General features: G+C 61.6%; 61 protein-coding genes and 4 pseudogenes (2 of these 65 cut by a window edge). 24 read left to right on the top strand and 41 right to left on the bottom strand.

The genetic code is table 11. The features are described from left to right. Positions 1–1,604 carry the 3' portion of a transketolase gene (locus LB566_RS27290; RefSeq protein WP_140554055.1) on the top strand. Its footprint begins 793 nt before the window's first position, so the window shows 1,604 of its 2,397 coding nt (coding positions 794–2,397); the start codon falls outside the window, past its left edge; it ends in the stop codon at positions 1,602–1,604. Positions 1,605–1,655: 51 nt separating this feature from the next. Here the strand turns inward: LB566_RS27290 and LB566_RS27285 are convergent, their stop codons facing one another. Both LB566_RS27285 and LB566_RS27280 read right to left on the bottom strand, forming a co-directional pair. After that, the gene (locus LB566_RS27285; protein ID WP_140554056.1) at positions 1,656–3,773 is read right to left on the bottom strand and encodes a relaxase/mobilization nuclease domain-containing protein; all 2,118 of its coding nucleotides are present in this window, start codon (positions 3,771–3,773) and stop codon (positions 1,656–1,658) included. Further along, positions 3,773–4,177 (bottom strand): plasmid mobilization protein, encoded by a 405-nt coding sequence (locus tag LB566_RS27280; RefSeq protein ID WP_140554058.1) that lies wholly within the window; start codon positions 4,175–4,177, stop codon positions 3,773–3,775. Before LB566_RS27280 ends, LB566_RS27285 begins: the two co-directional genes overlap by 1 nt. A 262-nt stretch (positions 4,178–4,439) precedes the next feature. Between LB566_RS27280 and LB566_RS27275 the strand changes: the two genes are divergently transcribed. From LB566_RS27275 to LB566_RS27260, 4 genes are all read left to right on the top strand, one after another. Then, positions 4,440–5,138, top strand: a complete 699-nt coding sequence (locus tag LB566_RS27275; RefSeq protein ID WP_140554059.1) for a ParA family protein — start codon at positions 4,440–4,442, stop codon at positions 5,136–5,138. Next, positions 5,138–5,473 (top strand): hypothetical protein, encoded by a 336-nt coding sequence (locus LB566_RS27270; protein WP_140554061.1) that lies wholly within the window; start codon positions 5,138–5,140, stop codon positions 5,471–5,473. The genes LB566_RS27275 and LB566_RS27270 overlap by 1 nt, the downstream gene beginning before the upstream one ends. A gap of 184 nt (positions 5,474–5,657) precedes the next feature. Beyond that, positions 5,658–6,140 (top strand): helix-turn-helix domain-containing protein, encoded by a 483-nt coding sequence (locus tag LB566_RS27265; RefSeq protein ID WP_140554115.1) that lies wholly within the window; start codon positions 5,658–5,660, stop codon positions 6,138–6,140. Positions 6,141–6,276: 136 nt separating this feature from the next. Then, a complete protein-coding gene (locus LB566_RS27260) occupies positions 6,277–6,558 on the top strand; it encodes a WGR domain-containing protein (protein ID WP_318012751.1) in 282 nt (93 codons plus the stop codon). Between the two features lie 147 nt (positions 6,559–6,705). On the opposite strand, the gene LB566_RS27255 is transcribed toward LB566_RS27260, so the two are convergent. The 3 genes and pseudogenes from LB566_RS27255 to LB566_RS27245 all read right to left on the bottom strand — a co-directional run bounded on the left by LB566_RS27255 (position 6,706) and on the right by LB566_RS27245 (position 9,198). Further along, positions 6,706–7,032, bottom strand: coding sequence for a DUF736 domain-containing protein (locus LB566_RS27255; RefSeq protein WP_140554063.1), 327 nt, complete (start codon positions 7,030–7,032; stop codon positions 6,706–6,708). Between the two features lie 142 nt (positions 7,033–7,174). Continuing rightward, positions 7,175–7,501 carry a DUF736 domain-containing protein gene (locus LB566_RS27250; protein WP_140554064.1) on the bottom strand — a complete coding sequence of 109 codons (327 nt, stop codon included), beginning with the start codon at positions 7,499–7,501 and terminating at the stop codon, positions 7,175–7,177. Positions 7,502–8,051: 550 nt separating this feature from the next. After that, positions 8,052–9,198: pseudogene (locus LB566_RS27245) on the bottom strand (IS110 family transposase). Positions 9,199–10,176: 978 nt separating this feature from the next. On the opposite strand from LB566_RS27245, the gene LB566_RS27240 reads away from it, so the two are divergent. After that, positions 10,177–11,043 carry an alpha/beta fold hydrolase gene (locus LB566_RS27240; protein WP_140554067.1) on the top strand — a complete coding sequence of 289 codons (867 nt, stop codon included), beginning with the start codon at positions 10,177–10,179 and terminating at the stop codon, positions 11,041–11,043. A 66-nt stretch (positions 11,044–11,109) separates the two neighbouring features. On the opposite strand, the gene LB566_RS27235 is transcribed toward LB566_RS27240, so the two are convergent. From LB566_RS27235 to LB566_RS27215, 6 genes and pseudogenes are all read right to left on the bottom strand, one after another. Continuing rightward, positions 11,110–12,033: a DUF2493 domain-containing protein gene (locus tag LB566_RS27235; RefSeq protein WP_140554069.1), complete on the bottom strand. Its 924-nt coding sequence runs from the start codon at positions 12,031–12,033 to the stop codon at positions 11,110–11,112. Positions 12,034–12,328: 295 nt separating this feature from the next. Continuing rightward, on the bottom strand, positions 12,329–13,363 hold the full coding sequence (locus tag LB566_RS27230) for a toprim domain-containing protein (protein ID WP_140554118.1): 1,035 nt from the start codon (positions 13,361–13,363) through the stop codon (positions 12,329–12,331). A gap of 16 nt (positions 13,364–13,379) precedes the next feature. Beyond that, positions 13,380–13,595 (bottom strand): annotated as a pseudogene (locus LB566_RS30620) (hypothetical protein); the annotation flags it as partial. Between the two features lie 30 nt (positions 13,596–13,625). Next, on the bottom strand, positions 13,626–13,901 hold the full coding sequence (locus LB566_RS27225; protein WP_140554071.1) for a DUF2958 domain-containing protein: 276 nt from the start codon (positions 13,899–13,901) through the stop codon (positions 13,626–13,628). 43 nt (positions 13,902–13,944) lie between these two features. After that, on the bottom strand, positions 13,945–14,901 hold the full coding sequence (locus LB566_RS27220) for an ArdC family protein (protein ID WP_140554072.1): 957 nt from the start codon (positions 14,899–14,901) through the stop codon (positions 13,945–13,947). A 425-nt stretch (positions 14,902–15,326) separates the two neighbouring features. Beyond that, positions 15,327–17,540 carry a putative bifunctional diguanylate cyclase/phosphodiesterase gene (locus LB566_RS27215; protein WP_140554120.1) on the bottom strand — a complete coding sequence of 738 codons (2,214 nt, stop codon included), beginning with the start codon at positions 17,538–17,540 and terminating at the stop codon, positions 15,327–15,329. 385 nt (positions 17,541–17,925) lie between these two features. On the opposite strand from LB566_RS27215, the gene LB566_RS27210 reads away from it, so the two are divergent. After that, positions 17,926–18,984, top strand: a complete 1,059-nt coding sequence (locus LB566_RS27210; RefSeq protein WP_140554074.1) for an aminopeptidase — start codon at positions 17,926–17,928, stop codon at positions 18,982–18,984. Between the two features lie 701 nt (positions 18,985–19,685). Here the strand turns inward: LB566_RS27210 and LB566_RS27205 are convergent. Beyond that, complete coding sequence (locus tag LB566_RS27205) at positions 19,686–20,081, bottom strand: hypothetical protein (protein WP_140554075.1); 396 nt, start codon at positions 20,079–20,081, stop codon at positions 19,686–19,688. Between the two features lie 95 nt (positions 20,082–20,176). Then, complete coding sequence (locus tag LB566_RS27200) at positions 20,177–20,959, bottom strand: glycoside hydrolase family 108 protein (protein WP_224628998.1); 783 nt, start codon at positions 20,957–20,959, stop codon at positions 20,177–20,179. A gap of 56 nt (positions 20,960–21,015) precedes the next feature. Here LB566_RS27200 and LB566_RS27195 point away from each other — a divergent pair, with 56 nt between their 5' ends. The 3 genes from LB566_RS27195 to LB566_RS27185 all read left to right on the top strand — a co-directional run bounded on the left by LB566_RS27195 (position 21,016) and on the right by LB566_RS27185 (position 21,958). Next, positions 21,016–21,237: a hypothetical protein gene (locus tag LB566_RS27195; protein ID WP_140554077.1), complete on the top strand. Its 222-nt coding sequence runs from the start codon at positions 21,016–21,018 to the stop codon at positions 21,235–21,237. An 83-nt stretch (positions 21,238–21,320) separates the two neighbouring features. Further along, positions 21,321–21,506: a hypothetical protein gene (locus LB566_RS27190; protein WP_140554079.1), complete on the top strand. Its 186-nt coding sequence runs from the start codon at positions 21,321–21,323 to the stop codon at positions 21,504–21,506. 239 nt (positions 21,507–21,745) lie between these two features. Then, positions 21,746–21,958 carry a hypothetical protein gene (locus LB566_RS27185; RefSeq protein ID WP_140554080.1) on the top strand — a complete coding sequence of 71 codons (213 nt, stop codon included), beginning with the start codon at positions 21,746–21,748 and terminating at the stop codon, positions 21,956–21,958. A 43-nt stretch (positions 21,959–22,001) separates the two neighbouring features. Here LB566_RS27185 and LB566_RS27180 read toward each other — a convergent pair whose 3' ends face one another. From LB566_RS27180 to LB566_RS27165, 4 genes are all read right to left on the bottom strand, one after another. Further along, a complete protein-coding gene (locus LB566_RS27180) occupies positions 22,002–22,787 on the bottom strand; it encodes a hypothetical protein (RefSeq protein ID WP_140554082.1) in 786 nt (261 codons plus the stop codon). A gap of 33 nt (positions 22,788–22,820) precedes the next feature. Next, positions 22,821–23,468, bottom strand: coding sequence for a hypothetical protein (locus LB566_RS27175; RefSeq protein ID WP_224628996.1), 648 nt, complete (start codon positions 23,466–23,468; stop codon positions 22,821–22,823). 129 nt (positions 23,469–23,597) lie between these two features. After that, entirely contained in the window at positions 23,598–23,813 is a 216-nt protein-coding gene (locus LB566_RS27170) for a hypothetical protein (RefSeq protein ID WP_181172655.1), read from the bottom strand. A 384-nt stretch (positions 23,814–24,197) separates the two neighbouring features. Continuing rightward, positions 24,198–24,392, bottom strand: coding sequence for a hypothetical protein (locus LB566_RS27165; RefSeq protein ID WP_140554086.1), 195 nt, complete (start codon positions 24,390–24,392; stop codon positions 24,198–24,200). Between the two features lie 195 nt (positions 24,393–24,587). Between LB566_RS27165 and LB566_RS27160 the strand changes: the two genes are divergently transcribed. From LB566_RS27160 to LB566_RS27145, 4 genes are all read left to right on the top strand, one after another. Beyond that, the gene (locus LB566_RS27160) at positions 24,588–25,010 is read left to right on the top strand and encodes a hypothetical protein (RefSeq protein ID WP_140554087.1); all 423 of its coding nucleotides are present in this window, start codon (positions 24,588–24,590) and stop codon (positions 25,008–25,010) included. A gap of 171 nt (positions 25,011–25,181) precedes the next feature. Next, positions 25,182–25,373: a hypothetical protein gene (locus LB566_RS27155; RefSeq protein ID WP_224628995.1), complete on the top strand. Its 192-nt coding sequence runs from the start codon at positions 25,182–25,184 to the stop codon at positions 25,371–25,373. 67 nt (positions 25,374–25,440) lie between these two features. Beyond that, the gene (locus tag LB566_RS27150; RefSeq protein ID WP_140554092.1) at positions 25,441–25,581 is read left to right on the top strand and encodes an entericidin A/B family lipoprotein; all 141 of its coding nucleotides are present in this window, start codon (positions 25,441–25,443) and stop codon (positions 25,579–25,581) included. A 3-nt stretch (positions 25,582–25,584) separates the two neighbouring features. Beyond that, positions 25,585–25,773: a hypothetical protein gene (locus LB566_RS27145; protein WP_140554094.1), complete on the top strand. Its 189-nt coding sequence runs from the start codon at positions 25,585–25,587 to the stop codon at positions 25,771–25,773. A gap of 559 nt (positions 25,774–26,332) precedes the next feature. Here the strand turns inward: LB566_RS27145 and LB566_RS27140 are convergent. Continuing rightward, positions 26,333–26,563, bottom strand: coding sequence for a hypothetical protein (locus LB566_RS27140; RefSeq protein ID WP_224628994.1), 231 nt, complete (start codon positions 26,561–26,563; stop codon positions 26,333–26,335). Positions 26,564–26,974: 411 nt separating this feature from the next. Between LB566_RS27140 and LB566_RS27135 the strand changes: the two genes are divergently transcribed. Further along, positions 26,975–27,232 carry a hypothetical protein gene (locus LB566_RS27135; protein ID WP_140642229.1) on the top strand — a complete coding sequence of 86 codons (258 nt, stop codon included), beginning with the start codon at positions 26,975–26,977 and terminating at the stop codon, positions 27,230–27,232. Positions 27,233–27,402: 170 nt separating this feature from the next. Beyond that, positions 27,403–27,666, top strand: coding sequence for a hypothetical protein (locus LB566_RS27130; protein ID WP_140554099.1), 264 nt, complete (start codon positions 27,403–27,405; stop codon positions 27,664–27,666). 116 nt (positions 27,667–27,782) lie between these two features. On the opposite strand, the pseudogene LB566_RS30615 reads toward LB566_RS27130, so the two are convergent. Then, positions 27,783–28,265, bottom strand: a pseudogene (locus LB566_RS30615) (type IV secretory system conjugative DNA transfer family protein); the annotation flags it as partial. A 127-nt stretch (positions 28,266–28,392) separates the two neighbouring features. Between LB566_RS30615 and LB566_RS27125 the strand changes: the two are divergent. Next, the gene (locus LB566_RS27125; RefSeq protein ID WP_224628993.1) at positions 28,393–29,049 is read left to right on the top strand and encodes a hypothetical protein; all 657 of its coding nucleotides are present in this window, start codon (positions 28,393–28,395) and stop codon (positions 29,047–29,049) included. Positions 29,050–29,252: 203 nt separating this feature from the next. Here LB566_RS27125 and LB566_RS27120 read toward each other — a convergent pair whose 3' ends face one another. Next, complete coding sequence (locus tag LB566_RS27120) at positions 29,253–29,447, bottom strand: hypothetical protein (protein WP_224628992.1); 195 nt, start codon at positions 29,445–29,447, stop codon at positions 29,253–29,255. A gap of 143 nt (positions 29,448–29,590) precedes the next feature. Continuing rightward, positions 29,591–29,770, bottom strand: coding sequence for a hypothetical protein (locus LB566_RS27115; protein ID WP_140554102.1), 180 nt, complete (start codon positions 29,768–29,770; stop codon positions 29,591–29,593). 206 nt (positions 29,771–29,976) lie between these two features. On the opposite strand from LB566_RS27115, the gene LB566_RS27110 reads away from it, so the two are divergent. Both LB566_RS27110 and LB566_RS27105 read left to right on the top strand, forming a co-directional pair. Further along, positions 29,977–30,219, top strand: coding sequence for a DUF6894 family protein (locus LB566_RS27110; RefSeq protein WP_140554104.1), 243 nt, complete (start codon positions 29,977–29,979; stop codon positions 30,217–30,219). An 836-nt stretch (positions 30,220–31,055) separates the two neighbouring features. Continuing rightward, positions 31,056–31,358: a hypothetical protein gene (locus LB566_RS27105; protein ID WP_140552571.1), complete on the top strand. Its 303-nt coding sequence runs from the start codon at positions 31,056–31,058 to the stop codon at positions 31,356–31,358. A gap of 358 nt (positions 31,359–31,716) precedes the next feature. On the opposite strand, the gene LB566_RS27100 is transcribed toward LB566_RS27105, so the two are convergent. From LB566_RS27100 to LB566_RS27090, 3 genes are read right to left on the bottom strand one after another with little or no spacing between them, the layout of a single operon-like run. After that, the gene (locus tag LB566_RS27100; protein ID WP_224629018.1) at positions 31,717–32,088 is read right to left on the bottom strand and encodes a DUF1515 family protein; all 372 of its coding nucleotides are present in this window, start codon (positions 32,086–32,088) and stop codon (positions 31,717–31,719) included. 48 nt (positions 32,089–32,136) lie between these two features. Continuing rightward, a complete protein-coding gene (locus LB566_RS27095) occupies positions 32,137–32,580 on the bottom strand; it encodes a hypothetical protein (protein ID WP_224628986.1) in 444 nt (147 codons plus the stop codon). After that, positions 32,577–32,846 (bottom strand): hypothetical protein, encoded by a 270-nt coding sequence (locus tag LB566_RS27090; protein ID WP_224628984.1) that lies wholly within the window; start codon positions 32,844–32,846, stop codon positions 32,577–32,579. The genes LB566_RS27095 and LB566_RS27090 overlap by 4 nt, the downstream gene beginning before the upstream one ends. 637 nt (positions 32,847–33,483) lie before the next feature. Between LB566_RS27090 and LB566_RS27085 the strand changes: the two genes are divergently transcribed. Together LB566_RS27085 and LB566_RS27080 are read left to right on the top strand one after the other, a co-directional pair. Further along, entirely contained in the window at positions 33,484–34,956 is a 1,473-nt protein-coding gene (locus LB566_RS27085; protein ID WP_224628982.1) for a protein adenylyltransferase SelO, read from the top strand. A gap of 454 nt (positions 34,957–35,410) precedes the next feature. Further along, positions 35,411–35,764 (top strand): hypothetical protein, encoded by a 354-nt coding sequence (locus LB566_RS27080; RefSeq protein ID WP_224628971.1) that lies wholly within the window; start codon positions 35,411–35,413, stop codon positions 35,762–35,764. A gap of 34 nt (positions 35,765–35,798) precedes the next feature. Here LB566_RS27080 and LB566_RS27075 read toward each other — a convergent pair whose 3' ends face one another. The 8 genes from LB566_RS27075 to LB566_RS27040 all read right to left on the bottom strand — a co-directional run bounded on the left by LB566_RS27075 (position 35,799) and on the right by LB566_RS27040 (position 42,589). After that, complete coding sequence (locus tag LB566_RS27075; RefSeq protein ID WP_224628969.1) at positions 35,799–36,062, bottom strand: hypothetical protein; 264 nt, start codon at positions 36,060–36,062, stop codon at positions 35,799–35,801. A gap of 50 nt (positions 36,063–36,112) precedes the next feature. After that, positions 36,113–37,021, bottom strand: a complete 909-nt coding sequence (locus tag LB566_RS27070; protein ID WP_224628967.1) for an aldose 1-epimerase — start codon at positions 37,019–37,021, stop codon at positions 36,113–36,115. Between the two features lie 4 nt (positions 37,022–37,025). Then, positions 37,026–37,778, bottom strand: a complete 753-nt coding sequence (locus LB566_RS27065) for an SDR family oxidoreductase (protein ID WP_224628965.1) — start codon at positions 37,776–37,778, stop codon at positions 37,026–37,028. A gap of 76 nt (positions 37,779–37,854) precedes the next feature. After that, positions 37,855–38,586, bottom strand: a complete 732-nt coding sequence (locus LB566_RS27060) for an ATP-binding cassette domain-containing protein (protein WP_140552576.1) — start codon at positions 38,584–38,586, stop codon at positions 37,855–37,857. 4 nt (positions 38,587–38,590) lie between these two features. Then, entirely contained in the window at positions 38,591–39,568 is a 978-nt protein-coding gene (locus LB566_RS27055; RefSeq protein ID WP_140552577.1) for an ABC transporter permease, read from the bottom strand. Between the two features lie 80 nt (positions 39,569–39,648). Next, a complete protein-coding gene (locus LB566_RS27050) occupies positions 39,649–40,626 on the bottom strand; it encodes a sugar ABC transporter substrate-binding protein (RefSeq protein WP_140552578.1) in 978 nt (325 codons plus the stop codon). Between the two features lie 23 nt (positions 40,627–40,649). Then, entirely contained in the window at positions 40,650–41,852 is a 1,203-nt protein-coding gene (locus LB566_RS27045) for a mandelate racemase/muconate lactonizing enzyme family protein (RefSeq protein WP_140552579.1), read from the bottom strand. Positions 41,853–41,869: 17 nt separating this feature from the next. Continuing rightward, a complete protein-coding gene (locus LB566_RS27040; RefSeq protein ID WP_140552580.1) occupies positions 41,870–42,589 on the bottom strand; it encodes a FadR/GntR family transcriptional regulator in 720 nt (239 codons plus the stop codon). A gap of 102 nt (positions 42,590–42,691) precedes the next feature. Here LB566_RS27040 and LB566_RS27035 point away from each other — a divergent pair, with 102 nt between their 5' ends. Next, positions 42,692–43,591, top strand: a complete 900-nt coding sequence (locus tag LB566_RS27035; RefSeq protein ID WP_224628963.1) for an SMP-30/gluconolactonase/LRE family protein — start codon at positions 42,692–42,694, stop codon at positions 43,589–43,591. A 205-nt stretch (positions 43,592–43,796) separates the two neighbouring features. Here the strand turns inward: LB566_RS27035 and LB566_RS27030 are convergent, their stop codons facing one another. The 8 genes and pseudogenes from LB566_RS27030 to LB566_RS26995 form a co-directional block, all read right to left on the bottom strand. Further along, positions 43,797–44,603 (bottom strand): FadR/GntR family transcriptional regulator, encoded by an 807-nt coding sequence (locus tag LB566_RS27030; protein ID WP_140552582.1) that lies wholly within the window; start codon positions 44,601–44,603, stop codon positions 43,797–43,799. Positions 44,604–44,605: 2 nt separating this feature from the next. After that, positions 44,606–45,607: an ABC transporter permease gene (locus tag LB566_RS27025; protein ID WP_224628961.1), complete on the bottom strand. Its 1,002-nt coding sequence runs from the start codon at positions 45,605–45,607 to the stop codon at positions 44,606–44,608. Further along, on the bottom strand, positions 45,604–47,127 hold the full coding sequence (locus LB566_RS27020; RefSeq protein WP_224628960.1) for a sugar ABC transporter ATP-binding protein: 1,524 nt from the start codon (positions 47,125–47,127) through the stop codon (positions 45,604–45,606). The genes LB566_RS27025 and LB566_RS27020 overlap by 4 nt, the downstream gene beginning before the upstream one ends. 66 nt (positions 47,128–47,193) lie before the next feature. Then, positions 47,194–48,180 carry a substrate-binding domain-containing protein gene (locus tag LB566_RS27015; RefSeq protein ID WP_224628957.1) on the bottom strand — a complete coding sequence of 329 codons (987 nt, stop codon included), beginning with the start codon at positions 48,178–48,180 and terminating at the stop codon, positions 47,194–47,196. Between the two features lie 32 nt (positions 48,181–48,212). Next, the gene (locus LB566_RS27010; RefSeq protein WP_224628955.1) at positions 48,213–48,989 is read right to left on the bottom strand and encodes an SDR family oxidoreductase; all 777 of its coding nucleotides are present in this window, start codon (positions 48,987–48,989) and stop codon (positions 48,213–48,215) included. Between the two features lie 5 nt (positions 48,990–48,994). Next, on the bottom strand, positions 48,995–50,167 hold the full coding sequence (locus tag LB566_RS27005; RefSeq protein ID WP_140552585.1) for an enolase C-terminal domain-like protein: 1,173 nt from the start codon (positions 50,165–50,167) through the stop codon (positions 48,995–48,997). A gap of 450 nt (positions 50,168–50,617) precedes the next feature. Next, a pseudogene (locus LB566_RS27000) lies at positions 50,618–50,996 on the bottom strand (helix-turn-helix domain-containing protein); the annotation flags it as partial. Between the two features lie 311 nt (positions 50,997–51,307). Then, positions 51,308–51,658 (bottom strand): DUF2200 domain-containing protein, encoded by a 351-nt coding sequence (locus LB566_RS26995; RefSeq protein WP_140552587.1) that lies wholly within the window; start codon positions 51,656–51,658, stop codon positions 51,308–51,310. A 520-nt stretch (positions 51,659–52,178) separates the two neighbouring features. Here LB566_RS26995 and LB566_RS26990 point away from each other — a divergent pair. Then, the gene (locus tag LB566_RS26990) at positions 52,179–52,607 is read left to right on the top strand and encodes a hypothetical protein (protein ID WP_224628953.1); all 429 of its coding nucleotides are present in this window, start codon (positions 52,179–52,181) and stop codon (positions 52,605–52,607) included. Between the two features lie 179 nt (positions 52,608–52,786). On the opposite strand, the gene LB566_RS26985 is transcribed toward LB566_RS26990, so the two are convergent. Then, a complete protein-coding gene (locus LB566_RS26985; RefSeq protein ID WP_224628951.1) occupies positions 52,787–53,773 on the bottom strand; it encodes an aldo/keto reductase in 987 nt (328 codons plus the stop codon). 161 nt (positions 53,774–53,934) lie between these two features. Here LB566_RS26985 and LB566_RS26980 point away from each other — a divergent pair, with 161 nt between their 5' ends. Beyond that, positions 53,935–54,893: the 5' portion of an ABC transporter substrate-binding protein gene (locus tag LB566_RS26980; protein WP_224628949.1), read on the top strand. 256 nt of this gene lie beyond the right edge of the window; only the first 959 of its 1,215 coding nucleotides appear in the window; the start codon lies at positions 53,935–53,937; its stop codon lies beyond the right edge, outside the window.

Genomic DNA, 54,893 nt, shown 5'->3' with positions numbered 1-54,893 from the left:
ATGATCTTGGCGACCAAGGCCAGGCTTCCAAGCTGATTGAAAGCCGCTCGGATCAAGACCTAGCGCGTTTGATGACCAACCTCGGTGGGCACGACTTGCGCTCATTGTTGCAGGCCTTCCAGGACGCGCGCGAGCACGATCGCCCGGTTTGCTTTGTCGCCTACACGATCAAGGGATTCGGCCTGCCGCTGGCGGGCCACAAGGATAACCATGCGGGGCTGATGACCTCAAAGCAGGTCGAGGACCTGCGCGCTAGCCTTGGCGTTCGGCCCGGTTACGAATGGGATCCATATGAAGGTCTCCTGCTGCCCGCCGAAGAACTGGCCGTTTTTGTACAGGCGGCCCCATTCAACGCCCGGCGCCGAGCGCCCCATCAGGCCGGGAAAATCGCTGTTCCTGCTGCCTTCACCATTGAAGTGCAATCGCCAGTTTCGACGCAGCATGGCTTTGGAACTCTCATGCACGAGATCGCCAAGGCCGACACTGATCTCGCGAGAAGGATCGTCACGGTGTCGCCGGACGTGACCATCTCTACCAACCTTGGCGCATGGGTAAATCGCCGAGGTCTGTTTGCCCGGGAAGAGAAGGCCGACCTGTTCAGAAAAGAGCGGATTCCTTCGACCTTCAACTGGGAATTCTCGCCAAAGGGCCAACACATCGAACTCGGCATTGCCGAGATGAACCTGTTTCTAACTCTCTCCGCTCTCGGGCTCTCCCATTCGATATTTGGCGAACGGCTGTTACCGGTAGGAACCCTCTATGATCCGTTTATCGAGCGCGGCCTCGATGCTCTGAACTATGCCTGCTACCAAGATGCCCGCTTCATTGTCGTGGCCACTCCCTCTGGGATCAGTTTGGCGCCTGAAGGCGGCGCACACCAATCGATAGCAACACCACTGATCGGCATGGCGCAGGACGGGCTTGCCAGCTTCGAGCCAGCCTTCGTTGACGAGCTCGCAACAATCCTGCGGTTTTCATTCGACTACATGCAGCGCGATGGAGATGGTCATGCCGATGCCGTGAGCTGGCTCAGGGACGCAACGGGTGGCTCCGTGTATCTCAGACTTTCGACGCGGCCGATTGAGCAGCCCAAACGCGTTGTTGATCAGGCGTTGGCTGAAGACATCCTCAGTGGAGGCTATTGGATGCGCAAGCCAGGACCAAATGCCCAGATCGTGGTCGCCTATACGGGAGCGATTGCACCCGAAGCGATAAATGCGATCGGGTTGATCGGGGAGGACCGCCGCGACGTAGGCCTCTTGGCCGTAACGTCTGCAGACCGCCTGAATGCCGGATGGACTGCTGCGCAGCGCGCAAGGGAGCACGGCCTGGCACACGCACGAAGCCACATCGAACGATTGCTCGCCGGCGTCCCCTCCAATTGCGGGCTCATCACCGTGATCGATGGCCACCCTGCGACCCTTGCCTGGCTCGGGTCCGTCCAGGGCCATAAGACCCGGTCCCTCGGCGTAGAAGATTTCGGCCAGACGGGCACCATCGCAGATCTGTATCGGCATTATGGAATTGACGCGCAAAGCATTGCACAAGCCGCGCAGTCGCTGTCGCCCGGAAGGCCAATCCGGCATTTGCGAGCCGCACTCTAAAATCTCGGCTCAACGAGGCACATGGCCAGCGGACGCTTGTGCGGTTCCTCCCTACTGCTCGCGCTCGTCGCGATCACGCATGTGGCGCTGTTCCAATTCCTGCTCCAATTCGCGCAGGTGCTCTGGCGATCGTTGCGATGCATCAGTTTGCGAGGCACACCGCTCCGGGATTCCACTCGGTCTTTCAGCCGCCGGCTGCCCGGCTTCATTCATCCTTTCGGCGGCAATCCAACCGGGAGGGTCACGGGCCTGACGAGCGCTCCCCAACCGTTCGTCTCGCGGAAGCTCATGGCTTCGGTCCAATGCCGCGTTGCCAGAAACCGGCTCGTGCGTCGACTTCGGTGGCGTTCGAGCATCCTGCGGATCGGCCTCGGCCGACGTCGAAACCTCGCGGGAGGCGCTTGGCTTGCCGCGACCCACCTCGCCTGCGACAGGCTGTTGTTCGGAGAACCGGAGATTTTCCCGGCGGATGCTCATCACCTCGCGCGCGGCTTCTGTGATCTCGTGGAATCGGGCCCGCTCGCCCGGCCCGACGGAACGCTCAATGTCGGCCAGAATGGCCTCGACCCGTTTCTCGTATGCCTGCAATTCAGCACGTGTCATCGCATGCATGGCAGCCTCGTCGCCTCCAAAAAGTTCTCGTGACAGATGTCCCTTAGCCTCATTCGTGTCCGGCCTTCGCCGATAGACCGCAGTCGCGTGGATTTGGCTAACCCGCAATGCGGCCCGGATTCGTTCGAGATGATCTTCGGCGAACTCGGCGACCTTCCTGACCGAGCTATCACGCGCAATTTCGCGCCATACCTGGGCAGCCGCTGCCGCGTATTGGGCACTCCGGCTCGACAGTGCTGCGTCAGGGATATTGGAACGCTTGGCTAGATAGCGTTCCCGTGCCGACTGGCTGGTGCCCTCATGCTCGGTTCTCCCCGCATAGCTGACAGGCCGCACCTGGGTTCGAGTATAGGCGGGCGCACTTGCAAATTCGCGACGGTCGGTCAGCTCCATATTGATTCCGCGCTGTCGGGCTTTCTCGGCCATCAATGAGCGCCACGCCCGGAAGACCTGGGGGCTGGTCTCGATACGTTCTCCTGACTCCGAACGCATGGTGACGATCGCGTGAGCGTGGATATGCGGCCGCTTGCCACCCTGCGCCATTCCCTTTGGATCCTCAGCCGGATCGTGCATGGCGTAAGCGTAGCGATGCCCTGCGAATTGATCGCCCAGGAAGTCCCGCACCGCATCTCGAAAGGCGGTTGGATCGGTGCCAGCGCGCGCGGACAAGATTAGATGCATGACGTCACGTCCCTTGCGGCTTTGCATTTGCCTGCGCCAATGCCTCTGGACGAGACCGCCGGCCCGCTCGAAAGTAGCGATGCAGGTGCCCCTATTATCGCGCACCTGCCCATCAAAGCGTTCGACCATTTCACGAACCCGGCTCAGCGCGAAGGCAACGCCATTGCCGTGACCGCGAAATAGAATTCGCGCCTGCACGACGCTGCCGATCTTGCTCCTGTCGAACCGCTCCTGTGCGATTGCAGCAGCCTTTGCGTCGCCGCTCAGGCGCTCGCCGTCAGGCCCGCGCAATAGCAGGACCCCGTGCACTCGAAGATGAGCGCCGTCCACGTCTTCGATTGCATAGACAAAGCGGCGCTCTCCGAATGCGGCGCGCAGGACATGGCGAAAGATCTGGTCGCGATCGTTTTCCTGTGTCTTTTTGTTTACCGCTACCTGGAACAGACCAATGTCCCGGCTCGAGGCACGATTGTCGAAAAGATGCTCCCATTGCGTGCGCAGCTGCGAGAGGGCCGCCTTTCCGGTGATCTGCTCGCCCTTCTCGGTTTCGACCGCCAGTTCGCCATTCCGGGAAGTATAGCCGAGCATCGCGGCGACGCGCACGCCTCCACCATAGGAAGCGAGCTTGACCACCGCCGGCTGGCTTCCATGCGCCACGGCTATGATCCGTTGTCGAATCGACCGATGGAGCTCGACGTCCCTGCGACGAAACGAAAGCCTGCCGCCGCCTTGTGTGTCGTCTGGGCTGAACGCCGCCCCGCCCTTTCGACACCACTCCCATTCATGGCGCTCGCCTCGTCCCAGCTGCAGTTCGTGAAGCAGCGCTGCGCGACGGCGTTCCCAGTCCCGTTCGAAAGCACCCAGGAAGAATTCCATTAGCGCGCACCAAGGCGGCGAGCCGAGCTGGCGCGCTTCGTCATCTGAGAGAGCTCGGCCGCGACCGTCAATGCAATGGCGCGGGCATCGTCCGCGGCTGCGGCTACATCCGAAGCCGCAGCCATGCGCCCAGTGTTGAGTTCGCGTATGGCCTGATTGAGAGCGTTGCCAACAGCACGCAAATCCTTGGCGAGGAGTTGCAGGATCGCCTGATCCTCCTCATTCAAAAACGGCCGGAGGCCCGCCCCCTCGCAAGCAAGCGAGCGGACGAAGGCCGAAACCGACAGGCCGGCGGTCTCCGCAGCCGACGCGAGCGCGGCAAGTTCCTCTGGCGCGAACCGAATATGCGCGACCTTCTCCCTCCTCGCCGGCCGACCTGAAACCGTTGCGTTGGCTGGAGTCATGGACCGTCTGCCTCGCTCGCGGCCAAGCCGCGGATCGGGGGCTTGTCCCCCGATCGTCAGGAAAAATGTATCACATTTTTCCGTATCCTGCCAACCAATATGACATCGGAAAGCAGGAATTTTCCCAAAAAAAACACTTTATCATTGTCATTCAGACATCGTTTTTCTACATTCATAGAAATTCATGTGCCCACGGACCCATACTTGAGCAATCCTGGATTCGTGTGCGAGTAGAAACACACGCTCAGAGGAGAATTCGCGCATGCCTATCGTGATCTCCGCCATCAATGGCAAAGGCGGCGCCGGCAAGACCACCACTTTGATGAACATTGCCGGCGAGTATGCATTGCGCGGTACGACGGTCGCGATGGTTGACATGGATGGTAGAAGCAATCTGACCAAATGGTGGAGCGACTGCCACGACAAGGCCGCGCAACCAGAAGGCATCAGCGTCTTCGGCCATAAGACGGCCAAGTCGCTGGATGCGTTCATTGAGCGCCATGCCCATCGTTTTGACTACCTCCTCATCGACACGCCTGGAGAGGATATTTCCACCATTGACCCTGTGATTGGACGGTCCGATCTGGTGATCTCTCCAATTCAGCCGTCCAAGCGCGAGGTCTTGGGCGCGATTGACTGCTTCCAGTCCGTCGTGAGGGTCAACGAGCTCCGCGGCGGGTCATGTCGCCACGGCGTCTTGCGCACCCGGATTTCGATGACTGTTCGGCAGACGGAACTTTATCGCAAGATTCGTCCCATCATCGAGGACAAGGTCGGGACCTATCTCTTTAGGGCCGAGGTAATGGAACGCAACATCTATAAGGATATCCAGAACGGCACTGGCACTCTCCAGATGCAGGCGTTGTCCGAGGCTGTAGGCAAAGCGCGTCGCGAGACGCAAGAAGTGGTGGGCGAGATCGATGCCCTGTTGAGTCCCCTTCCAAAAGCCGAGCACGCCTGATGGGCCGCAAGGAAAGCCTGTCCCTGGACGAGTTCGCACTCGCTGCGCGAAAGCAATCGTCGGGAGGTGACGAAGATCGCCCGTCCAATGACATCAGCACAGACCGCGAGCCCGACGGCACATCGCAGACGGGCAGCGACTTGAGGCAGGAGGCCAGGAAGGCCTTGCGCAGGATGAAGCGAGAGCGGGTGAAGGGGGAAAGTTGCTTTGTGAACGTGAACCTCGACCGAGCGACCAAGCGGCGGCTGAAACTGGCCTCCTTCACCGCCGAAACATCGATGCAGGCGATCATGGAACAGGCGATCGCAAAGTATCTGGACGACCTTGGCCTTTGATTACAGCCGATCGACAGATCTCCCTTCATGGTCCTGGATATGGAATTTGATCGCAGGCCCACTCACCTGCTAGGCTTGAGGTCACGTTGGCTCTGTTTTTTCATGTATCGGGCAATTTGGGGCGAAGAGTCGCGTCTTGTGGGCGCGCTTCGCGGCACACACAGGAGCGGGTAAACCCGTCGCAATGGCAATCAAGGACGTCCAGAAATACATAGACGAGCATGGACTCATCGAAACGGCAGACGCTGAGTCCGAGAAGCCGGTCTACAGGAAACCAGGTTTCGAAGGCATCCGGAGCTTCGGCGACATGGAGCAGGCTTTCAGTCGGTTCGTACGGGAGCGTCGCGACGCCAGGCGGCTCAATCGGGCGCAGATGGGGATCATGGTCGGCTTGCACGAGACGATCTTTGCACGTTACGAGCGCGCCTTTTCAAAGCTGCATGCGACCAGACTACTTCACATCTGCGAGATTCTGGACTGCTCACCGATCGAAATGATCCATTTCGCAGCCCCGCATTTTTTCGGTGAGAGTCGTCAGGAAGCCGACGACAAGCTGAAGCTGATCTTGCGTGTGCTTGATATGCCTGCTTCCACCGCCTCAAGCCTGTTGAACCTTGTCGAGGGCCTCGTCGGTGAACAGGCCGGCGACCATCCGCGCGACCGGTGATTAGCCCGGGAGGATTAGCCCTCCGGGAAAGCTGTCCCCGTTTGCAGACGTGTCGTCATGCTGCCCCCTCGCCTTTGTCCGATAAGGCGACATTCGATCAAGTTTTTGAATCGATGCCGAGCCACGGATTCGAAAGATGCATTGGACGGATCCCATGGCGAGGATCGATAGTCGGATGCATGAACAACGCGCCCGACCCGTATTCCTGCGCCGTATTGATGGCGCTCGTAACATGGCACGATTTTATGTCCTGTCATTGCAACCCACCCTGTTCGGCGAAATGTCGCTGGTCCGGCTATGGGGACGGATTGGCACCCGAGGCCGCCAGAAAGTCCACTTTTTCGAAGATTGCAGGCAGGCAGCCTCGGAGCAGTCGCGGTTGGCGGGACGAAAGATCAAGCGGGGTTACATGAGCTAGGATCGATGAAACCACGATCGTTTCTAGCGCGCAGAACCTGCTTTCGACTAACGCCTTTCTGCGGACCGCTTCGCTCTTGCTCAAGGTTGCTCTCACGACCTGAGAGGCCAGATGCCCCGGCCGAACAGGCCGGGGCACTTGCGGACCTCAGTCGCCACGCCGGCTATTAGGACGGGACCAGATCAGCGAGAAGCCTTGGCCTTCCTCGTCTTCGAAAAGGTTGGCGTAGATCGGGGCGTTGAAGCTTGGATCATCGAGCTTGAGGCCCATATAGTCGCGGCCATCGCTGGAGCGCTTGGACCAGGCAGCGCCGATCTCAGCGCGGCCGACCAGCACGCGGTGTGTGGGGGCGTTTTCGTTCGTGGGGCGCTGGTCGGGGACGATGCGCACAGCCTTGACTTGGACGCTGAGCGTAACGATTTCGCCGGTGAACTCGTTGGAGCCGGTCTTCTTGAAAATACCGATGGTCGCCATTGTAGGTCTCCTTGTCCGTTTTCCGAGCCCGCACCATTGCGGCCTCACATGAGGGACCGCTCGTCAAGCTGTGGCTCTGAGCTGCTGAGTGGCCGGTTTCTGGAGGACGCCCCGCTGGGTGCGAGGCGTCCTGGCAGGGTGCTCAGTCGCCGTTGCGGCGGTTCGGACGTGACCAGATGAGGCTGTAGCCCTGGCCGTCCTCACCCTCGACGAGGTTGGCGTAGATCGGAGCGGTGAAGCTCGGGTCGTCGAGCTTGAGACCCAGGTAGCTGCGACCCTCGTTGGACTGCTTGGACCAGGCGGCCCCGATTTCGATCCGACCGACGAAGACCCGGTGGCTGGGAGCGTTTTCGCCGCTGGAGCGCGTATCGGGAACGATACGGACCTTCTTGGCCTGGAGGGAGAGGGTGACGATCTCGCCGCTGAACTCGTTGTTGTCCGATTGCTGGAAGTTGCCGATGGTAGCCATTGTCGTTCTCCTGACTGGTTGCCGAAGCCGCCCTGTGCGGCCTCGATAGCGGTCGTGAGGCGACGATCGGGCCGACTGCATCCTGTGGACCGCAGCGTCAGCGGAGGACGGCGGCAGCCGAGCTTGTTGTCCCGCGAGGAATGCGGCAAAGCCGCAGGGGAAGAAGGTCGGCGAAGCCGTTGCAGGCAGAGGCCCGACCGGCGCCAGACCAGCCAGTAGAGAGGCCGCACAGGGAGGATTCCAGCATCAGTCCCACGAGAACGATGCTGGCCATTGTCCCTTCAGCCATGCATCGGCACAAGCAGCGCGATCCCTACCGCCACATGAACCTGAGGTCTGAGCCCGTTTCCTGCTCCGCGCGTTTGCACGTATCAACCTCACATCCGGTCGCCGCTCGAGCGGCTGCACCATAATCCCGCCTGCGGCGGCAAGGGCTCAGGAGGACGAGACCAGTCTCGATGACGGCGTCAAAGCCATGCCGCAATGCGGTCGTCCACCCGGTTCCGGCGGGCTGATCAGGCCCAGGCCGAACTGGAATGCGATCAGATCGTCATGGTCTGACAAACGCTCCTTCGATCACCACGCCGGCGCTGACGTATTTCCATAGAGCCACGACCAGCTTGCGGGCCAATGCGGTGATCATCACCTTCTTGAAGCGTCCGCCATTCTGGGCGACTCGTTCGTTGAACCAGCGGCTGAGCGCTGAGGCGGGCTGGTGCCGCAACCAGAGCCACGCCATTTCCAGCAGCGTCGATCGCAGGCGCGGATTTCCGGATTTTCCGATCCCCTGTTCCCGGTCGATCGACCCGCTTTGCCATGGCGTCGGCGCAAGGCCGGCATAGGCCGCCACCTGCCGGCGATTGTCGAAGCACCGGAACAAGCCCTCTCCCCACAGCACGGCCGCAAACTCCGGTCCGATACCGACGACTTTCGACAGCACAACCACTTCACGCGCCGATCGGCGTTCTTCGGCGAGCATGGCGTCCCGTTCCGCCTCGACTGCCTTGATCTGATCGAGCAGCATTTCCATTCGGTCGACCTCACGCAGAACCTGGCGCTTCATATGTTCGGGCAGATCCCGTCCATCGCCTGTGCGAAGTGTCTCCAGCTGATCGCGACGATCACGTCGCAGAGGATCGTAGCCGGTGATGCCCTGTGACAAGAGAAGACCCTTGATCCGGTTGCCGGATACGTTCTTCCATCAACACCTTGCGCTCCCGGACGATGCGGCGGCGATCCTCCTCATCGGGGGTCGGCACGCGTAGCATGGAGCAGACCCGCGGTTCGCCACGCTTGAACGCCAGCAGCGCCCGGATAAGGGTCTCGCCATCAAGCCGATCCGTCTTGACCCGCCGCTTGCGCCGAGACGTTGCTATGGATGCTGCGTCAACGACATGAGTGTCGTGGCCTTCTGCTTTCAGAACCCGGTGGACCCAGAAGCCGTCGAGCCCAGCTTCTTGGATGATGACGAACGGATAGTCTCGGCCGGTTCGGTCACGAGCCTTTTGCTTTAAAAGAGCGAGGCGACCAAGAAGCCCAGCAATATCCCCGCCGGGGATGGAATGGCGCGATAGCTTCTCGCCAGCTCCCGGTGAGATGGAGGTGATCAACCAGGTCTTCTTGCTCAACTCCACCGACACGAAGATCGCATCAAGCTCCCTGTGCGCCGCATTTTCTTGAATACCGTCCTGCGTCATCTCCTGCTCCTTTCCGCAACGGCCAACAATGCCTGCTGCATCAGAGCAGGTCGTAGCCATTACTCATAGGATCTCGATGGCGATCAGCAGGCCGCAGGCGATCGACGACGCACCCCGCAGGGGCCTGACAGCCAAGAAGGTCTTTCTTGTCTCGCGAGGAATGGCGGAGACCCGGGGGCTCCCGCGCGGCCTGTGGCGTGGGTGAGTCCCGCAAGGGGAAGAAAGTCCGACGCCGCTGTTGCGTCAAAAGCGATTGAGGCGTCAGCCGGTCTTCGGCCAGATCAGGCCATCGAAGAGGCCGCGTGGAGCGGTAGAAGGTACGGCCAAACCGACCAATGGCGACCGTCGGGCAAGCAAGGTGACATCGCATCCAGAGGCACCGGCTTCGTCCCCTCGGTTCAGGCCATTTTGCTGTGTTCCACCCGGTTCTGCCAACGGGGAGGTCTCCCAAGTCCATGCGCATCAGCGGTTCGGTCAAACTTAACGATGCCGCATCTTGCGCTCCGAGTAAGGCACCAGCTGGATCAAATGGTGGTCCCGCGGCGATGCCGACCTGAGCCGCGCGACGTGGCGGCTGATGGCCGCCGCCATGTCAGCGACCGGCAGGAATGTCGATACGCGGCAAGAGCTGTGCCCACGATCGAAAGATCTTCCATCGTTCGAGGGCATGATCTGCTTCACGGCGCCGTGCGTCGGCGCGACGCGGCGATCGCGGTCGAGCGGCGAGCGGCGAGCGGCGAGCGGCGAGCGGCGAGCGGCGAGCGGCGAGCGGCGAGCGGCGAGCGGCGAGCGGCGAGGCCGTTGGCATCAAGCGGTCAGCCGGGTCAAGGATCAGCGCACATGAGAGGCGGCGGCGCGTCATGCGACCGTCTGGGAACAGATGCGTGCGCGCGTCATTATCCTCCGAATCTGAGGCGTAGGGATGTGGGGCCCGCCGCGCCTCGAAAGCGATTTGCAGACGGTATTATCGAAGAGCTGATGTTCGCGGGCTTCAAGCTGGAAACAATCGCACTGCCAGAAGCAATCCTCCGGGTGCGCGTGGGCGGGGACGGGCCGCCGATTTTGCTGCTGCACGGACATCCGCGCACGCATGCGACCTGGCACCGTGTGGCTCCGCTCCTGGCGGCGCATCATACTGTGATCTGCCCCGACCTTCGCGGCTTTGGCCAATCATCCAAGCCCAAGGACACGCCCGACCATGAAGGCTCTTCCAAGCGCGCCAAGGCTCGAGACTGTATTGCGCTCATGAAGCATCTCGGATTTGCTCATTTCGGGCTTGTTGGTCACGATAGGGGCGCTTACACGGCGTTTCGGACCGCCATGGACCATCCGGAGTCGGTGAGCCGCTTGGCGATCCTGGAGGGCATTCCCATCGCGGAAGCACTTTCCCGTTGTGACGCGCGGTTTGCAACAGCCTGGTGGCACTGGTTCTTCTTCGCACAGGCCGAAATACCCGAACGTGCGATTTTGGCCGACCCCGACGCTTGGTACGGAGGGAGTCCCGAGGATATGGGTCGGGAAGCCTACGCAGACTTCCGTACCGCCATCCACGACCCGGCAACGGTTCACGGCATGATCGAGGACTACCGGGCAGGGCTGGGGATCGATCGTCAGCACGATGAGGAGGATCGGGCCGCGCGCCGCATGCTCGAATGTCCGCTTCTCGTTCTTTGGTCCGCTCGTGACGATCTAGAGGATCTATACGGCGACATTCCAGCGATCTGGCGTTCCTGGGCCCCTGACGTGAGGGGTCATAGCCTGGACTGCGGTCACCACATGGCGGAAGAGGCGCCTGAGATACTGGCGCGTGAACTGCGTAGGTTCTTCCGGTCCGCCAGGCAGTGATGCCTTTCGACCAGTCGTGTCCCCAGACCGGCCCCTTCCCACCTCCGATCTAGTCGATCAGGCGGCTTAAGCGCCGCCGAACCTCCACACCGGGATGCCGAGCCTCTTGGCCTTGTCGGCGAGATTGTCGTTGATGCCCGTTCCGGGGAAGTGCATCACGCCCTTCGGCACGATCTCCAGCATTGTGTCATTGCGCTTGAAGGGCGCGGCGCGGCCGTGCTTCGTCCAGTCCGGCGCAAAGCCGATCTGTGGCACGTTGCGGTTCTTCGCCCAAAGCGAGGCAATCTTCTCGGCGCCCTTCGGCGACTTGCCATGAACCAGCACCATGTCGGGGTGCTTCTCGTGAACTTGGTCGAGCTTGGCCCAGATCAGCCGGTGGTTGTCGAAGTCGAGCCCACCGGTGACGACGATCTTCGGACCCGGCGGCAGGAGCACCTCCTGATCGGCGCGCTTCTTCGCCATCAGAAAATCGCGGCTGTCGATCATCGCCGAGGTCAGATCGCGATGGTTGACCCTCGATCCGCTGCGCGGGAGCCAAGTCTTGCCAACGTGGCGTTCGTAGTGTTCGGCGGCCTGGTCGCGCATCAGCTCGAAAGCGTTCTGGCGTTCGATGAGCGTCATGCCCTCAGCGATCAGGCGCTCCAGTTCGACCGACTTCACCTCGCTGCCGTCCTGTTCTCGCTGCGACCGCTTCTGCGCCTGCTCGTTGTCGTCTAGCTCGCGCGCGATCCGCTCGGCGGCGCGGTGGAATACGTTGGTGGTCGACCAGAGGAGATCGTCGAGGTCGGGTTCGAGTCGCGTGTCCTCCAGGGTGCCGATCAGGGCGTCGAAGATGTTGGCGACAGCGCCCGCGACCTGGTTGCCGTCGGGCAAAAGCCGCTGGTCAGGCTCATCGGCAAAGGGGCGATAGCCATGGAGCTGGAGTTCGTTGAGGGCATGGTCGGTGGGTGAGGATTCGTGGTGCGGTTCGTAGTCGTCGTGCTCGCGCATGGGGATGCTCCGTCGGTTGGACCGCGACCGTCGCGGCCTTTATGGCGACGAAGCCCACGGGCCCGACGGCCGGGCACGCGGAGCGCAAGCGCAGGGCTCGATGGCTAAGGCCGGCTATTTTGCCTCGCGATGGAAAGCGGCCTTGAGGCCGCGCCGGAAAATAGTCGGCCTTAGCCATTGCCCGGCTGGCCGGCTTGTGGGCCGATCGCTCTCTCGAAGGCCGAGGCACGGTCCTCTGCGAAGGATTGACGTCCGCCGAGCACGGCGGCGATCCCCACGCCTGTCCTCCAGCCGGCTATGTCGTCAACGCCATGAAGCGGGCCATGTCCTGCGGCGCGACCTGCAACCGGGCTTCCATGCGCAGTGCGTCCAGGCCGAGGGTGCACAGATCCTCGTTGAAGTCGCCGAGCTGGGGCGAGATCACGATCGACTCGATCCCGGCCGCGTTCGCCCGTTCGACCAGCCTGTCCCGCGCGCGATCGCCGGCGGAATCATCGTCGCGCAGAATATAGAGCCGCCGCAGCGTGTCGGGGAAATGGATCGCCGCGAGATGGGCTGCCGAGAGTGCCGCGAGCATCGGCATGTCGGGCAGGACCTGCCGGATCGACAGAACGGTCTCGATGCCTTCGCCTGCCGCTAACACCTCGCCACCAATGCCGAAACGGACCGCATTGCCAAGAAGGTCGCCCAGCGCCCGTCTCGGCGTGTCGATAGGCGCCTTGTCGCGGCGTGTCGGGTCGAGCCAGGTGCGATGCACCCCGCTGATCCGGCCGTCGAGGTCGGTTACGGCCGCGATCATGGCCGGCCATGTCTCGATCGGCGAATGCTCGTCCGGACGATAATAGCAGCGCGGGTGGAAGCGCAGGTTTCCGGTTCCGCGTAGATCGGTAATGCCGCGTTCGCGCAAATACAACTGTACGAGCGTGCCCGCGATCGGCCGCGACATACCGAACAGGCGGCGGGCGGCTACGGGTGAACGATGCGGCGGTGCGGGCTGACGGATTGCGGCCGGCGTCGGCCCGGGCAATGGCATGCTGAGGAAGGCCCGCGCCTCGTCGGCAATTTCCTTGAACCTGAGCAGACCGCAGCTTTCCCGGATCACGTCGAGGAGATCGCCGTGCTCGCCGGTGGCGGCATCTACCCATTTGCCGGCCGGGCCCTTCGGCGAGTCCTCGAGCCGAACAAACATGGAGCGGCCGGGCGTGTTGCGCACATCGCCTACGACCCAGTAGTGCCCCTCGCGGTGACCGACGGACAGATAATGACGGCACACTGCCTCGGCCTGCCGGCCAAGACGGTGTGCGAGGTTGGAAGCGTCGTGAAGGGTAATCATGCTACCCCCGCCTGCCCGCCTCTACGCCGCCGATGTTGAACTGCGCGAGCACGAGCTGGGTGAAGGGAATATTGCGCGAGGAGGGCAGCGTGATCTTCTGGACAAAAGTAGGCATCGAGATTGCTCCGCGACGGGCGGCCGAGAGCCTCTCTCTCGACCTCCGACCCGTCACAAAATCCCGTTCCTCCTCTCGCTGTCTGGCGCCGCTTAGGTGCGCGGGCAGGATCATGTATGGGTCGCGGTCAGCGGTGAAAGCGCATCACGTGGCCGCCTGGCTCCCTCGGGGATGCTGCCGCTCCCATAGCCGGCTCGCCGCCACACACAGACGAGAAGCAGGATCCTCGAACAGGACGTCAGGTTCCATGCCGAGACCGGCAGGGAGGCGGACGGCCGTTATGTCGACGATGACGACCGAGCCGAGTTCGGGCTTGCCGAGATTAGCCAAGGCCGAACAGGGGTCGCGATCTTCATCGGGCTCGGCGGCGAGCCTGTCGATGGATGAAGATGTCCATTGACGTGGAGAGGCCGTCGCCATCGCGGTGGCTGGCGAGCAGGCGCTCGCATCAGGCGTAGGAGGATCAGGCCATTGTCTGGCCGGTCGAAAGCTGGGCCTCGTCTGCATCACCGGCGGGGACAAAGCCAAGTAGCCAGCAAGCTGCCTTGCCGGCATAGGACGCGGCGCGCACGATGGCGCGATTGTCCTCCCGCAGCACCTCGAGCCAGGCCCCGATGTAATCCGCGTGCCGGACGGTCGGCACGATGCCAAGCGATGCGCAGCAGAAGGCTGCGGTCATCTCGGCGACCAACTCCTCGAAGGCGTAATCCTTCGTGCCGAAGCGACCGGTCATATCGCGGCCCAGACGAGATGGATGCCCGGTGGCGTGTCCCAACTCGTGCAACGCCGTTCGGTGCCAGTTGATAGGCTCGAAATACGCCTGGGGCGGCGGGATCTGCACATAGTCGAGCGCCGGAACGTAGAAGGCGCGGTTGCCGCCGATGCGGAAGTCGATTGCCGTCGCGCGGATCAACGCCTCGACTGTTGGCTCGATCAGGGCCGGCGGCGGAGACGGCGCGACCATCCCCACACTCTCCGGCAGATTCTCGCACTGTGCGACATTGAAGACAGTGAAGCGCTTCAGGAACGGGATCGCCTGGGCTTCCTCGCCCGCCTCGCGTGCGCGCCGCTTCTCATCTTCGGGCACAAAGCGATCGGCATAGACTACGGTCGTGCCTCGTTCGCCCGTGCGCACATTGCCGCCAAGCGCGAGCGCCTGGCGAAAGGTGAGCCAGCTTTGGCCGGAAAATCCGTGCTCGATCACCGCGCCCCAGAGGATCAGAACGTTGATCCCGGAATAATGCCGGCCGGTGGCGGCGTTCCTCGGCAGTGCGAGGCTCGCCTTCGCCGCCGCCGTCCCCCAGGGCTGGACCCAGGGCACGCGCCCCGCCTCCAGTTCGGCGATGATCTTGCCGGTAATTTCGTCAAAAAGGCTCGTCCGGTCCTGGCCGGCACGAGCGGATGCGTTCTTTCTGGACATCGCGGGTCTCCGCGACGGGCGCCGGGAGCCTCTCTCCCAGCCCTCAACCCGTCGCGGCCCACCCGTTTGCACTCTCACTCTGACCGCCCTCACTCAACGCCATGGGTTGACGCCGACACGAGAGGCGCGCCGTGGGGAAAGTGTTCGACCGCCATCCATGGAGCGGTTGGCTGTGTCGTACCGCTCTCACAGACGCGCGCACAGGCAAGGTACTCGCAGCCGTCCCAGCGATGTCTACGCTTGTCCCAGCTGGCCGCGAGAGACTTTCGAGGTACGACTGGTGAGCTGCGGAGGAGCAACAATGTCGTGGAATGCTGGCGGGTTTTGTGACCAGCCGCCCGTTTCGGCTCTGGAGCGGTGGGCACACGAACGACCACGCCGCCAAGGACCGCACAAGCTGTTGCGAGATGTCGGGTTTTCGGTACCTAGGCAGAAACGCGCCGGGATCTTCCCTCTAGGAGATTCTGGAGCTCCTCTTTCGGCACCGGCTTGGATAACAAATAGCCCTGCAACTGGTCGCAGCCGAGCTTGCGCAGAAAATCGCATTGGCTCTGCGTCTCAACGCCTTCCGCCGTGGTGTTGAGTCCACTGACGCGCGCCATGTCGATGATCGCCTGAACGATGGCCTCGTCACCATTGGAGCGGCCAAAGCCCTGCACAAAGCTTCGATCGATCTTGATCCTGTCCACGTCCAGGGTCTGGAGGCGTCCCAGTGAGGAAAATCCCGTGCCGAAATCATCAAGAGCAAAGCGCACCCCGATGCTGCGCAGCGCCTCGATGTTGCGCTGGCATTCGGTCGGGCGCTCCGACAGCGTGCTTTCCGTAACCTCCAGTTCGAGGCGCCGGGGATCCATCTGCGCCTCCAATAAGATGCTCGTCACCTTCAGGGCGAAGCTCGGATTATTCAGCTGCAAGGCTGATACATTGACCGCCAAGGTGTCGATGGGCAAGGACACGGCATCAAGGCATGCCTGCCGCAGAACCAGTTCGCCCAGTTGGTCGATCAGCCCCGTTTTCTCGGCCAGTGGTACAAACAAATCCGGGGCTACCCAACCACGCTCCGCGTGAGACCAGCGGGCCAGGGCTTCTACGCCCGCCATTCTGTTGGTGTCGGCGGTGTAGAGCGGCTGATAATGGACCTGGATCTGGCCAGGCACTTGCAGCGCCTTGCGTAGCTCCTGTTCGAGGTCCTTGCGCATGGCCAGCGTCTGGTCCATCTCGGCTTTGAAGAAGACATAGCCGCTGCGGCCCGCCGCTTTGGCGTGATAGAGCGCAACGTCGGCTTTGCGCACCAATTCGTCCCGGTCACATCCGTCCCTCGGAGCAAGCGCTGCGCCGACACTCACGCCGACGAAGACCTGAACCCCGGCCACTTCGAAGGGTCGGCGAGCGGTTTCAATCAACCGCTCACACAGGGTTTTGACCTCATGCTCTCCTGCGACCTGGCGGTGGATGATGATGAACTCGTCGCCGCCCAGGCGCGCGACCGTATCTGCTTCCGTGGTGAGCCGTCTTAGCCTGTCCGAGAATTCCCTAAGCAGCTCATCGCCGGCGGGATGACCGAAGCTGTCGTTGACCTGCTTGAAGCGGTCGAGGTCGAGGTAGAGAATTGCGAGCTGGTCGCCTGTCGAGGGCAGCCGTGTCAGCGCATCGGCCAAGCGGTCATTGAACTGGCTGCGATTGGGCAGGGCGGTCAGTAGATCATTGTGGGCGAGGTGATAGATTCGGTCTTCGGATTCGATCAGCTTCAAGGTCCGCCTGCGAAGGCTCATCAGGACGACGATGACGCCGCCCAGTAGCAGCCCGAACGTAGCGACGAGCATTGGCCCCAGTTGAGAAAATACCGACGCCCCAGGCCGATATGGTTGCCAGACAAAGAAGCCGATAGTCGAACCGGATCGGTCAATCAGCGGATAAGACGCCTCTCCCCGAGCAAGCATGTTGACCCAGGAGAAGCGCGCGCCGTCGAGCAGGTAGTCCTGCCGCAAGGAGGTGATGAGACTGCCATCGAGATATCGAACCGCGATATGTAGAAATTCCTGACCGGGTTCTTGTGCGATGTGGCCAGTGTCGGAGACGACAGGCTTGATGCTCACGATGGCAGGATGGCCGGAGATGACCGCCATATCGGAAGCGCCTATCGTGAGGACCTGCTTCGTAACGCCTTCGGTGTCCCCTCGCTTCAGTCTTGCCCTGAGGTCGTCGACAAGACGCGCGGTATTCGAATGTATGGATCGGTAGCTGCCGGGCTCGACAGTTGAGCCGCCCAGCGATGCGTAGACTGGCTCATTATCGGGATCGAGAATGTAGAGTTCGTCATGGCCGAAATACGTGTGCATCCAGCTGCCGAGATTGACATCGAGCCATTTCGTATCATGGCTTCGCAGTGCGGTGACCGCGTCGTCCCAAACCGTGACGCTCTCCTGGTCGTGTGCAACTCCGCTCTCGAGCTTGGATATGATCAGTGCAACCAGACTTTGCTGCCGTGACACGGCAACGCCGTCGGTCTGAACCGTGGACCACAGCAAAAGGCCTGTGGTGGCCATCGCAACAAACAGTGACAGCCCAATGATGGGCAAAGCCGTTCTCAACAGAAAGAGACGACGGGTTGGCTCGCCGAAATGTCGTAGCAGCTTCATGGGTTTGCCATACGTCATGAAAACTTCTGGACCGTTAAAAGGAATTACTCGGCCAATGAGGGCATGCGACGCTGGTGAGCGAGCGAGGGGCCTGCCGGCTTCGATCGCTTCGGAGGAAAACGGGAACTCGCGAAGCGGTCCCCGGCAGCAGACCGGCAGATGGGGGACGCGGTGTCCGCGAAGGAGGCCCCGCGGATGCTGCCGACACCGTGATGGTGGGGCCTTCGATAGTGCGTGAGCGAACGTTCGCATTTGCCAATCTTGCTAAGGTCGAGACACCGACCGCAATCCCTTCAGATTTTGACCAAAATTGGCGCGCCTGTTTGAGACAGCAGGCAATGGGGACATTGGCTCCCTGCGGAGATGAGCAAGCGGTGGGCAAGCTGTGAAGCGCGTTTTTCGGTTGATTGCCGCGGTGATCGTGGCGTCCGGGGTGACCGGTTGCACCAGTATTTCCTATTACGCGCAGTCATTGGAGGGTCATGCACAGATCATGGCGGCTCGCGAAAATGTCGCAAAACTGATCCAGGATCATTCGACGCCCGCGGCATTGCGCACCAAGTTGACGTCGGCCAGCGCCATACGACGGTTCGCGACAGATGAACTGGCACTGCCTGAAAACAACAGCTACCACAGCTACGTTGATATTGGTCGGGACGCTGTGACCTGGGCCGTTTTTGCTGCGCCCCGGTTCTCGCTGACGCCACGAATATGGTGCTTTCCGGTTTTCGGCTGCGTTCCGTACCGGGGTTATTTTGCTCGGAAAGCTGCGACTGAAAGCGCTGGCGAACTTCATAGACAGGGGCTGGACGTCTACGTCACAGGCGTCACGGCCTATTCCACGCTGGGATGGTCCAGTGACCCACTGCTCAGCACCATGCTGCGCCAGGACGACACGTATCTTGCAAGCGTCATCTTTCACGAACTGGCGCATCAGCGCATCTATGTAGATGATGACTCCGCATTCAATGAAGCCTTCGCGGCTGCCGTCGAAACCACCGGCGTAAGGAAATGGCTCCGCACAATCGGCGATTACGCCCGATTGCGCCGCTACGAAGCCGATCGCAAGCGCAGCGCCGATTTTGTCGGGCTGGTGTCGAAAACTCGGGACGAGTTGAGGCACATCTTTGAAAGTTCCCGTACTTCGCAGCAGATGGCGGCTGCCAAAGCAGCCGCCATCGACAAGCTGCGGATGGGCTACCGGCAAATGCGCCAAAAGCGCTGGGCCGGATACCGGGGATACGACGCCTGGTTCGATGCGCCGATCAACAACGCAAAGCTGGGCGCGACTGCCCTCTACAGCGAACAGGTTCCGGCGTTTCTTCGTTTGTTCGACCGGTGCTCAGGCGATTATCCAAGGTTCTACGCTTCTGTTCGACGGATCGCGCATTTGCCCAAACCTTCCCGTACCCAAGCGTTGAAGGCTGCAGAGACTTGTGATTGACGTGAACAAGCACGGGAGCGGGGCAGTGCTACAATGTGAGATGAGGACCGTTGGCGAATCGGCGGATTCGGACCTCAAACAGCTGAGAAGTGTTCGTCTCGCACGCCATCCAGCACTTCGTCGACTTCGTTGCGGTGGAAGACGTGCGGCCTAAGATGCTGACGAACTACGGAACCGCGCCCGTGTTGCATTTCGCTCGACGGGAGGCAGGAGCAAACATCAGAGGCTCAAAGCGATTGATCTTCTTGCGGCAAGTGGCCAAGCGTCGTCGGCCTCCGCCATTTGCGGCAGATTGCCCGACGTCGGCGACACGTTTCAAGCATTCGGCGCGCCGATCAGAAAGGCATGGCCGTCCAGATCGCGGGTCGACCGCGTTGTTACGGCGTCGTCCGCCTCGCCAGGAACTGGCAAACGCTCGTAAGCAAGACGCGTGTCGAATTTGAACTGCCGCAAAGGGCCGGAGGGTCTCGGTGGCGGTGAGCGCCCGCCCTCAGCGTAACTCGACTTCCCGTTTCGTGCTTTTCCACGAATGAGTACCCGCCTTGCCACGTGGGGCATGGCGGGTACTCAACCCACCCGAATGAAGGGACCGATGAATTCGGGATGCCCTTCCAATGAGCAAGAGGGTGAGTTTGTTTCACACTAGGACCTATGGCTTGCGGCATAGGACTTCAGTCGTAGTTGCGACTTAGGTTTGATGGCTAAGGTGGCGCCCTACCCTTGCGTTCCTCGAGCATGCCTTGAAGCGTGGCCGTGAGCACGGCAACGGCGTTTGACAGACCCACGATGCTGTCCTGCACCCTGTCGAACCGGGTCAACGTCGCGCTCTGGAACTTCTCGCTCGAGGCGGCATCCTGGACCTGCTTGGTTTCGACGGCGATCAGCCGGTCGGAAACCTTCGTCGCCTTCGAGGATGCTTCCGAGGCTGATTGCTGGGCCTCTATGATCTGCCCCTGCATGGTGTCGAGACGGGTGTCCTGCCATTGCGAATAGAGCCAGAACAGCATCGCGATGGTCGGCAGCGCCAGCGCCATCGAAACCCTTGCAAACGCCAGCAGCACGACGTTCTCGGCGATTTTCTGCGATGCATTTGGCATGGCGCTATCCTCGTTCACAGCCCCCGCCCTCATTGTCTTGCTGTTATCTCAGTTCGGCGCTGCGTTCCACGCTCGCCTTGGTGTGCCTGTCGCATTCAGCCGCGGTGTAGAGCTTGACGGCGCAGCCTGGCGCCATGGTGCCGTCGATCTTGTTCTGATCCTCGACCGTAGGACAGCGGCGAGAGCTGGTTCTGAAGATCCGTCAGGGTGCCGGCGACTCCACCGCCACCGATGCCGGCGCCGATCGCCGCGTCTGCCGGCGCGGTCGACGGTGCAGGCTTGGCGTCCTCGACCACTGCTTTTGCCTGTCCGCCGTCAACGAAGTTCGCGGCCTGCGGTGTTTCGCCGGACGCCCAAGCCTTTCCAATCGCGCGAACCTCGGCAACTGTAGATGCCCAGCCTTTGCCGAAGGTCCGGAAAGTGCCGAGATGGCGAAGGAAGTTCATGCGCGCATCGCAGATGCGATCGATAAGTGCGTCGTTGTTGGTGGTCGCCTTCAGCGCCGCCAACGTGCCCACTCCGATGACGCCGTCGATCGGGCCGGTGTAGAGCGGGCGAAGTGCCTGCTGAAGCCACATGATCGAGCGGGCCGGCCCGGAGTTCACGCCGCCATCGAACACGGCGTAGTCGACCCCGTCGGGTAGTAGATCGCCCTTCACGGCGTCCCAGTACTGGCGGTCATAGATCTCGTTCAGTTCGGCGGTCGTGATGCTTTTAACCGAGCGGGTGGAAAGCCCCTTGCCTCGGCGATAGCCATCATAAACCCGCTGGGTGACGCCCTTCATCGTCGGGCCGCCGGGGTCCGCTTTGTTGTTCGAATAGCCGCCTTCGTGCGCGAGCAATTTGGCAAGCGATTCCTTTTCACGGGAGACAGCCATGACAGTTCCTTTCGATGTCGGATGGGACTAGAGATCGGCATGGGGAGATCGGGCCGATGGCAAGTTTCAAAGTTGAGGCGATGAATGGCACGAAGGTGATCAGCACCACTTCAGTGGAAGCCCACAGCCACGTTCATGCCGTCGTGAAAGCGATCCAGCGACCACTCAAGCCGGGGCGAACATCCGGTAAACCGTGGGTGCGCGTCACCGATATTGGCACGCGTAAGATCAGCGAATTCGAATTTGCGAGTTACCGGAACCTCAAGTCGCCAGGATAATTTCCAGCTCTAGAGGACGAGCATTCGGATCCAGCAGCCGCGGGGTACGGCTGATGCGCTGGGCGGGCTTTCAGGAGGCATAGATGGCCGAGTATGTCGTGGAGGAGTTGAACGGTAACGCCGTCTTCAGGCGCAACAAAGTTGAGGCGCCAAGCGCCATTCAGGCGGCTTCCTCATTAACGGGACGGACTGTGACAACCGGACGCGAGCCCGGAATGATGTGGATACGGGTCAAAGACGAACAGGGCCACGTCAGCGAGTTCCACTAATGACCGAGTACGACAAACAGCACGGCAACCGGGGCGGCCAATGGCTGTTCTGGATTATCTTTGTGTTGCTGTTGATCGCTGGCGCGATCTGGTGGTTGGAATAGCCGGTAGGATCGAATGTCGTCAGCAACGGATGCTTTGATGCTGGCGCTGCGGGACAGCGGCAACCGGCACAAGCCCGAGTGTCGTGAGCAACCGCGCCGCCCTCGCGGCAGGTTGTGGCTTTACGGATTTGGGTTATGGTCGGCGCCCCGAAGGTGTTCACAGTCGAGTTGATGCGGGACGGCAAGGCCGTGCAGCGTGCCGAGGTCCAGGCCGACAACGCTGTCGAGGCCGCGAAGACTTGGGGGGCGGTAACGATCCCGTTCGCCGAAGAGCCCCAATTCGGTGAATGGATCAGGGTAACGCATCCTGACGGAATCACGACGACTTGGTTTGAGGTGGACCGTTAACAGTCGAGGGGGCTAGGCCGGCCACAGCTCGTTCGCCGTCACTCTACCGGCCGCGGGTCCGTGGCTCTCTCGCCCAACTGCGCGGCGACAGCATCCGCCACCATCTTCTCGAAGCGCTCCTGTTCCGCTTTCGCCGCGGCGATGTCGGCTTGTTCCTGTTCGGCCGCAGCGGCTTGCCGGGCGGCTTCCTCGCGTTGCCAAGCGGCGAAGCTAGAGCGCCAATTTTAATATAGCGCCCGGAGCGTGTGGGGGCCACCATGCCGACGTTGGTCCCGCCGAACGCAGGGGTGGGTGTATATGTGCCTTTTTCATAATCGTCCAAGGTGTTCGCGTCGGCCGAAGGTATCTGCACAGACGGGAATTTGATGCCGCCGCCAGTTAAGGACGGGTTTGCGGAAAATGTTTGCACGGCGCTGAAAGTGTTTGCCGCGTTGAGGACGGGAACGTTTGCGCCGGAAGTGCCGATGTTTGAAAGCGCCGCCGTGCCGAGCCCTAACAATGTTCTTGCTTGTGCTCCGGTCAGGTCTTCTGGGGCTCCTGCTCCGGCAGTGAGGCGCCCTTTGATCGTCGCGGTAGCCATGTCCGAGAGCCCGACCACTAGGTTCTCCGGATCCGTATCGTCAACCGAAATGCCAGACCCGGCGGCGACGGTGGCAACAAACCCGTCACCCAGACCCTCGATCAGCTTGGTCGCCGCTGCCGTGTAGCGCGAACCGTCCGGCTGGAAGCGGATACGCATGGGCTGGGCCGCGCCGGCCGCGCCTGCTGGGCAATTCTCTACCAGCGTGCCGGCGTTCTCTCCAGTGATCGAGGCGATGACCAGCAGCATGCCCTTGGCGGGCAGCAGGGCAGCAGGATCTCGTCACCAGCGCGGATCGCCGCTGACTGAAGGGCCGCACCTGTCGATGTGAAGGTATTCAATTCCGACGTCAGCGTGATCGTGCCGGTGACGTAGTCCTGTACGATCGCCATGCCAGTTCGCCTTTTGCTTCCCGGTCGGCGCGTCACGCGATCGGAAGTGGGCGACAGCACGAGCGCGGCTACGCGGGCGAACAGCGCCGCTTCGGTCGAACTTTCGATTGTCGGCATCTACAGCCCCAGCCGCGATTTCACTTCCGCAGCCTTCTCGGCCACGATCATTTCCCAGCGCTGGGCAATCATTGTCACCCATGGCCGCGGCGCCCTGCCCTGCGCGCCATAATGGACGAAGGCGGGCATAGTTGGCGGTGTAGCCTAGGTAGAGCGTTTCGCCGAGGTCGGGCCCGGCGATGGCCAGAACGATGTCACCGACGTCGGAATGCACCGGCACGCCCGGGTTGGCGCGGGTCAGTTGAGGCATGGCCGAGGTGGACGCCATAAGCGAGGCGCGAAGAAATCCGGTGTCGACTGGCACGAGCTCGTTAAGCTGGCTGACCAGTTCTTGAGCCGCTTCCTTGAAAACCGCCTCCAGCGCGTTCGGCACCTTGGCCGCCCACGCGCCGACCGTTGCTGCGAAGGATTGGGCCGTCACCGCACCAACTGAGCAACCAAGTCGATTTTGTACTCAGCGAAGCACTTGCAACCGAGCGTGTGTCTCGCCGGCACGCCGGGAGCATGCGGGTACGGGATTGCGGTTCCGTCCGGCGCCATGAACGGCTGATCAAACCGCACCGACTGCGGTAAGATGCCGGCACATGGCCAGCAGCGCCCACCCGAACTTCAGCTCGCGCTTCGGCTCGAGGGTGGACCAGAACTCTTCAATGAAGCCGTCGAGGGTCTGGCACCTTGCCTTGATCCTCTCGGCATCGTTCGCGATGCGCTGGCGTTCGAGTTCAGCCTCCCGCCTCGCCTTCTCCGCCCTGATCAGGCGCATCATCGTCGCCGGGTCCGGCAAGCGGACCGAAGATGTCTTCGAGACGTGCAAGGTCATCGCCACTCAGCTTTGAGAGATCAACGGTTTGGATCGGCCCGCCGTCGCGACCGGTGTGCTGCATGGAGGCAAGCTTCGGATGAACATAAGGAGCCGCAGCTTTCGCCATATCATCCCGTCGTGAAGCATCAGCCTTGGGGTTCCGCATGACCTTCAGCATGTATTCCAGAGGCGTGTCGCCCCCCTTAGGATGCCGAGCTCAAAAGCTTTTCTGGCGACAAAGTCGGCTGTCGAAAGAATGGCGGGCTGGTCAGAGGTGAGCAGCACTGGCAGCCGTTCAGGTCTCCAGGGTGGCAACACGTATACTCCATCTCTTTGCCCCGAGGGTTATTACGTGACCGGCCTGGCAACTTGGGGCTCGCCCGACACGGTGAAATTCAGCGTTGGATGCCTGCTTGCTGCGCAAGTCATATGCCGCCCACTGCCGATAAAGTGATCTACACCGCCACGACCATGGTGCTGAGCCGACCAGCCGCTCCATGAATACTCATCGACGAAGCGGCGCTGCTTGTCGCTGAACGCCATGTGTGCTTCCTTCAACCGAGGGGAGACCAATGCTGATAAAAACCGCACTGCTCAAACTTGACCCTGAAGCGAGAGCCTTCACTCTCGTTGGCGTCTTCATGTGCTATTTCGCGCTTCTCGAGCAAGGCATCGAAACCGCTCTCGGAGATGTTTGTCGGTGTCAACGCAGTGCGTAGAGCTATCATTGGCCGAAACATGGGTTTTGACGACAAGATCAAAACCTTGCGCACGTTGGTAGACCTGTTTGTCACTGACAAGAAGGACGCAAAGCGCTTTGACGATTTGACCAAGCGAGCCAGAAAGTGCGGCGAACTCCGTAACATTGTAGCACATACACCATTTCGTCAGAGTGCAACTTCGGACGGTGTAGAATTCTTCCCGATATCCGCGAGCAGCAAACTCGAATTCATAGACATGGATTGGTCAATCGATGACTTCCTACGCGAGATCAAGATCATCAATCAAATTGATAATGACCTGAGGTCAATTGAGAAGCGGATGTCAATCCAGCGCATGGCGCAAGCCTTGATGGATGTGCCGGAAAACAAAGGGACGGCCACTCCCCTAGGCGGTCTTTTTGGGCTAGGGGCTGCCGCAATGGATGAACAAACTCCTTGAGCCGGATCACCCATCCCGCCCTGCGGTCTTTCGCTCGGGGTTATGCTGGTTGCGCAGCCGCTGACAATCTTCGCATCCCGCCTGCCCCGATCAGCGCGGCTATCTGGTCCATTGTCCCCAAGTCGTTCAGCGGCGTCTAACAGTCACTATGCTGTTCCAAGGAGGCGGGCCATGGTGCAGGGCGAACCGAATGGCGTTTGTGTCAAGTTTGTCGGTGGGCGATGGGTAGTGCGCGTAACCGAAGACGGGAACGTGAGGCAGGAGTTCTTCAAGGACAAATCCACCGCCGAGCGATACGCTGAATACCAACGCGATCGGCTGAAACTGCCGGGGAAGCCTCCGGTTGCCGACACTCAGTTCTAACGCTGCCATCTCCTAAGCCGCCTTCCTCATGGCGCTCGCTGAGGGCTGTCAACCAGGAGACGCCGCCATGAACTTGTTCCGCACTGCGCCGACCATCATTCTTGCCTGCGCGATCGCTCTTTCGGCCTGCGCCAATACCGTCCGCGGCGTCGGCAGGGATGTCAAATCGACAGCCAACGCAGTTGACGACACTGTTAACAAGCCCTGATCGATGCAGCGGACCGTCACAGTCATCGAGAAGACTACGGGCAGGGTGATCGGCGCGTTACCGATCGACCTTTCCAACCAGGATCACCAGGTCTCGGATGATCAGTATTTTGATAAGGCGTTCGAGGCCGCAGTCGACAGCGGCCTCATTACCAAGGCCGAAGCGCACGGGGTTGAATTCCGTCTCGAATAACGCTCACGCCTGAGCATCGGTGTATCTATCCCATCCGTTCCCTCGTGTCGTTGAGGGTAGAGCACCAAAATGTGAATTTTGGGGGACGGGTTGTGATGAGCCAAATGGCAGAATTTTTGTAAGGTGTTCGCGGTCCACAACCCCCCGTGGAAACAAGAGGATATGGTCCCACCCCTGTTCCTCCTCCAAGGCCCGCTCCGGTTATCCGTGGCGGGCTTTTGCATTGGAAGCACCTCGCCGAACCGGCCCGCTCGGATGCTCGGCGGATGAGTCTTGTGCAGCCCACGCATTGCGGCACGGCTGGCGCCATGATTTGCTTAGGGGCCAAATTGCTTGTCCGGAGGCACCTATGACTGAGGTCAGGTACTACGTGTCGAAAGACGCGGATCGATGGAAGGTCCGCTAAGACGACAAGGACTATCCCTTTGACTCGCAGGGTTCCGCCGTCCTGGCCGCCGTCAAGGCAGCAAACAGCGCAGCTTCTCTGGGACATGAGGTAGAGGTACTGGTCCAAGGAGTAGAGGGAAATGGCGCACCGAATGGCCTTCAGAGTGAAGTCTCAATTCTTTCGCTCATAGGGGAGCGTGGCGTCGCCGTCCTCCTCGCCGGATATCACGCGAGGATTGGCGCTAGACACGCCGTCGCTCTTTCCACCTTTGTGGTTTTTCTCTGATTGGCCCTTGGCGTCCGCTTCGGGTCCGGGCTTGGCGGACGACTTTTTAAGGTCGTGATCGACTACCGAACGGCTGCCTTCGGCCGGGTCTTCATCAAGGCGGGTTCTTTTGGACATGGCTCACTCTCCATCGAGAAATCGCCAACTCCGCATGACGGGCAAAGTTCCCTCGATTATGCGGCTTTCCGCCTCTGCGCTTTTCTCTGTTGACGCAATTCTGAATTCGGCAGTGGTGCAGAAAAAAAAGCCGGAACCTTGATGCAGTAGCGAAGTTCGAGGAGCTGAAAGCTTCGAAACAGGCGCGCAGATGAACGGGGTCGTAAACGATATTCTAGCCGAGGTGGCAGAGATGCTGCCTACTCATCGATCGTACGAAAAGGATTCGTTGCCGAGATTACCGGTCGACGACCCGAACTTCCCGAATGATTTAGAGCCGGTCATCCGCGCCAACCCATATGACATTGCTGCGTCGACGAGGACGCGCAAGAGGAAGCACGTTCCGTCGCGCAAATCCCGGAAGGAATTTCGATGAAAGAGGTCCTCTCTCGTAAACAAGAACAACAAGGTACTGGCAGGATCCTTATGTGGGGCGCCGCAGTAATCGCGGTCATCTTCCTATGCCTGCTAGCCTTCTTTGTATTTACGCCCTTAAAGAATGGTTCGTGGCAAACGGCGCCATTCAAGCGCGCTCCTGAGCAGAACCAAGGTGGAAATGCACCAGCGGAGACGTCACCTTCTCCCGGCGTGAATAAAAACCCCAAGGAAAATACCGAAATGCCTGGGTAGCAATAGGCGGTGCTTCCAAATTGCGCAATTACTGATCCGAGCCACACGAGGAGGAACAAAGTCCGCTGGCGGGAAGTTAATATTAGCGGAGTCTCATATTCTTGCAGCGGTCTCCGCAGCGTTGAGCACATGCGGGTGCTTTGCTGGTCTCGTCAATTTGGGAGGGCACTATGTGGCTCGCACTCACAGAGAAAGATCTGAACACACCTATCGCGATCAACTTTGATCAAGCCATTTCGATGAACCCGCACCATAGCGGACGCGGCACTGAAATCTTTTGCGGGCCAGGAGTTGGATATCTTGTGGCCGAGCGAATGACGGACATCGTTAGTCGCCTTGGTCAACTTCGAGACCCATCAAAGGAGCGCCAGGAATCGGATTACGGTGCAGGGCTTACCGCCGGGATGAACATGCCGAACGCAGAATACGAATAAACTTCGTCCGCGGGCGGGGCGGCCATTGTCCCCTCATCGCCCCGGCTGGTGACTGTGGAGCCCCGCGCAGACAGGCGAAGCCGCCTTCCGGCTCTGCGCTTCCCGCCGCCGACGGCGATGTTCGGCGCCAGATGGACCGGGATCGGCCTGTCATTTCAGGGCGCGCAAATCCATGTCGGTGACGTCGTCGCGACCACGCGCTCGTTGCGGAAGGGCAACAGGGCCTTCTGGGTATCGAGTAGAGCGGACGCTGCGGCGATCGGAAAGCGCGATTACAGGCTTTGAAGCTCTCGACGGTAAAGCGCGAGGTTCGGCTCCTTCTCCTTGATGAGGGCCATGAGAGTGCAGGCTCGTTCCTTTGTTGAAGAAAGCCGTGACCTCCCCAAGATTGCGCCGGCCGCGGTAAAACACGCCTTCGTTGATGTAGCTGATTGCGCCGGCCATCACCTGCTGGTCGGTCGGCTGCAGATCGAATTTTCCGGGTCGACGCTTTCCGGAACCAGAATGGTGGCGATATTCTGGATATCGGTCGTGCGGTCACCGCGGTCGGGGCGGATGTAATCCAGCGGATTGTAGCGGTGGGTTGGGTCCGACCCCGGCTACTTTGATTTACACCGCCAGCGAACCACCTGATGGACTTCTTCCGGGCGCAGCCTGCGCGACCGCATAGCCCGCGTGCTGCCGAAATGGTCGGAGGACATCCCTGGTCATTCGATCCTGCTCGGCATGCATGCGTTCGGCCTTGAGGAGACTGGCGACTACGGCCGCGCTGAGGAAGTTGGCCGCCTCGCCGTCGCCCTTCAGCCGCTCGATTGCTGGGCTCACCACGCCGTCGCCCACGTCATGGAGATGCAAGGACGCGCTGAGGACGGAATCGGCTGGATGATCGCCCGCGAGCCGCACTGGTCCGCCGCCGACAATTTCTTCAGGGTCCACAACTGGTGGCACCGTTCGCTCTGCCATCTCGATCTCGGCCAGGCCGACGAGGCCTTGCACCAGAGGCAGGGCGGTCCTCCGGCCCCATTCGGCGGCCTCGAAGACCTCGGCGCTGCTGCGGTAGGCGTCGATGATGTGGTCGACTTCTTTGTGCCTGCCGGCACCCCGACAGGCCATCACCGCATGCCAGTCGTTGCCAGCTTCTTGTGTGCCTCCGGCATGGCTTTTGCGGGCAGCGACCACTACGGCTCGGACTTCAACCATGGCTCCGGCTATCAGAACAGAGGTTACCATGCGATGGTGTCCGACCACGGCTACGCGGTCGACCTGATCGGCACAGCGAGTGTCAACACTGCCGACAGCGCGCCGACCTTAAAAGGAAATTCGATCTTCGATATTCCCGGGCCCGGTTATGGACAGCATTCGGCCGGCAACGGTCGAGAATAGACATCCAAGCGGTGGGCTCGCCCGCCGCTTGGAATCACCTCACGGCCACCGGCGGAAGTCCTTGCCGATCTCTAACTTGTGGCTGGAGCGATCTGGGGGCCCGTAAACGTCTTTCGCTGCCAAGCCCATCTGACGATCATGGGATCGTCCCCAGCGTTTCTGGCGCAAATGCGACTTCCAGGGTGGCCGGCGCCTAATCCGCTTCAGGCGGTGGCAAAGCTGACCGTAACGACCGAAACGAAGGCGCATTTCGGACAGTCGATATTTCGTTCGGCATGTAATCGTGACGTGTCGATGACAACGCCATCAGTGGCAATGTCTCGATTGAAGCAGGGTTGATCGACATGACGTTTCGGCCAGACATTCCCTTCAACGACCTGCCGCCGTCGTCCGAGCATGGCCACCTCCGACGCGCCCAAAATACCGGCGTCCCTTGCCTATTGTTGAATTGGCATGATGTTTCTCTCGGGGCCGAACAGTGGAACATGCAGTAAGATTCCCGGTTGCGCCAGGCTTCACCGGGTCGTGACCGCTGCCGCCATCAAAACGGGCGACGCTGTTTTTTCAGGAATCGGGCTTCGCGCAGTAAAGAACTCCAGTTGGTGCCGATGAGCTTGATCAGGCCGCGCGCCTCTGCTTCGGGGATGCCGACCTCTTTAGCCAGCCGCCGGGCAAGGAACTGAATGCCCGGATCATCTTCGCGTCCGTCGCCGGTAGTCATCGGAGCCTCCTTTGGGCTCTGAACTTGCCTGAGATGGTTTCGTTTCGTGGGCAAATAAAAAAAGCCCCGCTGGCCGAGCCAGCGGGGCAGATGACGGGAGCAGGAAGGCGCATCAGGAAATGCGGCCCGGCGTCAGAACATTGACGCTGTACGCAAGTTTAACGGCCAGGGAACAAGGCTAGAAGGCGCAAGTTCGGGCTGGCGTTATGCCACGCTTTTTCTTTGACACGATCGAGGATGGTCAGATCACCCCGGATGATCAGGGCCTCGAAATGTCCGTGTCCGACATGCGCGAGGCAGCGAAGCACCTTCTCCCAGAACTCGCGATAAACCATCCCCTTCCTGCAAACCGTCACGAATTCGTCGTGCGGGTTCGGGACGAGAATGGGCAGCATATCTACGAGGTGAAACTGACGCTGGCCGCGAGGTCGCGGTTGGTATCGATTTAACCGGGCAGGATCACAGAGGCAGTCTCGTAGCTGCCCCAACGCGCACCACTGGACCGCTGGCCCGCCGCTCCATTCACGGCAGCGGCGGGCGGTCCCCCAGGGTTAGAGGGGACACAAATCGGGAGAGTTGGGTCGACCCGAGTTGCGCGGCGAAACCTGTGAGATCGATGGAAGTTCCGCCACGCGCAAAAAAAGCCCTGGTCGGCCGGAGCCGAGACCCGCCTTGACCCGACGTCGCTTAGCCTCTTAGCCGTCGCCTCGTTCAAGATGTTGCTTGACAGCGAGATCAAGGAGGATCGCGAGAAGCAGTATACGAGCCGGGACAGGTGGTGGCGGTCAGGCATCGCCGGTATAACAAATGTTAAGCCGGAATGTTCCGTCACTGGCGTCAGGCTGATTGAATTACGAGCTCGGCCGTGAGCAAAAGCCGGCCGCCATAAACACCAAGATCACCGTCACGAAGATAGATATGCGCATGTCCGCCCCCAGTTAACGGTCCGGCCTTAGCGCATAACAAAAAGCCCGCCACCCGTGAGGAAGCGGGCGAGTTCTGGAGTAGCTGGTATAACCAGCACAGGTCAACGACGGGCGGCGCGGTAGGTTCCCGAAGCGCGGTCGGGCGCCGCCTCATCGACTTTGGGGCGGCGCCCGGTTCGTTTGTCACTGCGGCTGCACCTGCTTGCGCCGCAACTCGTCTATCTCCCGCTTCATGTCCTGGATGGCGTCGCGGGTACCATAGACCGCACCGAAGTTGTTGACTCCAGCTCTATGGAAAGCGTACGTCGCGGCTTGCTCCCCGCGTCCAGGGCGCGCTTTCCACCCGATAGAGGTCAAAAATGGACGACAAATACACCAATGCTCGTGAGCACTTCTTCGCCGCGATCCGAGCGCTAGCGGCTTCCGAACATAGCATTCAGGCGAGGCTGATCGAGGCGAATGGAAACATTCTGAATGTGACGATCGACGAATTCAACGGCGACCGCGAACTCAAAATCAAATTTGCAAAATTGCTGGACCTTCTGGCCATCGATCAGGATGATTTGGAAACCGTTGCTGTAGAGAACGCGGCGCACATGACTGACTTCGAGGCAGTGAAAGTCGCCGATCTGATCTGCGATTTCTATTACGAGATAACCTAGCTTGGGTGCATGCCTAGCCACCCCGCAGCACGCGCCAGATGTCCGAGCAGTAGGCGACCTCGTCATCAAGTAACTGTGACATGTAACGCAGGGTAACATTTCTAGTACGCTTGCACCTGCTATGCAGAGAGTAGGACGCGGTGTGGTTCGGACGGGAGATGGGGGCATCACTCGGACGACCCGGGCTCAGGCGGCTACCGCGTCCGGCTCCTTTCTTCCGCCGAGGTTCGGCGGCAACAAATGCGGCGGACCTGCCTTTCCTCCCAAGGAAACGGCCCGCAACAAACGACGTCCGGTCCCCCGCCGGGCGTCGTTTTTTGCATTCGGAAAGGCTCTCGACATTCATGCCGGCCGGCGATCACCCTCCCCGCAACACGCGCCAGATATCGGCCCAGTAGGCGGTGACCAGCGACGCCAGCGCCGCGGCGGCCATGCCTGTCACGCCCGAGGCACCAAGCCCCATCAGCTTCCAGCGCGTCACCTGAGCCGTGACTTCCGTGACGCTGGTCATGTCGGCATTGAGCTTGCTGACCGCGGTCTCGGTGGCGGTGACGCGCTCCACCAGCTCGTCGGTCTTCTGATACATTTTCGCCCGGCTGGACGCGGCGCGCTGTTCCGACTGCTCGTAGCTCAGGGCTGCTCGAGCATCGCTGTCCTTGATGTCGCGTCTGATCTCGGTGAGGACGCGCTGCATGTCCAGAGTGGCTTGCAGCAGGCCGCCGATCATCATTTCCAAGCTTTTCGTTTCCGATGTCGGCATGCCCCTGCCCACGATGCGCTATTTCAGTTCGGCGCGGCGTTCCACGCTCGCCTTGGTGTGCCTGTCGCATTCAGCCGCGGTGTAGAGCTTGACGGCGCAGCCTGGCGCCATGGTGCCGTCGATCTTGTACTGATCCTCGACTGTCTTGCCCTTGGCGCCGGCGAGCCTGCTACCGATCGCCGCCCGCAGGGCTGGAACACTGTTGACGCCGGAAGTCCCACAGCCCGCCAGCAGCAGTGCAGTCGTCAAAAGACGGCTGGCCTCAATGCCCTTGCGTATCGCATCCGCGTTCTCCTTCTCGATCTGGTCGCGCACTTCCTGCGCACCCCAATGCTTGATGATCTCGTAGCCGCCCCAGACGGCTCCCGAGACGGGCACGGCGATGGTCGCCCATGCGATGATGCCCGGCAGCGGGCGCGGCACGCCCACCAGGCCGGCAACGATGGTGATGAGCCCGGTCACGCCGGCACCGTGCCGAGCGCTTCAGCCAGACGCTTCGCCTTGCGGTTCGTGTACCAGCGATAGGCGGCGGCGCCGAAAACCAGGACCGCGCTTCCGATGGCGAGAACGACAACGACCTTCGTGATCCACTCGCTTGCGTAGGACAGCGGCGAGAGCTGGTTCTGAAGGTCTGTCAGCGTGCCGGCGACGCCACCGCCGCCAATGCCCGCGCCGATCGCCGCGTCTGCCGGCGCGGTCGACGGTGCTGTCTTTGCATCCTCGACCATCGCCTTTGCCCCTGGCAGGCTGAACTGATCGGCTGGTTCGCCTGGCCTGCCTGGGCACTCATCCGTGTCTACCTGCTCGTCGGTTTTCAGCACCGCGTTCAGGTCTCGATCCAGTGGCTCTGGCGCTACCTAACCTATGAGCGCGGCGCCCTGATCGCCGAGCAACGGATCGAGCCTGGTTCACCGTCGTTTCCTCCAGCGGAACTCTCAGCCCCAAGCGAAGCATCGCCGCCGCAGACGGGGTCCTCCCCTGCATAGCCCGCGCGCGCTGAGTAGATTGCGGGGTGCTCATTCGGTGACAATGGCGATCCGGGCGCTAAGCTTTGGATTCCGCGACGGCAGGGGGGTCTCGTCGTCCTCGACTGCGGCCATGAGCGAACTGCGTTTCATCATTCACATTCGGCGAGACGCCAAGCGACACCTTGCCTGTCGTCCTACGTTAGCCCGCCCGAACCTTGATGGACGCGGGTGGTTCCCAGGTTTGTCCGGTGCCGACCTGATGGATCCAGATGGCACCAGCGACGTTGGGTCCCTATATGGAGGGAGGCTCTTCGAACGGGAGCCGTCCAGCCCTCCGCTTCAGAGCCAGCTTGTCATGACGTCACCTGCAACCGCTGAACAATCCCGATCCATTCAGATGCAGCTTCCCGCCCTGCGCAACAGCTATGCGCAATTGCCGGAGCGCTTCTTTGCGCCAACAGATCCGAAGCCGGTGTCCGAACCCCGGCTGATCCGGTTCAACCAGCCACTCGCCGAGGAACTCAGGCTTGACGCCGATCAGCTTACCAGCCGGGAGGGAGTGGAGATGCTTGCCGGCAACAGATTTCCGGAAGGCTTGCAAGCAATCGCCTTGGCCTATGCGGGCCACCAGTTCGGAAATTTCGTGCCTCAGCTCGGCGACGGACGCGCGCTGCTGCTTGGCGAAGTGGTGGACGTCAACGGCACTCGCCGCGACATCCAGCTGAAGGGATCGGGACCGACGCGGTTCTCGCGCAACGGCGACGGCCGCGCTGCCCTCGGTCCTGTACTGCGCGAATATGTCGTCAGCGAAGCGATGGCCGCCCTGGGCATTCCGACGACGCGAAGCCTGGCGGCGGTGCTCACCGGCGACCCGGTCTATCGCGAGGTCCGGCTGCCCGGCGCTGTTTTGACCCGAGTTGCGGCAAGCCATATCCGGATCGGCACCTTCCAATATTTCGCCGCGCGCCACGACGTCGACGGGCTCAAGATCCTCGCCGACTATGCCATCGACCGTCACTTCCCGCAGTTGGCGGGGCAAGCACGCCCGTACCGCGCCTTGCTGGAGGCCGTTGTCACCGCACAGGCCGGTCTGGTGGCGCGCTGGATGCTGGTCGGCTTCATCCATGGCGTCATGAACACCGACAACACGGCGATCTCGGGCGAGACCATCGACTATGGCCCATGCGCCTTCATGGACGCCTATGACCCCAGCGCGGTGTTCAGTTCGATCGACCGCGCCGGACGCTATGCCTATGCCAACCAGCCTCGTGTCGCCACATGGAACCTTACGCGCTTTGCCGAGACGCTCCTGCCGCTCATGAGCACGGATGAGAATGATGCCGTGGCCGAAGCCGAGGATGTGCTGAGGTCGTTTCAGTCTTCCTATGAGGCTGTGTTGCAGCGCGGTTTTCGCAGGAAACTCGGATTGCTGACCGAGGCGGAAGGCGACCTGCAGCTCGCGGCTGATTTTCTGGATGTGCTGGCTCGCGGCGAAGCCGACTTCACGCTCGGCTTCCGGCGGCTGGGCGACGACCTCGACGCTGCGGACGGTCAAGGCACGGCGCGGCAGTTGTTTCAGGATCCAGGCGCATTCGATGCCTGGTCGGCGCGGTGGCGCGAGCGCGTCGCAAGCGAGGCAGCCGACACAGCCACGCGGCGGGCCGCTATGCATGCCGTCAATCCCAAATTCATTCCCCGTAACCATCGCATTGAGGAGATGATCCAGGTGGCACTGGGCGGGGACTTCACACCTTTCGAGGAGATTCTGGGGGTCGTCAGCCGTCCCTTCGATGAGCAGCCGGAAATGGAACATTATGCTGACCCGCCACGATCGGACGAGCGCGTCCTGCAGACATTCTGCGGTACATGAGACGTTCATGACGGTCGCTTAACATGTGCGAATGCGGACGACCCATTTGCAAGCTATCGTCGCGAGTACTCTCGTAAGGGCTGAGCTATGACGATTATAGAATTAGCATTCGAATTGCTGGCACGGAAGCTGGTAGACCATACCGGAATATCCGACGAGGATGCTCGAGACCTTGTCGCAGCCATGGGCGCTGACTGGTCATCGCTCGTGCGAGCAGCGAGGGTGATCAAAGAGAATTAGTAGGTCTTTCGACATTCAGCTGCAGGCTGCTGCCGCGAGGGGCCTTTATCGCAGGTTCGACTGCGCGTCCTGTCGCAAACCTGCACGTCCTGCGCGGTGAAATGAACTGCGTCGCTCGGAACGACTTCGATGGTGTAAAGTACGGTATATCGGTGATTGCCTCCACGCGCTGATCGCCGAGGGCGACGGGCGCAACACGGATGAGCGTGGCACGGTGCGTTCTGCGGTATTGGCGGCGGCTGCAATCCGGTCATCGTTCGATCTGTGCCGAACGATCCTGCCCAATATCAGCGAACTAGGCATTACCATCGGTATTGAACTCGGCCCGACTCCAATTTCCCGGTTGGGGCTGGTGGGTGATGCCAGTGTCGGCTGCGCCTCAAGCCGCGCCACATGCAGGCGTGCCCGATGGATCGCCATTCTGTCCCCGGGTGGCCTCGAAAGCTTTTTCCCCGCGGTTGCCGAACTGGGATTGGAGATTCCACGCGACCTCACGCAAATCAAAGCGATTGCCGCCCGGTTCGATAAGGAGATCACCGTGCCACCCTTAGCCGTCGCTGGACGATAGGCGCCGCGCTAAAGCGGCGGTCGCCGTCCTGGCCTTACCGGCCTTTCGGCTTGTCCTGTTTTAGCGGGAAGGTAGCGTCGCCGTCCTTTTTCTCCGAAATGACCCTGGGATCTGCGCTTGAGATGCCGTCGTTCGACCCACCTTTGTGCTTCTTTTCCGTTTGGCCCTTGGCATCGGCTTCGGGGCCTACCGAGGCGCGTTCTGTTTCCTTGGGCATGGTGTTCTCCTTCGAGAACAATTCAACACGCGACGCTTGCCGAAGTTCCTGATGGTGCAAGGGGTCGCAACTGTCCTTCACGGCTACGTTCTCGAACTGGAGAGCCCGCAAGTGCGGTGACACCATCCACCTTACAACCCGGCTAGCACCGGTTCCCCGGCAAGAGCAGGTTCCATCGCAGCCCAATCCATGCGCATGCCAACGCTCATCGTCGCTCCATTTTCCAGCGGCGCCAGCCCCTCGCCCGCGCCATTGTGCGCGTCGACGCTGTGCGAGACCGGCTCGAAGCAAAAGAAGCCCGATCCAGGCGACGGCGAATAGAGCAGGAAGACGTCCAAACCCGGCGTGGCGGTGAGCGAGATGGAAATCCCCTCCTGAGGCTGGACGATCATGGCGCGCCGGTCCCACCCGTCGAAGCCGTTGTTCACCCAGCCTGTTGGCAGCGGCGCGCCCATCGAGAAATCCCATGCAGGGCGATCGCTTACTGGTACCGCGCCAACGGGAAGATGGCGTTCATCCTCCAGCCAAACGCGCTCGGCCTTTGCCTGAAGCGTGGTCGCCGCATCGCGCGGGAACCACGGGTGAAAGCCGAGGCCGTAAGGCAAGCGCATACCGGCACGGTTCTCCACTGTCAGACGGGCCTCGAGGGCGCCGTGGCGCAGCGAATAGGAGACAGAGGCCAAATAGCGGTAAGGCCCGATCGCGCCATCGTCGAGCACCAGCTCCACCTCGCCGGCGGTACGGGCGCCAAGCCGCCACGGCCTCTGGAAGCCGTCGCCATGGATCGGAAAGGCCTCGCCTGGCACGTTAGGCTCGACGGCATGAAAGCGGCCGTCGAACGCGAAGCCGCCACCCGAGATGCGGTTCGACCATGGCACCAGCAACTGACAGCCGGAGGTGCCGCCTCCATCGCCAGGTCGAAGCAACGGAACCGAGGCGCCATTGGCGACAAGCGCGTCGAAGCGGGCGATCGCAGCCCCTTTTCCTGGTGCCAGGATGAGCCTCGACCGACCGTCGTTCAGTTCCACGAAGTCGGCCATGGCCTCACCAGCCGCCGTCGACGGCGATGTTCTGGCCGGTGATCATGTCGGATGCCGGCGACACCAGGAACAGCACGAGTTCGGCGACCTGATGCGGCTCGATGCGCGCCTTGATGCTCTGGTTCTCGAGGATCCAGTCATTGTGCTTGAGCCGGTCGCCGAAGACGCGCTCCTCCGCTTCCGAGACGACCGCGCCGGGAGAGACCGCATTGACCCTGATGCCATGCGGGCCGAGTTCGCGCGCCAGCGATTTGGTGAGGCCCAGCATCGCGCCCTTCGACGCGACATAGGGGACATAGCCGTTCCAGCGGCCGTTGAGCGTGATCGAGCAGAAATTGACGATCTTGCCATAGGCCTTGGCCTTCATGCCCGGCGCGCAGGCCCGCGCCAGCGCAAAGGCGGCCGACGAGTTGACGCGGATCTGATCTTCGTACTCGGTCAGCGAGAATTCCTCGAACGGCCGGTTGATGATCAGCGCGGCATTGTTGATCAGGATGTCGATGCAGCGTTCGCTCGCCGCCAGCGCGGTCACGGCTGCTTCCGCCGCGGCGAGACTGTTGAGATCGCAGCCGACGAAGGCGATGTCGCCGCCCGCCTCCGCGGCGAGCGCCGCAACGGTCGCCGGTGCGCTCTCGATGTCGGGACGGTCGAGCACCAGCACGCGCGCACCGGCCCGCGCCAGCGTCACCGCCTGGGCCCGGCCGAGCGAGCCGAGCCCACCCGTCAACAGCGCGATACGACCTGCAAGCACCGTCATTGCCGCCCTTTCCTAGATCCTTCGTTTGTACGCAATTCCAGACGGAAGACCGCTACGCGCTGTTCCTGGAACTGCTTTAGAGCACGCCATGCACTTCATCGATCGAGGTGTCCTCGATGCGCTTGTCCAGCACCACCTCGCCGCGCGCCATCGCTACGATGCGGTCACAGCATTCGAAGACGTGGTGCATGTTGTGGCTGATAAAGACGCCGGTGACGCCCTGCTCCTTCAGGCCGCGCACGAAGCCGATCACCTTCTTGGTCTCCTTGACCGAGAGATGGTTGGTCGGCTCGTCGAGGATCATAACCTTCGACCTGAAATGCATGGCGCGCGCGATTGCCACGCCCTGCCGCTGACCGCCGGAGAGCTCACCGACAAGCGCCTCGGGCGAGCGCAGATGCAGGTCGACATTGGCGATGGCGCGAACGCTCTCCTCAGCCATCTTCTTCTGGTCGAGGATGCCGACGCCGAAGGCCGCGAAGCGGGTCGGCTCGCGGCCGATGAACAGATTCCTGGCGATCGACATGGTCGGAACCATGGAGTTGTACTGATAGATGGTCTCGATCCCCAGATTCATCGCATCGCGCGGCCGCGCAATCCTCACTGGCTTTCCCTCGACCCGGATCTCGCCGCGATCCGCCGTATGAACACCGGAGAGGATATTGATGAGGGTGGATTTTCCCGCGCCGTTGTCGCCGACCAGTCCGAGCGCCTCACCGCGCTTGAAGTCCAGCGTGATGCCCTTCAGCGCATGGACGCCGGAATACCATTTGTGAAGATCGCGCACTGAGATGATGGCGTCGGTCACCGCTTTAGCCCTCCATCTTGATGGCCTTGGCGCGCTTACGCATCCAGGCATTGGCCACGACGGCGAAGATGGTCAGGAAGCCGATGGCGAACTTGAACCAGTTGGCATCGACATGGCTGAGCACGAGGCCATTGTCGATGACGCGGATGAGCGTCGTGCCGATGAGGCCGCCCATGACGGTGCCGATGCCGCCGGCGAGCGACGCCCCGCCGATGACGGCTGCCGCCACCGCCTGAAGCTCCATCCCCTCGCCGATCGACGGCAAGGGCGATCCCAGCCGCAGCACCTGCAGCATGCCGGCGAAGCCGGCGAGCATCGAACACAGGATGAAGCAGGCGAGCTTGACCCTGGCGGTCGGGATGCCCATCGAGGCGGCGGCAGGCAGGAAGCCGCCGGTGGCCTTGATCCAGTTGCCGAAATTGGTGCGCGAGAGCATCAGCGAGGTCAGCACGGCGATGGCGACGAACCATAGGAACGACATGCGGAACATGTTGCCCGGCCCGACGAAGGAGGTGAACAGCCAGTTCGGCAGGTCGGCGGGCAGCAGCGGCGGGAAGCCGCCCGAGACGACGACGGTAAGCGAACGCGCCATGAACAGCATGCCAAGCGTGGTGATGAAGCTCGGTATGGCGAAGCGGATGGTGACGTAGCCGTTGATGAAGCCGATCGCCGCGCAGACCAACAACCCGGCAAGCAGCGCAAGCGGGAACGGCCAGCCGTGCACCATCAGCACCGCCATCGTCATCGGCATCAGCGCGAAGACCGAGCCGACCGACAGGTCGAACTCACCACTGATCATCAGGATGGTGACGCCGATCGCGACAAGGCCGGCCTCCGGCAGGATGCCGAGAATGCCGCGCAGATTGTCGGCATTCAGGAACACGCCGTGCGAGCGGACCTGGAACAGGATGATGAGCAGCACCAAAAGGATCAGCCCGGCCAGCTCCGGTTTTTCGAGATAGGTCTTGAACAGGCGCTTCAACGAAAGGCTCCGGCGTTCGAGATCGTCCATCACATCGGCGGCACCGGCCGCCGCCGATGCAAGGGTTCAGTGGCTGATGCTCAGCGCAGCCCTTGAGCGGAGAGCGCCATGATGCTGTCGGCCTCCTTCGGCCGCACAATGCCCTGGCCGGTGTCGATGTCCGATGGAGCAAGACCGATCTTCTTGTTGAGATAGGCCTCCATCACCGGCATGAAGCCCTGCATGTAGGGCTGCTGGTCGACCAAGGCCTGGACATAGCCCTTCTGCATCTGCTGCAGCACCTCGGGCACCAGGTCGAAACCGCCGAGCAGGACCTTGCCTGGCGCTACGCCGCGATCGGCCAGGACGCGCGCCACGCCGGCGCACCAGAAGCCGGTATCGAAATAGGCTGTCGTGTCCGGATGGGCGTTGAGATAGGCGCCGACGCGGTCGGAGGTGATGGCGAGGTCGGTGCCGCTGTCGATGCGCTCCCACGACACGTCGCGGTCGGCATGAGCGGCCTTGTATTCCTGGAGGAACTGCATGATGCCGGCGCCCCGGCTTTCCGACCAGTTCTGGCCGGGAGCGGAAATGCCGACCAGCACCTTGATCGGGCCGTCCTTCGGGAAGTTTTCGGAAATCGCCTTGGCCAGCGAATAGCCGGCCGGCTTGAAGCCCTGGCCGACAAAGGCCTGCCGGGCATTGCCCTTGGCGCCCTCGGTGTCGTCGACATTGACGGCGATCACCAGCACGCCGGCGTCGCGGGCCTCCTTGATGACGTCGTCGAAAGCATGGTCGTCGACGATGGAGGTCAGCAGCGCGTCGGGTTTGGCGGCAAGGGCGGCGCGCATGTTGGCGACCTGCTGCTCGACCGAGCCCTCGGTCTGGGTGAAGACCATGTTGCAGTTCGCCTCGACCTTGGCGCAGGCATCGTCAAAGCCCTTCTTCACAGCTTGCCAGAAAGTGTTCGAGGCCGACGAATGATGCGTGAAGACGATGTTGAGACCGTCGGCGCGGGCGGTCGCCTGCCCGCCAAGAAGAGCCGCGCTAAGCAGAAGCATTGCAGTGAGTTTTCTCATGTCTATTCCTCCCTTTGGATCTTTCAGATATCCGCCTTGTCGCTGACGCGGCGCTGGACGGTGTAGGCGCGATCAAGCTCCGGATGGAGCGCCAGACCAAGACCCGGCCCCGGCGGCACGGTGATCATGCCGTTTGTCACTTCCGGCAGCGCCGTCACCAGGTCGCGGTACCAGGTGCGGTAGAAGGCGCGCACACTTTCCTGGACGAGCGCATTGGGCGCATTGAGCGACAGATGCGTGGAAGCGGCGAGCACGACCGGCCCCGTGCAGTCATGCGGCGCCACCGGCAGCCGCCAGGCTTCCGCCATCGAGGCGATCTTGCGCGCCTCCGACAGGCCGCCGCACCAGGAGATGTCGAGCATGACGACGCCGGCCGCTCCGGTCTCCAGCAGGTCGCGGAAGGCCCATCGGCTGCCCAGCGTTTCCGATGCCGAGATCGGTGCGGGGCTAGCGGCTGCGTAGCGCTTCAAGTCGCCGAGGCTGTCCATGCGGATCGGGTCTTCGTGCCAATAGGTGGCGAAGGGTTCCAGCGCGGCTGCGATCTTCATGGCCGGCAGGAGCTGCCACATCGAGTGGAACTCGACCATGATGTCGATCCTGTCGCCGACGGCTTCGCGTATCTTTGCAAAAGGCTCAAGCGCGGCCTTCAGGTCGGCCGGCGAGATGTCATTGCCGCGCGTCTTTTCGGCCGCGTGATCGAACGGCCAGATCTTCATGGCGGTGATGCCGTCCTCGAGCAGTTCCTGAGCCAATTCACCGGCGCGGGTGAGGAAGCCGTTGAGGTCGTCATAGTCCCGCCTGGAGCCGATGCCGTAATTGGCCGTCGTCTGGCCCTTGGCGTCCTTGATGTATTCGGTGCCGGCGCAGGTGTTGTAGGTGCGGATTGAGCTGCGGCTGAAGCCGCCGAGCAATTGGGCGATCGGCTGGCCGGTGGCCTTGCCGAAGATATCCCACAGCGCGATGTCGAAGGCGGAATTGCCGCGCACCTCGGCGCCGCTGGAGCGGAAGCCAAGATAGCCGATGAGATCGGCGGCCAATAGATCGATCTGCAGCGGATCGCGGCCGATCACGCGCGGCGCGACATATTCATGAAGGTATTCCTCGACGGTGCGCGACAGAAAGAAGGTCTCGCCGAGCCCGGTGAGGCCCTCGTCCGTATGGACCTCCACCCATAGCAGGTTGGGCCGTTCCTCGATGCGGATGGTCTCGATGGCGCGGATCTTCATGTCAGGCAATCCCCATCTCAGGCGATACCGGCGTCGAGGAGCGCCTTGACGCTCTTGTCGAAGTGCTGCGCCATATGCTCGGCCGCAAGCCGCGGATCACCCTTGAGGATCGCGTCGGCTATGTCCTCGTGCCCCTTGATCATCTTGAGCTGGTCCTCGGGGGTCGAGCGGGTTCGCCAGCCGATCACCCAAGTGCGGCGCGTGACGCCGCTGAAGGCAGTGACGATCAGCGAGAAGACCGGGTTGTGCGATGCGGAGGCGATCGCCTCGTGAAAGGCGATGTCGTGCTCCATGACGATCTCGGGGTTCTTGAAGCTCTCGCGCATCAGCTTGGCCGCGTTGGCAATGGCGGCCGCTTCCGCATCGGTGCGGCGCAGGGCGGCGAGCGCCACGGTGCGCATCTCGATCGTGCGCCGCACGTCATAGACCTGATGCACGCTGATCTGCTGCGTGGTGATGCCGTGTTCGATGACCATCGACATCGCGCCCGTGTCGAGCTTGGCGACCGTGGCGCGACGCCCGGCGCTCATGTCGATCAGGCGCATAGCAGAAAGCGAACGGAAGGCCTCGCGTACCACCGTGCGGGAGACATTGAGTTGGCGGGTCATGGCCGCCTCGCTGGGCAGCGGATCGCCTGGCGCCAGCCCCTCGGAGCGGATGTGCTGGGTGATCGCCCGGATCGCCGTGTTCACCAAGCCAGGGCTCGGCTCATCCGCTGCCTCTGTCGGATTCTGCATGTCGCTTCGCCAACCTGTATGACAGGTTATAATCTAATTGCTCATATTATGACTAGAAGATATATGCAAGCGGATTTCTGGACGCCGAACTGGAGGAGCCCCGTGCAAGAAACGCATGCAGCCCTGATCTTTGACGCGCGCGATGTGGTCGGCGAGAGCCTGGTCTGGGACGACCGCCGTGGCAGGCTGGTCTGGGTCGACATCATCGGCCGCCGGATCCATCGGCTGGATACGATCACCGGAGCTCATGAAAGCTGGGCTACGCCTGACCTCGTCACCTCAATTGGCCTGCGCAGGGACGGTGGCGCCATCGTCGGCCTTAGAAAGGAAGTCGCCTTGTGGGAATTCGGCGGGCCGTTCAAAACGATCGCCGAGATCGAGCCGGACAGGCCCGAGATGCGGCTGAATGAGGGCGTCGTGGCGCCAGACGGTTCGTTCTGGGTCGGCACGATGGCCAATAATATCGCCCCAGACGATACGCCTCTCGCCATCACCCAGGATGCCGGACAGCTGTTCCGGATCGGACCGGCCGGCGACGTGACGAAACTAAGCGAAGACTGCTTCGGCATCACCAATACGATGGCGTGGACCCAGGATGGGCGTTTCATCACCGCCGATACGATGAAGAATGAACTCTACAGCTATACTTGGAACCAGAGCTCTTCGAGGATCGCCGAGCGGCGGCGGTTCTTCGGCGGTTTCGAGCGAGGACTGCCCGACGGCTCCTGCATGGACGCCCACGGCCATGTCTGGAACTGTCGGGTCGCCGGCGGAAGCTGCCTCGCGCGCATCTCGCCCGACGGCCGGCTGGATCGAACCATCGAACTGGCTTGCACCTGGCCGACGAGTTGCGCCTTCGGGGGCGTCAACCTCGATACGCTCTTCGTCACTTCCGCGCGCTTCACGATGACGGCGGATCACTTGCTGGCAAACCCGAATGAAGGCGGCGTTTTCGCGTTGCGGCCGGGGATGCGAGGTTTGCGGGGCAACCGCTTCGGGTAGGCTGTCCAATTCCCTCGCGGTGCGAAATTGTCGGTGGGCTCAAATGACAACGGTCGCAAGCAACGGCCGCTGGCAGCTGACCTCCGACAGGTCGAGCGTTCGAAACCCGCCGTAGACAAGACATCACCAGTCGGCACCGAGATCCGACGATTGCGGCGCTCAGGAGCCGGAGCGATTCGGATTGCTTCCGGCATGCGTCATGCAATTAATGCAGATCGCCGGCTGACACGGGGAGGTTCTGCCTGACCGGGCGGTCGCGGTGCGCGCCGTCGGCGATGGTCAAGAGGTCGATCGATGCTATCCCAATCAGCGCCTTCATCTGCCGGTAGGCATCATCGGCCCGTCGCATGCGGATGGCTTCCAGGACGTCGCCATGCGCGCTGAGCGTGGCCTGGAAATTGGCCGTGGCCGAGGTCGTCAGCCGAAAGGAGAAATTGAGGGCCGCAGCCAGCATATTGCCGAGGTTTGCGAACACCGGGTTGCGGCTGGCACGCAAGATTCCAGTGTGAAATCGCACATCGGCGTCGAGGCAGGCAGACAGGTCGTCTTCAGGCGCGTCGCACATCGCCTCATAGGCGGCCTCGATTATCGCCAGATCGCCGGAGCTCGCCATCTTGGCCGCCAATTGGGCGGCTGCCGGTTCAATCACCAGGCGCGCTTCGATAAGCCCTCGCACGAAGCCGAGGTCGGGCTCGATCCCGCTCATCCAGTCGAGCACTTGGGCATCGAGCCTGTTCCAATCGCTTGGCAGGCGGACATGCGTCCCCGCGCGCTTTCGCGCTTCGATCAGTCCTTTGGCCGCGAGCGTCAGAAGCGCATCGCGCAGTGCGGTGCGGCTTGCGTCATAGGCGGCGCAAAGTTCGGCTTCGCTGGGCAGGATGGAAAGAGGGGGATAGCGGCCGGAGAGGATGCGCTGGCCGATATCCCTCGCGATCCTGTCCTTCAGCGACGCCGGGCCGATAGTGGTCGCGTCCGGCACGTCTTCGGTCTTCGGAAGGGGCTTAACTGCCATTGCTAGGTCCTGTTGAGGTGATACTCGGCGACAACCACAGCAAGGATCAGGAGCGATCCCTTTGCAAGCAGTTGATAGAAAGTCGGCACCGAAGTCAGGATCATGCCGTTGTTCAGGATGCCGATGATCGCAACCCCCAGCAGCGCCCCGACAATCGTTCCTTTGCCGCCCTGCAGGGCGCATCCGCCGAGAACGGCGGCGGTGATGGCCTCGAGTTCCAGCCCTTGCGATCCCGAAACCGGCTGCCCCGAACCCGTGCGCGCGGCAAGCAGGATGCCGGCAAGCCCCGCCGCCACGCCGCTCATGATATAGATGCCGACGCGGTAGCGCTTGACGTTGATGCCGGAAAAGCGCGCCACGACCGGATTGCCGCCGAGCGCATAGATGTTGCGGCCGACTATCGACCGGGAAAGAAAGACCTGGAACAGGATCGCCGTCGCGATCAGGATCCACAAAAGCAGCGGCAGGCCGAGGATTTTGCCGATACCGATGAACCGAAACGTGTCGCTGAAGATGGCGATCGACTGGCCATCCGACATGATGAAGGCGATGCCGCGGAAAATGGCCATCGTGCCGAGCGTGGCGATGACGGCATTGACGCGCCCGTAGGTGATGATGATGCCGTTGACCAGGCCGGCCAGCCCGCCGACGACCAGACCGGCGACGATGCCGAGCCCCGGCGAGCCCGTCGCCTGGATGGCCATGGCGGTCGATACCGTGGTGAGGCCGACGACGGCGCCGACCGCGATGTCGAGCCCACCGGCCACGATGACGATGGTCTGACTCATCGCCAGCACGCCAAGGATGGTGATGCCTAGGCCGATATTGAGCATGTTGCGCGCCGAAAAGAACACGTCGCCACGCAGCGTGCCGAAGATCACAATGAGGATCGCGAGCGCGAGGAGCAGGCTGATGTTGTGGACACCCAGGCGTTCGGCCAAGGCGGCCATGGAGCGCCTTTCCATGGCATCGCGGGGATTCGTGAGCTGATCGGCGGTGTTCACGGGGCAAGTCCTTCGCGCTGGAGGGCGGACCTCGGCATGGCGTGCCTGAGGATCGATGTCTCATCGATATCCGGGCGGTTCAGTTCGGCGGTGATGCGGCCTTCGGCCATGACGAGCACGCGGTCGGCCAGACCGATCAGTTCGGGCATTTCGGATGAAATCAGGATGAGCCCGATCCCACCCGCCGCGAGTTCCTCGATCAGGCGATAGATTTCAGCCTTGGCACCGATGTCGATGCCGCGCGTCGGCTCGTCAAGGATCAAAAGCATGGGCTGTCGCGCCAGCCATCGCGCCAACACCACCTTCTGCTGGTTGCCACCTGAAAGTTTTGCCACCGGCACGTCCAGATCCGGTGCCTTGATCGCCATCTTGGCGGCAAGTGGCGACACCACGTCGAGCGCCTTGCGCCTGCTGAATAGACCGAAGGACGATGTCCGGTCCGCAACGCAAAGGGCGGCATTGTCGAGAATGCTGCGAAACATCAGCAAGGCCTCGTGCTTGCGGTCCTCGGGCGCAAATCCGATACCGGCGACGATGGCCGCATGCGGGCTGTCGGGGGTGACGGGGATGCCGTTCATCGACACGGTGCCGCCGAGACGGCGGTCATAGCCGACGATCGCTTTTGCCAATTCGGAGCGTCCCGCGCCCATCAGGCCGGCGATACCGAGGACTTCGCCCTTGCGCACCGAGAGATCGATGCCGGTGATGCGCTCCGTCGTCAGCCCCTTGATCTCGAGCAGGTTCTCGCCCGAAGGCCGGCTCTCGCGTTTGAACAGGTCCGCGATGTCGCGACCCACCATGAGCCGGGCAATGCCCTGCTCGGTGGCGCCCGCCGCAGCCGAGTCATCGACGAGACGGCCGTCACGCAGGACGACGATACGGTCGGCGAGCTCGATGATTTCGTTCAGCCTGTGGGAGATGTAGACGATCGACGTTCCCTCGGCGCGCAACCTGCGGATGACCGCGAAAAGCCGCCGCGCTTCGTCATCGGTCAGCGACGATGTCGGTTCGTCGAAGGCGATGAGGCGGCCGCCGGCGCGCACCGCACGCATGATTTCGATCATCTGCCGTTGCGCGGGGCCGAGCGTCTCGCAAGGCTGGCGCGGCCGCATGTCGGCTTGCATGCCGAAGGCAGCAAGCACGCGAGCGGCTTGCGCCTCCAGTGTCTTCCAGTCGAGGAACACGCCGGCTGTTCTTGGCATTTCGCCCACGAAGATGTTTTCCGCGATGGTCAGGCTCGGAACGATCTCCGGCTCCTGGTGGATGACCCGGATGCCGGCGTTATGGCTGTCTCTCGGTTCGGAAAAGACCACAGGTGCATCGGCGAACCGGACCGAGCCGCTATCCGGTTTGAAGACCCCTTCCAGAATACGCATCATCGTCGATTTGCCGGCGCCATTTTCGCCGACCAGCGCCAAAAGTTCGCCAGGCCGGAATTTCAGCGACACGTCGTCGAGTGCCTGGACGACGCCGAAACGCTTCGAGACATGCTCGAGCGCGAAGAAACCGTTTTCCGTCACATCAGGCTCCCGATCATTGCTGGGACATGCGACGGGACCCATGGGGGTCCCGTCGCATCGGACTGGTCAGTGGCAGAGTTTGGCCTTGTAGTCGGACGCGAAATTGGCAGGCGTGATGTATTCGGGGTCGGTGAAGGATTGCACCGGAAGCGGTGTCTTGTCCTTGATCGCGGCCAGCAGCAGCTTGACGGCCAGCGCGCCATGATTGGCCGAGTTCAGCCACATCGTGCCCCTGAACGCCGAGGGCTCGGCCGAGCCGAACGCATCGCAGGCCCGGCTGCCGTCAATGCCGATGCCCATACCCTGATCGGCCTTGTAGCCGGCGTTTTGCAGGGCGCGCGCGGCGCCCAGAACGCCATCGTCATTGCAGGAGTAGAAGATCCAGTTGGTCACGTTCGGATTGGCCGTCAGCGTCGTGGTCATCACGTCGATGGCGTTGACCATGGTGTTGTCATAGGCAACGCGGATGATGTTGTTCGGCTTGAAATCAGGGACCGCCTTGAGGAAGGCCTCCTCGGCGCCCTTGTTGCGCTGCATGCAGGTGTCCGCCTTGCGGTCCTCGATGGACGCGATGCGCACTTCCTTGCCGGCCCATCCATCGGCTTTGTAGAGCTTCGCCAGTTCTTCACCGACGCGCGCACCGATGTTGTGGGCGTTCATGCCGACATATGGAACCTGCGACCCGTCCTGATAGTAGATGTCGTCGTCCACGGCGACGAGCGGAATACCGGCGGTCTTCGCCTTCTGGGCGATCACCGGGCCGAGCGCCTTGTCGGGAACGACGATGGCGATGCCCTTGACGCCATCTCCAACCATGGTGTCGAAGGTGGTGACTGCCAGATTGGCATCGAACTGGACGTCCTGCGAAACGAAGGCGGCGCCGGCAGCTTCGGCAGCCTTCTTGGCGCCGCCGACTTCAGCGACGAACCATGGGTGTTCGCCCATCTTGTTGATGTAGCCGATCTTGATGTCGTCGGCACGTGTGGCACCGGTCAAGGCAAGTCCGGTGGCGAGTGCGGCGCAGGCCACGATTGCTGTCAGTCTCGAATTCATGTCTTCCTCCCTTGTGCAGTCCTGGTTGAACGTCAGTCGTGGTAGAGAACCGAGCGTCCGCCATCGATGGTGATCGTCTCGGCATTGATGAACGGCGCTTCGTCCGAAGCCAGAAAAACCGCCGTCATTGCGACCTCCTCCGGTCGGCCGATCCTTTTGGGCGGATGCAGGTCGTAGGCGCGCCTCTTTTCCGCTGCCGGATCGGCAAATGTGTTCCAGTAGGCCTCCGCTATCGGCGTCTCGATGTAGCCCGGCGCGATGGCGTTCACGCGGATGCCGCGCGCCGCGTATTCGATGCCGAGCGCTCTCGTCAGCCCCAGCAGCGCGTGCTTGGCGACGGGATAGGGGAAAGTGTGTGGAATGATGCGGAAGGCGTGGCAGCTGGCGATGTTGACGATCGAACCATATTCTCGCTCCAGCATCGAGGGCAGCACCGCCCTGGCGCAGATCCAGGCTGCCTCGAGATCGAGCTTGAGACAGCGCTCCCACTCGCTGTCGGGCATCTCCAACGGCTCATGGAAGACGTTGGCCCCGGCATTGTTGACCAGTATATCGACGCTCCCAAAGGAGCCAAGCGTGCGCGCCACCAGGTCGGTGACGGACTGTTTGTCGGTCACATCGGTTTCGCAGAGCACCGCCTCGCCGCCGGCCTGCGCGATTGCCCGCGCGACCGCGGCGCCGGTCATCGTGTTCTTCTCGGCAATGACGACGCGGGCTCCCTGGGCCGCAAACGCGGTGGCGGTGGCGGCGCCAATGCCTTGGCCGGCCCCGGTGACGATCGCGATCCTGCCCTGCAGACGACCCGTCATGGCGATCACCAATCCACGATGGTGCCGTCCGGCATGACCGCATTGCGGGCATGCAGCACCTCCTGCTTGAACGGGTGGCGGGCGATCACGTCTTCGTTCACGGTAACACCGAGGCCGGGCAGTTCGGGGGCGTCCCAACGTCCCGGCTGGCGCCTGATCGGCCAGCTCACCACATCGTCGTACCATGGAACTGCGCCCGACATTTCCTCCTGGATGATGACGTTGGGCGTCGAAATGCCGAAGTGCAGCGCGGCGACCCCGGCCAGCGGTCCGAGTGGATTGTGCGGCGCCAGTCCGATGCCGGCGGTTTCGGCGAAGGCGGCAATCTTCTTGGTCTCGAGCAGACCGCCGGTGTGGCAGATGTCGGGCTGCGCGATGTGGAAGGCGCGGCCAGCGATGGCGTGCGAAAACTCGCGACGGCCGATGAGACGCTCGCCGGACGCGATCGGTACCGGCGAGCGGGCCGTGATATGGGCGAGGCCAGCCATGTCTTCCGGCGGCAGCGGCTCTTCCGCGAACATGATACGGGCGGGCTCTATGACTTTCAGATAGTCCATCGCTGCATTGACGGAGGCCGGCCGGCCGTGGAAATCGATCATGATGTCGACCGCGGGGCCTACGGCTTCGCGCAGCGCGCCGACCATCTCCGCGACGGCATCGACGTCGCGCGCCGGCGACACATAGTGCGTATAGGGGATGCAGACGATCTTGACCGCGTCATAGCCCGCCTGCGTGACGATCCGGCCCCGTTCGACGATGCTGTCCGCCGAATTGCTTTCGTAGACGGCCTTCATGTCCCCGAGACCGAGATGGGTATAGGTGCGCAGATGCGTGCGTACCTGGCCGCCGAGCAGGCGCCAGACCGGGACGCCGAGCGATTTTCCCAGAATGTCCCACAGAGCAATCTCGATGCCGCTGACGGCCGACATGCCCTCGACGCCGAGACGCCAAAAGCCGTGGCGCGTCATGATCTGGTGGCACTGTTCGATGTTGCGAGGGTCCTGCCCCAGCAGCAGAGCCTCGAGATCCTCCAGGGCGCCCACGACGGCGCGCGTTTTCCATTCCAGTGTCGCCTCGCCCCAGCCGAAGAGACCGGGTTCGTCGGTCTCGACCCGGACAAACACCCAATTGCGCATCTCTGCGTTGCACACGCGCGCGCTGATCGACGTGATCCTCATTCCAGCCCCTCAGCTTGTCGTTTATATCGACATTAAATATGATTTATTTATCAATACATGTGCCGAGTCAAGAGCAGACACCGCACGTCTCGATTACCGCCACGCTCCAGAACTTGACCGCTGGAATATCCTGGCTCGTCATACGGTTGGGGCGAACGAAACATAAACTGTGCTGGAGCTCGGATGGTCAGCCTCCGATCTCTTTGGATTGGCAGCGTGCATCGAGGGCACATTTCAGCGTTTGCATGCGCGGGAGCACCATTCGACGGCGACGTAGAACGGTTGGCCATCGTGCAACTTTGCACGGCGACAGGAACGTGCTGGTCGATACGGGCTTCATCCAGCATGACGACAGTTTTTCACAGAAATTCGGCATTCCTTATTGGATCTCCCTGGTCCGAATGCTGTAGGAGGCAGGCGTCTCCGCCGATTCAGTGACCGACATCGTCCGATGTGGATCATGTCGCCCGACTCGTCATGCTCATAGCGGCGCACCGGCTCTGCTGGCTCAACGTCCTTCAGCCGCGACGGTCCGGCCCGCGCCAGCACCCGGCTCACCTTCGCGGCGAGACAGCGACCCCACTTGCAATGTGCTTGCCCGTGAGGCGCTGGCGCCGCAGCGTAACGATCCGATCGGCCACAGCCCGTTCACTCGCATTCGGACTGCGCCTGGGCCGCGACGAGCGGTCGGCATGCCGGCACGGCCTTCGGCCTTGTAGCGCTCGACCCATCGGTTCACGACCTTCGCCGGCGCCGCGAACTTCAACGCTGCTTGGGATTGGGAAAGGCCGCCTTCCATGACCGCAAGCGCCATCTCCTCTCGATTCATTCGGGTCCTCCGACGAATCTGAAGCGTGGTAACTCCAGTCTCGTCGGTCGGGCCCGAATGGACAACCTGCCAAAACCTCACATCTGGCCGAATGCCCGAAGGCACAAGTCCTCCATGATCGGCTGAAGTTTGTTTGCGGTGCGCCGTGGCTACCAGCTCCAAGCCGCCAATATCCGCCTTCGAGTAGCGGTGCACTGGCCGCGATTGAACAGCTATTGGGCGCGAACCGCGGCGGCTGGAACCGTGCTGACACCGCAAGGCCGTTAAGATCATCCGGTCCAAGAGAACCGATATCGAGCCAACCAACCTGGCTAATTTCGCAAGATCTTCGTCATCGTCCGCCCCATGGCGAGCTCGTCGATCAGTTTGTCGAGGTAACGAATTTCCTGCATGAGGGGTTCTTGGATGTCTTCCACGCGGATACCGCAAATTACTCCCGTGATGAGCGACCGCGATGGATTCATCCGAGGCGCCTGCACAAAGAAAGTCTCAAAAGATGCGTTCTTCGCCAACTGATCCTCGAGCATTTCCTGGCTGTACCCCGTCAGCCAACCGATGATTTCATCGACCTCCGCTTTCGTGCGTCCCTTTTTCTCAGCTTTCGCGACATAGTGGGAATAGACGCTCGCGACGCTGACTGAATAGATTCGATGCTTCGTCATCTGTCCCCCTGTGTCCGACGCATTTCGCCTGGGAATATCGTACAGCAGCCTCTAGGGGCGACAGCAAGCCGGTGAATACTCCATCCGTGTCTGTGTTGGCCCACGAAGGCATGCTGGTTGAGATCCACGCGATCGCTGGGTTCCACAGCAAGCCCCGTGACCAGCATAGGAAGACGCCTTCGGATCCGCTCGTCATCGCGTTCGCAAACGATCTCATTCATGGCGGCATTATAGCAATTTTCCCCAAGCCCGGAGCACCGCGACGCTGCAAGTTGTGGCGGCAATGCTCCGGTACCGCCACGAGCTTCCGTCGCAAAATTCCACATGGCGGCGCTTGCAGCAGGCGGGCGCAACAATGGCGGGTGGGCCTGCGCTGGCAGTTTAGTTCGTCTCCTTGGAAACGAGAGGCAGTGTGGCAATGACGATTTCTCGCTTTCTGACCGCTCTCGGATCCGAAGGGCCCCCGGCCGGCCGAGCGAAAGACATGGACCTCTACGGGTGGCTAATCGGAAGTTGGGAGATGGACACGGTCCACTATCTCGACGGCGGCACGATGCAGAAATGGAATGGAGAATGCCATTTTGGCTGGGTGCTCGGAGGCCGCGCGATTCAGGACGTTTGGATCAGGCCCAAGCGCCCTGCCCCGTCCACGATGTATGGTACGACTTTGCGCATCTACGATCCCGGGATCGATGGCTGGCACATCATCTGGAACGACCCGCTCAACCAAGATTACTCGCGCCAGATCGGGCGGGCCGAGGGTAAGGACATTGTCCAGCTCGGCGAGGACTCGCGCGGTTTGAAAACCCGATGGCGTTTCACTGAGATCACCGCCAACGGCTTCCATTGGATCGGCGAGGAACGATCGTCCGAGAGCGACCCTTGGCAGACCACGTATGAACATTTAGCTCGCCGAACAAACCCTGAAGCCAGATCAAGAGCCAAATAATTTTTCGTCTTTTTGCCAGGTGAACCAGGTGTTCATCGCGTCTTGAAGACCGGGTGCAGTTCAATCGGAGCCCCTTCACGGCGGGCAAAAGCTAATGGGGGGCAATGAACATTCTGAATACGCTTGCCTCAGTCATCGGGTCCGTTGCGCCGTGAATTGATAAGGCTTGCCGGGTTTCATCACCAGCGGTAATGCACATAGGGCTTGAGGTCCTGGTCGTAGATATCGCGGATCTTGCCCATGATGTCGGCCGACAGCGGCGGAAGCTCCGCGGCCTCGGCATTGGAACGGGCCTGCGCCGGATTGCGCGCACCGGGAATGACCACGGTGACCGCATCGAACATCAGGATCCAGCGTAGCGCGAATTTGGCCATTGTCATGTCGTCTGAGACAAGCGGCCGGACGCGTTCGACCGCCGCCAGTCCGACTTCATAGGGCACGCCCGAGAAAGTCTCGCCGACGTCGAAGGCTTCACCGTTGCGGTTGAACAGGCGATGGTCCGTCGCCTCGAATTTGGTGTCGGGTTTGAACTTGCCCGACAGCAAACCGCTTGCCAGCGGGACGCGGGCGATGATCGCCACATTGTTCTTTCTCGCCAGGTCGAAGAACAATTCCGCTGGCCGTTGGCGGAAAGCGTTGAAGATGATCTGCACGCTGACGACGCCGGGGTACTGCATCGCCTTCAGCGCCTCTTCGACGCGCTCAACGCTGACGCCGTAGTTACGGATTTTGCCTTGCTCGACGAGCCGGTCAAGCCGCTCGAACACTTCCGGATGATAATAGAGATCGGTCAGCGGGCAATGCAGCTGCACGAGATCCAGCGTGTCGGCCTCCAGATATCTGAGGCTACGATCAATCCAGTCGGCAAGGTTTTGCTGGCTGAAACCCTCGACCGTCTGCGTCGGCAGTCGCTTTCCGGCCTTGGTGGCAATGAATGGCCGCTCACCGCCGCGCTCCTTCATCACCCTGGCGATGAGCTTTTCGGAACGGCCGTCGCCATAGACATCGGCGGTGTCGATGAAGGTGACGCCGGCGTCGAGGGCGGCATGGAGGGCGGCAACAGCATCGTCGTCATTGACCTCGCCCCAGGCGGCCCCGATCGCCCATGAACCGAAACCGATCTCGCTGACGCCGATGCCGGTGCGGCCGAATTTCCGTGACTGCATACCCTGTTTCCTAACTGCGGCTCGGTGGTGAGTCCTGATCGACGGGCCGCCTTATCGCATGGCAGCGCGATTGACATTCCCGCTCGTAGGATTTACCAGATAACAGGGTTGTATGACAACCCGGTAAGACTGCAATTATTTGGAGTCGGGAGGATCTCAAATTGAAAACCGTTCTGAAAATGGGCGCGTCGGCCGCCTTGTGCCTTGGCGCGCTTGCTCATCCAGCATTCGCCGAAGACAATATCGTCAAGATCGGAGTCGTCGCGGCGGAGTCAGGCTCGTTCGTTTCCGCCGGCCATACGTTGCCGGCGGGCGTCGGCCTTGCCGTCAAGCAGATCAACGACGCCGGCGGCATCAAGGTCGGCGGCAAGACCTACAAGCTGGAAATGGTCAAGCGTGACGACCGCACCGACATCGCGACCGCCATCGCTGCCACCCAGGAGCTGGTGCGCGATGTGAAGGTGCAGGCAATCTTCGGGTCGGAAACCCATGACTTCACGCTGGCCATGGCCAAGATCACGCAGCCGGCCAAGATCATCCATTTCGCCGGCAATTCGACGCTGGCGAAAATACTGACGCCGGACTCGGTCAAGCCGGGCGGCGAGGACCACTACCTCTTCCAGTCCGAGCCGCAGGAATTCCAGCGGTCCGGATCGACCGCGCGAGGCGTCCTCACGCTTCTCGAGCCCTTGCTTGGCTATCGTCCGAAGAAGTCCGTCATGATCGTCGGCAACGACGCGACCGGTCAGTTCCTGTCGTCCTACTACTACAAGGCGCTCAAGGCCGAGGGGCAGGATGTTCCCGACATCATCTTCTACCCGCCTGACACAACCGACTTCTCGCCGTTCCTGACCCGTGCCAAGAGCCTCAACCCGGATATCATCCACTTCTGGTACAATGGCGATTCAACGCTGACGGCACTGCCGCAAGCGCTTGAACTGGGTGCCGCCAAGAGCTACTTCCTGTTCGGCGTCGACCCCGGCATCTGGAAGGAAAAGGCACTGACAGCCGACGTGCCGGTGGCGATGAGCTGCGTTCCGGTCTGCTGGGGTGAGTCATCCAACCCGAAAGCCAAGGCCTATTTCGATGCCTATTTTGCGGCCGGCGCTCCTCATGGCGT

The organism is Mesorhizobium sp. CA13 (genome assembly GCF_020165235.1).
In the GTDB taxonomy this organism is placed as follows: Bacteria; Pseudomonadota; Alphaproteobacteria; order Rhizobiales; family Rhizobiaceae; genus Mesorhizobium.
Note: the sequence above shows the minus strand (reverse complement) of the source record. Positions and strands in the feature narration are given on the sequence as shown.

Excerpts from the sequence above, each read along its gene's own strand:
- LB566_RS27285 (WP_140554056.1), bottom strand. The coding sequence starts at position 3,773 with ATGGAATTCTTCCTGGGTGCTTTCGAACGGGACTGGGAACGCCGTCGC.
- LB566_RS27280 (WP_140554058.1), bottom strand. The coding sequence starts at position 4,177 with ATGACTCCAGCCAACGCAACGGTTTCAGGTCGGCCGGCGAGGAGGGAG.
- LB566_RS27275 (WP_140554059.1), top strand. The coding sequence starts at position 4,440 with ATGCCTATCGTGATCTCCGCCATCAATGGCAAAGGCGGCGCCGGCAAG.
- LB566_RS27270 (WP_140554061.1), top strand. The coding sequence starts at position 5,138 with ATGGGCCGCAAGGAAAGCCTGTCCCTGGACGAGTTCGCACTCGCTGCG.
- LB566_RS27265 (WP_140554115.1), top strand. The coding sequence starts at position 5,658 with ATGGCAATCAAGGACGTCCAGAAATACATAGACGAGCATGGACTCATC.
- LB566_RS27260 (WP_318012751.1), top strand. The coding sequence starts at position 6,277 with ATGCATTGGACGGATCCCATGGCGAGGATCGATAGTCGGATGCATGAA.
- LB566_RS27255 (WP_140554063.1), bottom strand. The coding sequence starts at position 7,032 with ATGGCGACCATCGGTATTTTCAAGAAGACCGGCTCCAACGAGTTCACC.
- LB566_RS27250 (WP_140554064.1), bottom strand. The coding sequence starts at position 7,501 with ATGGCTACCATCGGCAACTTCCAGCAATCGGACAACAACGAGTTCAGC.
- LB566_RS27240 (WP_140554067.1), top strand. The coding sequence starts at position 10,177 with ATGTTCGCGGGCTTCAAGCTGGAAACAATCGCACTGCCAGAAGCAATC.
- LB566_RS27235 (WP_140554069.1), bottom strand. The coding sequence starts at position 12,033 with ATGCGCGAGCACGACGACTACGAACCGCACCACGAATCCTCACCCACC.
- LB566_RS27225 (WP_140554071.1), bottom strand. The coding sequence starts at position 13,901 with ATGGCGACGGCCTCTCCACGTCAATGGACATCTTCATCCATCGACAGG.
- LB566_RS27220 (WP_140554072.1), bottom strand. The coding sequence starts at position 14,901 with ATGTCCAGAAAGAACGCATCCGCTCGTGCCGGCCAGGACCGGACGAGC.
- LB566_RS27215 (WP_140554120.1), bottom strand. The coding sequence starts at position 17,540 with ATGAAGCTGCTACGACATTTCGGCGAGCCAACCCGTCGTCTCTTTCTG.
- LB566_RS27205 (WP_140554075.1), bottom strand. The coding sequence starts at position 20,081 with ATGCCAAATGCATCGCAGAAAATCGCCGAGAACGTCGTGCTGCTGGCG.
- LB566_RS27200 (WP_224628998.1), bottom strand. The coding sequence starts at position 20,959 with ATGGCTGTCTCCCGTGAAAAGGAATCGCTTGCCAAATTGCTCGCGCAC.
- LB566_RS27195 (WP_140554077.1), top strand. The coding sequence starts at position 21,016 with ATGGCAAGTTTCAAAGTTGAGGCGATGAATGGCACGAAGGTGATCAGC.
- LB566_RS27190 (WP_140554079.1), top strand. The coding sequence starts at position 21,321 with ATGGCCGAGTATGTCGTGGAGGAGTTGAACGGTAACGCCGTCTTCAGG.
- LB566_RS27185 (WP_140554080.1), top strand. The coding sequence starts at position 21,746 with ATGGTCGGCGCCCCGAAGGTGTTCACAGTCGAGTTGATGCGGGACGGC.
- LB566_RS27180 (WP_140554082.1), bottom strand. The coding sequence starts at position 22,787 with ATGCTGCTGGTCATCGCCTCGATCACTGGAGAGAACGCCGGCACGCTG.
- LB566_RS27170 (WP_181172655.1), bottom strand. The coding sequence starts at position 23,813 with ATGATGCGCCTGATCAGGGCGGAGAAGGCGAGGCGGGAGGCTGAACTC.
- LB566_RS27165 (WP_140554086.1), bottom strand. The coding sequence starts at position 24,392 with ATGGCGTTCAGCGACAAGCAGCGCCGCTTCGTCGATGAGTATTCATGG.
- LB566_RS27160 (WP_140554087.1), top strand. The coding sequence starts at position 24,588 with ATGGGTTTTGACGACAAGATCAAAACCTTGCGCACGTTGGTAGACCTG.
- LB566_RS27155 (WP_224628995.1), top strand. The coding sequence starts at position 25,182 with ATGGTGCAGGGCGAACCGAATGGCGTTTGTGTCAAGTTTGTCGGTGGG.
- LB566_RS27150 (WP_140554092.1), top strand. The coding sequence starts at position 25,441 with ATGAACTTGTTCCGCACTGCGCCGACCATCATTCTTGCCTGCGCGATC.
- LB566_RS27145 (WP_140554094.1), top strand. The coding sequence starts at position 25,585 with ATGCAGCGGACCGTCACAGTCATCGAGAAGACTACGGGCAGGGTGATC.
- LB566_RS27140 (WP_224628994.1), bottom strand. The coding sequence starts at position 26,563 with ATGTCCAAAAGAACCCGCCTTGATGAAGACCCGGCCGAAGGCAGCCGT.
- LB566_RS27135 (WP_140642229.1), top strand. The coding sequence starts at position 26,975 with ATGAAAGAGGTCCTCTCTCGTAAACAAGAACAACAAGGTACTGGCAGG.
- LB566_RS27130 (WP_140554099.1), top strand. The coding sequence starts at position 27,403 with ATGTGGCTCGCACTCACAGAGAAAGATCTGAACACACCTATCGCGATC.
- LB566_RS27125 (WP_224628993.1), top strand. The coding sequence starts at position 28,393 with ATGCATGCGTTCGGCCTTGAGGAGACTGGCGACTACGGCCGCGCTGAG.
- LB566_RS27120 (WP_224628992.1), bottom strand. The coding sequence starts at position 29,447 with ATGCTCGGACGACGGCGGCAGGTCGTTGAAGGGAATGTCTGGCCGAAA.
- LB566_RS27115 (WP_140554102.1), bottom strand. The coding sequence starts at position 29,770 with ATGACTACCGGCGACGGACGCGAAGATGATCCGGGCATTCAGTTCCTT.
- LB566_RS27110 (WP_140554104.1), top strand. The coding sequence starts at position 29,977 with ATGCCACGCTTTTTCTTTGACACGATCGAGGATGGTCAGATCACCCCG.
- LB566_RS27105 (WP_140552571.1), top strand. The coding sequence starts at position 31,056 with ATGGACGACAAATACACCAATGCTCGTGAGCACTTCTTCGCCGCGATC.
- LB566_RS27100 (WP_224629018.1), bottom strand. The coding sequence starts at position 32,088 with ATGATGATCGGCGGCCTGCTGCAAGCCACTCTGGACATGCAGCGCGTC.
- LB566_RS27090 (WP_224628984.1), bottom strand. The coding sequence starts at position 32,846 with ATGGTCGAGGATGCAAAGACAGCACCGTCGACCGCGCCGGCAGACGCG.
- LB566_RS27085 (WP_224628982.1), top strand. The coding sequence starts at position 33,484 with ATGCAGCTTCCCGCCCTGCGCAACAGCTATGCGCAATTGCCGGAGCGC.
- LB566_RS27070 (WP_224628967.1), bottom strand. The coding sequence starts at position 37,021 with ATGGCCGACTTCGTGGAACTGAACGACGGTCGGTCGAGGCTCATCCTG.
- LB566_RS27065 (WP_224628965.1), bottom strand. The coding sequence starts at position 37,778 with ATGACGGTGCTTGCAGGTCGTATCGCGCTGTTGACGGGTGGGCTCGGC.
- LB566_RS27050 (WP_140552578.1), bottom strand. The coding sequence starts at position 40,626 with ATGAGAAAACTCACTGCAATGCTTCTGCTTAGCGCGGCTCTTCTTGGC.
- LB566_RS27045 (WP_140552579.1), bottom strand. The coding sequence starts at position 41,852 with ATGAAGATCCGCGCCATCGAGACCATCCGCATCGAGGAACGGCCCAAC.
- LB566_RS27040 (WP_140552580.1), bottom strand. The coding sequence starts at position 42,589 with ATGCAGAATCCGACAGAGGCAGCGGATGAGCCGAGCCCTGGCTTGGTG.
- LB566_RS27030 (WP_140552582.1), bottom strand. The coding sequence starts at position 44,603 with ATGGCAGTTAAGCCCCTTCCGAAGACCGAAGACGTGCCGGACGCGACC.
- LB566_RS27015 (WP_224628957.1), bottom strand. The coding sequence starts at position 48,180 with ATGAATTCGAGACTGACAGCAATCGTGGCCTGCGCCGCACTCGCCACC.
- LB566_RS27010 (WP_224628955.1), bottom strand. The coding sequence starts at position 48,989 with ATGACGGGTCGTCTGCAGGGCAGGATCGCGATCGTCACCGGGGCCGGC.
- LB566_RS27005 (WP_140552585.1), bottom strand. The coding sequence starts at position 50,167 with ATGAGGATCACGTCGATCAGCGCGCGCGTGTGCAACGCAGAGATGCGC.
- LB566_RS26995 (WP_140552587.1), bottom strand. The coding sequence starts at position 51,658 with ATGACGAAGCATCGAATCTATTCAGTCAGCGTCGCGAGCGTCTATTCC.
- LB566_RS26990 (WP_224628953.1), top strand. The coding sequence starts at position 52,179 with ATGGACACGGTCCACTATCTCGACGGCGGCACGATGCAGAAATGGAAT.
- LB566_RS26985 (WP_224628951.1), bottom strand. The coding sequence starts at position 53,773 with ATGCAGTCACGGAAATTCGGCCGCACCGGCATCGGCGTCAGCGAGATC.